Below are 43,642 nucleotides of genomic sequence, written 5' to 3' on the forward strand. Positions count from 1 at the left end.
CGGTGCCCAGTGCGCGCACCCGGGCGACCGGGCCGAGGGGAGTGGCGACACCGTTGACGAACACCGGGACCACCGGAACCCGGTCGATCCCGCCGAACAGCATCTCCAGCGGCTGCGCGAAACCATGATCGACGGTCATGCGCGCCGACACTGTGAGGTCGATCCTGCGGGCGAGCACCCCGGCGGCCAACTGCTCGGCGGCGGCGGTGTCGACCGTCAACGGCCCAGCGGCGGAATCGAAGTCGCCGACCGCGTGCGCCGCGGTGGCCAGACAGAACGGGGGCATCTCCCGGTAGAAGAATCCGTTGTAGTGATCGGGTGCGAACAGCACCACCAGCTCGGGGTCGAAGGTGCGGACGAACTCGCGTGCGATGGCGATGGCGTGATCGACCCGGGCGAGAACCTCGGGTGCGGGATCGTTCTTGCCGATCAAGGGTGAATGGGACAGGCCGACGGCTGCCGCGGTCATAGCTGACTCCTGAGGATCGCCGTGCGTCACGGCTGCGGGGCGGAGGGATGGACGACGACCTTGCCGGTGAGGGTGCCGTCGATCATGAGCTGGAAGCCCTTGTGAATGTCGGTGAGCGGCATGGTCCGATCGATCACCGGTCGCACCCCGGTGGCTTCCATCATGCGCAGCATCGCCACCAGCTCGGCGCGCGTACACCCGGTGGAACCGAGGATGCGCTGTTGCAGATAGAAGACCCGGTTGAGCGCCGCGGACGGATCTCCACCGCTGGTCGCGCCCGCCACCACCACCGCGCCGCCGGGCCGCAGCGACTTCAGCGAATGTTCCCAGGTGGCCGCGCCGACGGTTTCGATGACGACGTCGACGCGTTCGGGCAGCCGCTCTCCGGTCGGCACCGCCAGTCGCGCACCCCATCGCACGGCCGCGGTGCGTTTGCCGGCGCTGCGGCTGGTCGCGTACACCACCGCACCCGCGGCGGCGGCGAGCGAGATCGCGGCCGAGGCGACACCGCCACCGGCGCCTTGCACCAGAACCCGGTCGCCAGGCTTGATCTCGGCCTTGGTGAACAGCATTCGGTAGGCGGTGGTCCAGGCGACCGGCAGGCATGCGGCTTCGTCGAACGACAGCCAATCCGGCTTCGGGATCAGATTGCGGCGCGGCACCGCGACGTACTCGGCGAACGTGCCGTCGTAGCGTTCCGACATCAGGGCCCGCGCCGGATCGAGCGTCTCGTCCCCGCCGCCCGCGTCGGAATCGGCGATGACCGGATGCACGATTACGGGGTTGCCGTCGCTGTCGTGGCCTGCCGCGTCGCAACCGAGCACGATGGGCAGCCGGTCGGCGGGATGGCCGACTCCGCGCAGGGTCCACAGATCGTGCATGTTCAACGACGTCGCCGCGACCCGCACCAGCGTCCAACCCGGTTGCGGCTGCGGGATTTCGACATCGTGCACCACCAGACCCGACAGTGGGTCGGTAGCGCTCTGGGAGATGGCTTGTGCAGCGAGCATGCCGCCACCGTCGCCCGAACAGGGCGGTCGAGAACAGTCGTCGTGCCGTCCTGCGGAACGGTTGCTGGATAAGGCAGGCGTTCGGCGGCTTTGCTGATCGGCATGACCTCCACCATCGAACCCACGTCCGGTCGCGACGCGGCGTGCGCGGCCCCGTGCGGTGCGCTGCGACGCCCCGCGGACCTGGTCCGCACCGTCGATGTCTCGGGCCTGGTCGACGCCGAGGGCGGTCTGCTCGATCGCGCGATCTTCACCGACGAGCAGCTCTACCGACAGGAAATGCGCCGGGTGTTCGCGCCGAGTTGGCTGTTTCTGGCGCACGCCGAGCAATTCCGCAGACCGGGCGACTTCTTCACCACGTTCATGGGCGAAGACCCGGTGATCGTGACGATGGACAAGAACAAGCGCATTCGGGCCTATCTGAATTCGTGCCGCCATCGCGGCGCTCGCGTGTGCCGCGCCGATTTCGGCACAACCCGCAATTTCACCTGCACCTATCACGGCTGGGCCTACGACCTGGACGGGCGGCTGGTGTCGATCCCCAATCGCGAGGGCTACCCGGATTCCTTCGACGCCGACCAGTGGGGGCTGGTCGAGGTGCCCCATGTCGAGTCCTATCGCGGCCTGGTCTTCGGCACCTGGCATCCGCGGCCGATGAGCCTGCGCGAATACCTCGGTGAGATGGCCTGGTACATGGACGCGATGCTCGACCACGACGACGCGGGCACCACGGTCGTCGGCGGCGTGCACAAATGGGTGCTCGAAGGCAATTGGAAGCTGGCCGCCGAACAGTTCGCCACCGACTGGTACCACGTCAACAGCAGCCACGCGTCGGCGCTGATGGTGCTGTCGCCGACCAAGAATCCCAAGACCGAGGTCGTGCATCGCAGCGGCCGCCAGTACGTCGGGCAGAACGGGCACGGCGCGGGGTTCCCGGTGCATCCGAAGAACCGCTTCAACGCCAAGACGGTGCACGAATGGACCGACTACGACGCGTTGCGCGCGCGGTTGGGCGATGCGCGCGTGGAGGGTCCGCTCACCGACGGCCACGCCACGGTGTTCCCGAACTTCTCCTACCTTCCGGTGATCGGCACCGTCCGGGTCTGGCATCCCAAAGGACCCGATCGCATGGAGGTCTGGTCGTGGACGGTGGTCGACAAGTCGATGCCCGAGGAAGTCCGTGAAGCACAGCGGCTGTACAACCTGCGCACCTTCGGACCCAGCGGCATCTTCGAGCAGGACGACGGCGAGAACTGGAGCGAGGTGCAGGCCATCTCGCACGGCTTCATCACCAATCGCGTCCCGTTGAACTACCAGATGGGCATGGGTTCCGAGCGGGACGACGGCCGCCATCCCGGCCGGACCAGCGAGCTCTACAGTGACGCGGCAGGGCGCGCGTTCTACGGCCGCTGGCGGGACCTGATGAACACCCCCGCCTGGCACGAGGAGGAAATTCGTTGAACACCACCGGAATCCGGGTCGCGGCACTCGACGACATCCCCATCGGCGAAGGCATCGCGATCGACAGGTCGATCACCGGCACCGCGGACCACATCGCGCTGCTGCGCGACGACGACGGCGCGGTCTACGCGTTGAACGACACCTGCCCGCACGAGGTCGCTTCCCTGGCCGAGGGCTGGGTGGAGGGCGGATTCGTCGAATGCTCGATGCACGCCAGCAAATTCTGTTTGAAAAGCGGTGCGGTGCAGAGCCTTCCGGCGACAGAGGACGCGCGCACCCATCGTGTCGAGGTGCGTGACGACGAGGTGTTCGTCTTCCCGGGTGAGACACCGTGACCGCCGTCGCGATCGTCGGTGGCGGTATCGCCGGAGTGAGCACCGCGGCGGCGCTGCGCTCGGGTGGATTCGTCGGCGACATCACCCTCGTCGACGCGGGAGAGTTCCCCTACGATCGGCCGCCGCTGTCCAAGGACTTCCTGACCGGCGCGAAGACGCTGACCGACATCGCATTACAGCGTCCGGGCTGGTACGACGACAACAAAGTACGCCTGATCACGCGGCGGACGGTGACCGCGTTGCGGCCGGGCACCGGACAGGTCGAGCTGTCCGACGGGACGGCGGTGACGGCCGATCGCGTCGTGCTGGCGACCGGCGGCCGAGCGGTGCGCCCACCTGTCCCCGGCGTGCAGAGCGAGCGGGTCCACGTGCTGCGCACCGCCGAGGACGCGCTACGCCTGCGTGCGCAGTTGCAGCCCGGAGCGCGCGTGCTCGTGGTCGGCGCCGGATTGATCGGGGCCGAAGTCGCGTCCACCGCAGTCGATCTGGGCTGCGCGGTGACGCTGGTCGATCCGGTGCGCCCACCGCTCGCGGCGGCCGTGGGGCCGATGACGGCCGACTGGCTGCACCGTCAGCACGCCCGGCGCGGCATCGTCACCATGCGGACCTCGGTGCGGTCACTGCTCGACGATTCGGGCCTGATCCATGCCGACTTGGCCGACGACCGCGGCAGCCACACCTTCGATCTGGTCGTCCTCGGCGTCGGCATGGCCCCCGACACCGCGATGGCCGTCGCGGCCGGACTCGACGTCGATCGCGGAATCCTCGTCGACCACACCCGCACCACGAGCAACCCCGCGGTGCTTGCGGTCGGTGACGCCGCGCGCGTGCGCCGCGACGGGATCGCCCTACCGCGGGCCGAGCACTGGGAAGCGGCCCAGCAGGACGGGGTCCGCGCCGCGGCCACGATCCTCGGCATCGATCCACCCGCCGACGGCGCGCCGTGGTTCTGGACCGACCGCCACGGCGTGCACGTCGAAGTGGTGGGTGCGATGGCCGAAGCCGAGAACGCGGTCTTCCGAGGCGTTTTCGGTGAGCCGCCGTTCTGCGCCTTCGGGCTGTCGGGGGATCGGGTCGTCGCGGCGGTCGCGGTGGGCGATTCGACCGCGGCGCGTGCCGCGCGTCGCCTGATCGACCGCGCCGTCGCGGTGCACCCCGAGCAATTGACCGACACCGCAGTCGACCTCAAGCGGCTGGTGCGCGGATGAGCCGCCCGCGCGCCCTCATCGAGAAGGGATACCCGACGCCGTGAGCACCATCACCGCACCCGGTGTCAGAGCCGACCGCGACATCCACTTCGAGGTGGAGCAGTTCTACTACCTGGAAGCCGAGCTACTCGACGACGGGAGGTTCGCCGACTGGCTCGACCTGCTCGCCGACGACCTCGACTACTGGATGCCCACGCGTACCAACCGATTACGACGCCAGCAGGCGCTGTCGGTCGCCGCCCGCGGCGAGGCCGCCTATTACGACGAGACCAAGGACAGTCTGGCCTGGCGGATTCGGCGCTTCGATTCCGGAATGGCATGGGCCGAGGACCCGCCGTCGCGGACCCGCCACCTGGTGACCAATGTCGTCGCACACCACGTGGATCCGACCGAGCATCCCGGATTCACACCGCGGGACCTGCTGGTGCGGTCGGCGTTCCTGGTCTACCGCAACCGCCTGGAGCACGAGGAGAACGTCTTCGCCGGTCGGCGTACCGACGTCCTTCGTCGCCGCGGTGACGGCCTGCTGGTCGCCCGCCGCAGCATTCTGCTGGACCAGAACGTTCTGCGCGCCAAGAACATTTCCACATTCTTCTGATCCCGAAAGGCACAGCCATGTCCGCCCCTTCCAGCCTCGACCACACACCACTGACGTTCACCCGTCACACGATCGCCACCACCGCCGGGTCGATAGCCGTCACCGAGGTCGGCGCCGGGCCCGCGCTGGTGATGCTGCACGGCGGCGGCCCCGGCGCCTCCGGCGTCAGCAACTATCACCAGAACCTGCCCGCGCTCGCCCAGCGATTTCGGGTGATCCTGCCCGACCAACCGGGATTCGGCGACAGCTACCGCCCGACCGAGGTCGATCTCGACCGGCACTCGATCACCGAGATCGCGGTGACCGCTCTCTTCGAGGCACTGGACCGACTCGAGGTGCGACGTTTCCACCTGCTCGGCAACAGCCTCGGCGGCGCGGCCGCGATCGCGATGGCGCAGACCCAACCCGACCGTATCTCGGGCCTGGTGCTCATGGCCCCCGGCGGTGGCTGGCTGCCCTTCGGACCCACCCCGACCGAAGGGCAGAAGGAGATGTTCCGCTACTACAACGGCGGCGGGCCGAGCGAGAAGAAGATGGCCGCCTTCATCCGCACCATGGTCTTCGACCACAAACAGTTCGGGCAGGACGTGGTCAAGGCCCGCTACGAGGCCTCGCTGGAGCAGAGCCACATCGATTTCTATCACCGGTACAACGCCGCGTTCGGCAAACGGCACGGAATGGACCCGCTGTGGCGGGATCTGCACAAGATCACCGCACCCACCCTGCTGCTGTGGGGCCGTGACGATCGGACCATCACCCTCGACGGCGCCCAGATCATGCTCCGCAACATTCGCGACGTTCAGATGCACATCTTCGGATCCTGCGGACACTGGGTGCAGCTCGAGCGTGCCCGTGAATTCGAGCGCCTGGTCGGTGATTTCCTGGGAGAGCTGTCGTGACGGGCTGGCTCGAGGGATACGTCGCCCTGGTCACCGGAGGCGGATCCGGAATCGGGCGTGCCGTCGCCGAGCGGTTCCTCGCCGAGGGAGCCTCGGTCACCGTCCTCGGCAGAGACCTCGACCGGCTGGAGAAGGTCGTCGCCGACAGCGCCGATCCCGAACGGATGCACGCGGTCGAAGCCGACGTGCGCGATTCGGGGCAACTGCACGACGCGGTCGCCGAAACCGTCTCCCGTTTCGGCAAACTCGACACCCTCGTGGCCAACGCGGGCATCTGGGACTTCCAGCGTCAGCTCACCCGGCTGACCCCCGCCGAGCTGTCGGACACCTTCGACGAACTGTTCGCCGTCAACGTCAAGGGGTACCTGCTGGCCGCCGAGGCGGCCTGGCGTGCCCTGGTCGAGACCCGCGGCAGCATCGTGATGACGCTGTCGAACGCCTCCTTCCACGTCAACGGCGGTGGACCCGTCTACACCGCGAGCAAGCACGCCTGCCTGGGCCTGATGCGTGAACTGGCCTACGAACTCGCACCCAAGGTCCGCGTCAACGGCGTGGCATGCGGCGGCATGAACACCGACCTGCGCGGCCCGGAATCGCTTGCCATGCACGGCCGTTCCCTGGCCGATTCCTTTGCCGAACGGCCCGCGAACGCCGCGCCCCCGCCGATCCCTCTGCACGACTCCAGCGTCGACCCCCGCGATTTCACCGCGGCATACGTGCTGCTCGCCTCCCGCGAACAGAGCGGACCCATCACCGGCCAGGCGTTGGCGGTCGACGGCGGCATCGGCGTCCGTGGCTTCGCGACGCCCGCCGGCGGCGACCACTTGTGAATCGCTGGTCGAAAGCACCGACCCGGCGAGGTCGAGCCGCGGGCTGGTCCGAATTCACCGCCGCGCTGTCCATCGCCGGGCCTGCCCTTCATCTGGACGCCGACCGTATCGAACCGGTGCTTGGCGGACCTGCGCGGCGTCACGAGCCTGATCCGACCATGTCGGTGGACCGAGTGTGTTCGACGCCACCGACGGCGTAGATTGTGTGTATCCCGAGGTTACTCACAAGTAGGAGGCAAGGATGCCCGCGCCGGAAGCCGGAGTCTTCGACCGTCTGAGCGCGCTCGCCGCGATCGACGATCACGAAGCTCACTCGCGCAAGACGATCGCCGAGACGTTCACCGGCAAGCCGCTCGGCTCGGTGCCGGTCGGCACCGCGGAGGACGTGGCGTCGGCATTCGCGAAGGCCAGGTCCGCGCAGGCGCGCTGGGCCGCCCGCCCCGCCGCGGAGCGCGCCGCGGTGTTCGAGCGTTTCCGCGCGCTGATCATCGCCGAGCGCGAATCCCTGATGGACGTCATCCAGGCCGAGACCGGCAAGGCGCGCTGGGCGGCCCAGGAAGAGATCATGGGCATGATGTTCGCGGCCCGCTACTTCGCCAGGGTCGCGCCCGGACTGCTGCGGCCGCGGAACGTGCCCGGCGCCTTCCCCGTGCTGAACCGCGCCGCGGTGCACACCCAGCCCAAGGGCGTGGTCGGCGTGATCTCGCCGTGGAACTACCCGATGGTGCTGTCCATCGGCGACTCGATACCCGCTCTCCTCGCGGGCAACGCGGTGGTGGTCAAGCCCGACAGCCAGACCCCGTACTCCGCGCTGGCCGCCGCCGAGCTGCTCTACCGTGCGGGCCTGCCGCGCGACCTGCTCGCCGTGGTGCCCGGCCCCGGCTCGGTGGTCGGCACCGCCATCGTGGACGCCTGCGACTACCTGATGTTCACCGGCTCCTCGGCCACCGGCCGGGCGCTGGCCGAACAGTGCGGGCGCAGGCTCATCGGCTTCTCGGCCGAGCTGGGTGGCAAGAACCCGATGATCGTCACCCGCGGCGCGAACCTGGACAAGGCCGCCAAGGCCGCGGTGCGCGCGTGCTTCTCCAACGCGGGTCAGCTGTGTATCTCGATCGAGCGCCTCTATGTCGAGAAGGCGGTCGCCGACGAGTTCACCGCGAAGTTCGTCGCCGCGGTGCAGGGCGCGAAACTGGGCGCGGCCTACGACAATTCGGCCGACATCGGCAGCCTCATCTCCGAGGCGCAGCTGGAGACGGTCACCAAGCACGTCGCCGACGCCACCTCGAAGGGCGCCAAGGTGCTCGCGGGCGGCAAGGCGCGCCCCGACCTGGGCCCGCTGTTCTTCGAGCCGACGGTGCTCGCCGACGTGACCGACGAGATGGAGTGCGGTCGCAACGAGACCTTCGGCCCGCTGGTGTCGATCTACCCGGTCGACTCGGCGGAGGACGCCATCCGGCTGGCCAACGACACCGAATACGGCCTCAATGCCAGCGTGTGGGCGGAGAGCAAGTCGGCGGGCGAGAAGATCGCGCAGCGACTGCATGCCGGCACCGTGTGCGTCGACGAGGGCTACGCCCCGGCGTGGGGCACCACCGCGGCCCCGATGGGCGGCATGGGCATCTCCGGCGTCGGGCGCAGGCACGGCGCGGACGGCCTGCTGAAGTTCACCGAGCCGCAGACGGTCGTGGTCACCAGGTTCATGAATCTGGATCCGCCGCCGATGGTTTCGCACGACCTGTGGCAGCGCTTCCTGATGCTCGTCGCGCGCAGCCTCCGGTTCCTGCCCGGCCGCTGATCCGCGCACGGCCTGCCGGTGTCGCCAACTGGTGAGGTCGCCTATTCATCTGTCGCAGATTCGCGCCCCGGACGACGCCCGTCTGAACCACAGCTCCGGACTGACGGGTGTGCATGCCGGAACAGCTCTGTGTTGGTTTGCAGGCGCGGGCTTGTTCGGCGGTGATCCCGACGACCGGGGCGGGCATCTGTTGGACGTGCTGGCGCATTGCCGATGTCCGGCCCGGAACATTCGGAACGCCAAGGACTTTCAGCAGGCCGCCCAGCGTCTCCGGATACATCGGTTGTCCTGCCCGCCGGCTGATCCGGCTACCGGGGCAGTGATCAGGCGTCGAGAGGCGCATACCACTGCGCGTTGCGCAGCAGGATCCGCGTGCGGGGGTTGCCGTCCCACTCCACATCGAGGCCGTGCTTCTCCAGGCGTGGTACCGCGTCATCGGTGATCACGGTGTTGAGATCGGCCAGGTAGGCGGCCTCTTTGTCGGCTTCGGACAGTTGCGAATACGCCTCTTGGTCGAAGTCCGCCGGCGGGAACAAGCCGTAGTTCAAGTACACATAGCCGCTGTCGACGAGTGTCTCGGTGTCCTGCTGGTGGAAGAAGACGTAGCCGCGCCAGTGCCGGGAGCCGTTCATTTCGCTACCGATCTCGGCGGTACCACACGTGCCGCAGCAGGTGAAGTTTTGCCGGGCGAGGATGCCGGCCTCGTTCAGCTCCCCAAAAGCTCGATCGAGGTTGGTGCCGGTCTGCTCCGGCGTCCACTGCGCCTGCTGCTCGATGCGGGCTTCGCGGGCCGTCTCGAACGCCGCGTAGAGCCGGTCGCCGGTGAGATCCCAGCCCTCCTGCTCGGCATCGACGAATTCGTCTGCATCGGCATTGCCCGCCACCAGCCACGACCAGATTTTCTCGGTCAGCGCCTGCTCGTCGGCGGGGTCCAAGCCGTATCCGGTGAGGGCGAAACCGGCGGGCATCTCGTTGTAGGGCCACAACGTCACGGTGGCGGAGCGTAACACGCAGACGACGTGGCAGACGGCGATGTGGTGCGGTACAGAGGGAGGGACATGGTCCGGATGGAGCCGTAAACGGCGCTGCACGCGGACAATCTGCCTGTCATCGCCCTGGATCGGTACCGGGCCAGGGGAACATTTTTCCAATCTCCGGAGTGACTGATCGGTCGATAGTGGTGTTCACCTCGGGTGCGGTCGGCGAGCCGAACGCAACTCGAACCCCTTACCCCGATAGACGACGAGAGGACACGTGTCGTGATCGATATGGAAACCTCAGCGCAAAGTGCTGGAGAGCAGTCAGCGGCGATGAGACTGCTGCTGGCTTGCGGTGTCGTTGCTCCGCTGCTCAACATTGTTGTCATTCTCGTCCTCGGGGCTGTACGCCCTGACTACAACGCCTGGGTAGTCCCCGACAGCAACCTCGAACTGGGGCCTGGTGGGTGGATGCAAGTAACCAACTACATCGTCACCGGAACGCTCCTGCTCGCTTTTGCCATCGGGATGAGGCTGCTTCTGCGTACAGGACGTGGTTCCAGCTGGGGGCCCATCCTGCTCGGCATCTATGGCTTCACCTTCGTCGCCATCGGGCCTGTCCTTCCCGACCCGTCGCTAGGTTACCCACCAGGAGCGTCCGAAGCGCTAACCATTCACGGCGCCATTCATAGTCTCTTAGGTCTGGTTCAGTTCACTTCGCTGACTGCGGCTTGCTTCGTGTTGGCACGGCGCGATGAGGCGCTCGAAAGTCGGGCCTGGTCCTGGTATTCGGTTGCCACTGGCCTGCTGGTCGTCACCTCTTATGTCGCCTTCGTCCTCACCGCCAAATTGGTAGACGGGGGACCAGCAGGGCTCATTGAACGAATTGGGATCATTGCCGGCGGCATGTGGGTTGCCTTATTGGCGATCCGCCTGATGAGCAGACCAGTTCCACGCGTGTCGGTCGAATGAATGGGTCTGTCAGAACTCAGGTTCCTGGCAGCTACGCGATATCCGCCCACTTTTCGGCCGGTCGGCGGCCCCCTGCCGCCGGAATTCGACCGCGTCTTCGGGGCCCTGGCCGGCTCGGTCTGCGGTCGAGCCGGCCAGATCCCCGTCGCCGGCTCTCAGGTGAGCCGGTCGGCACCGGTGGGCGGCGGCGGGCCTGCCGCCAATGCCGCCGCTTCCTCGTCGGTGAGCAGCCGGGACCGGATGAGGAAACGCACGCCGAGGGGCGCCTCGAGCGAGAAGCCGCTCCCGCGCCCCGACACCACGTCCACGGTGAGGTGCGTGTGTTTCCACAGCTGGAACTGATCGGCGCTCATCCAGAATTCGGTGTGCCACGGTAGCTGCCCCAGCAGCACGTCGGCGGCACCGACCCGGAATTCGCGGGCCGGGAAGCACATGGGCGAGCTGCCGTCGCAGCATCCGCCGGACTGATGGAACCGCACCGGCCCGTGGTGTTCTATCAACCGGCGCAGCACCACTCGCGCCGCGTCGGTCATGCCGACGCGATGAACCCGGTTCTGCATGAGAGTGATCCGATTCCGCATCAGAAGAATCCGAGCTTGGTAGGGGAGTAGCTCACCAGCAGGTTCTTGGTCTGCTGGTAGTGGTCGAGCATCATCTTGTGGTTCTCCCTGCCGATCCCGGACTTCTTGTATCCGCCGAAGGCGGCGTGCGCGGGATAGGCGTGATAGCAGTTGGTCCACACCCGGCCCGCTTTGATCGCCCGGCCCATCCGGTAGGCGGTGGCGCCGTCCCTGGTCCACACGCCCGCGCCGAGGCCGTAGAGGGTGTCGTTGGCGATCCGGACCGCTTCGTCGACGGTGTCGAAGCGGGTCACCGCGACCACGGGTCCGAAGATCTCCTCCTGGAAGACGCGCATGGTGTTGTCGCCCTCCAGAATGGTGGGCTGAATGTAGTACCCGCCGGGCAGTCCGTCCACCTTGCGTGCTTCCCCTCCGCTGAGTACGCGGGCGCCCTCCTGCCTGCCGATGTCGATATAGGACAGGATCTTCTCGTACTGATCGTTGCTGGCTTGGGCTCCGATCATGGTGGCGTCGTCGAGCGGGTGCCCGCCCTCGATGGCCGCGGTCCGCTCCAGGCAGCGAGCCAGGAACTCGTCGTAGATGGACGAGTGGATCAGCGCGCGCGACGGGCAGGTGCACACCTCGCCCTGGTTGAGCGCGAACATCACGAAGCCTTCGACGGCCTTGTCCAGGAACGCGTCGTCGTCGGCCATGACATCCGGCAGGAAGATGTTGGGGCTCTTGCCGCCCAGTTCCAGGCTGACCGGGACGATGTTCTCGCTGGCGTACTGCATGATGAGCCGCCCGGTGGTGGTCTCGCCGGTGAACGCGATCTTCGCGACCCGCGGACTGGTGGCCAGCGGTTTGCCCGCCTCGACGCCGAAACCGTTGACCACGTTCAGGACTCCGGGCGGCAGCAGATCGGCGATCAACTCCACCACGAGCAGGATCGAGGCGGGCGTCTGCTCGGCGGGCTTGAGCACCACGCAGTTCCCCGCGGCCAGGGCGGGCGCGAGTTTCCACGCGGCCATCAGGATCGGGAAGTTCCATGGAATGATCTGCCCGACCACGCCGAGCGGCTCGTGGAAGTGGTAGGCGACGGTGTCGGCGTCGATCTGGGAGATGCCGCCCTCCTGGGCGCGGATGACGCCGGCGAAGTAGCGGAAATGGTCGACCGCCAAAGGCAGGTCGGCGGCCAGGGTTTCGCGGACCGGTTTGCCGTTGTCCCAGGTTTCGGCGACCGCGAGCGGCTCGAGGCTGTTCTCGATGCGCGCGGCGATCTCGAGGAGAATGTTCGCGCGCACGGTCGGCGAGGTCGCGGCCCACGCCTCGGCCGCGTGATGGGCGGCCTCCAGCGCCATATCGATGTCGGCGGCGCTGGAACGGGCTACAGAGCAGAAGGTTTCCCCGTCGACCGGGGAGGGATTGTCGAAGTAGCGGCCCTCGATCGGAGCGGCCCAGTCGCCTCCGATGAAGTTGTCGTAGCGGGTGGCGTAACCGACTATGGCGGCGTCGGAACCCGGTTTGGCGTAGATCATCGCAATCACTCCTCGCGCGAAAGCCATCGACGCACGCCACTATGAACGGCGAAGGTTGGCGGGAGGTTGGTGGCCGGGATCAACTGTGCCGGGCGTTGTGCAGCCGGGCGGCGACGACCGCGCGGCGCACGTCGTCGGTGGGCAGCAGCCGCAAAGCGTGCTCGTGCACCGCGATATCGCCCCCGGCGCGCTCGCCGAAGGCGATGGCGTGCTCGGGTCGATCGCTGGCCAGGACCGCGGTGCGAATGCCGACATCGAGGTAGTCGCGCCATTCGACGACGCCCGGGGTGTCGGAACCGGGGAGCAGCGGGCCGCGATAGTGCCACACCGCGCCCGAGGTGTCGCCCGAGGTGATGGCGGCGAGCAGGTCGACGGCGTCGCAGGACAGCGGTCCGGTCAGGGTGTAGCGGCGGTTGGCTATCTCACCTCCGGTGGCCCGGCGCAGATGCGAGACATCGGCTTTCAGCGTGCTCGTCGAGATCGAGCGATCGCCGTACACCGCGGCGTGCAGCTGATCGGGGGTGTAGCCGTCCGGCTCCAGCGCGAGCAGAGCGAGGATCTCCAGCTGCCGCGGCGGCAGCGGCACCGGCCTGCCGTGGCGCAACAGCCGTGCGGTGCCCAGACATTCGAGCCGCACCCGCTCGGCGGGTGGCGGCGCGCTCGTGCGCAGCACCGCCTCGACCGCCGTGACCAGTGATCGCACCGAGGCCATCGCCATCGGATGCGAGCGGCTCCAGTCGCTGGACAGATCCAGCACGCCGAGCAGCCTGCCGTCCGGTGCGTGGATCGGCGCGGCATAGCAGACCCAGCCGTGCAGCGCGGCGACGAGGTGTTCGGCGGCGAACACGGTGGCAGGCTGGTCGTCGTGCAGCGCGAGGGACAGCCCGTTCGTGCCCATATGGCTTTCGTCCCAGCAGCCGCCCGGCGCGAAGTTCACGTCCTCGGCTCGGCGGCGCAGCTTCCGGTCACCGCCGGACCACAGGACCGTGCCCGCCGCGTCGGTGACCACCGCCAGGTACTTCGCGTCCTCGGCGATGCTGCGCATCTGGCCCGCGAGTTCGGTGACGGGGCCGCGCAGCGGGGATTCCGCCCACCGGTCGTCGACCCGGTCGAGTCCGGGTGCGACGGTGCGGCCGGGATCGACGGTGTGCAGCGAGCGCTGCCAAGAGCGTGCCACGTCGGTGCGAAGCACGCTGGAATCGGGACGGATTCGCGCGCGAGGCCCGGCGGTCGATGCCCACCGGGTCCATTCCTTTTCCAGTTCTGCCCGCTGCCGGGTGAGGGTGCGCGACGGTGCCACCTCGGAAAACCCTTGTCGTCGAGTGAACTCGCCTCGTGGACCCATCATGGCGGACGCGCCTGCGCGACGCGCCGGTTTCCGGGCCTAGGCTCGTACTCATGGACAAGCGAGAGCGACCGGCCCGGATCGCCGACGTGCACGCCATCGCGCGCGGGATGCCGCACGTGACCAACGCGGCCGGTCCGCGCGGCAACGCCATCTACCAGGTTGGCGGAAAGTCGTTCGTGTTCTTCCGCACGCCGCGCCCGGATGCCGTGGATCCGCAGACCGGCGAACGCTACCCCGACGTCATCGTCTTCTGGGTGCCCTCGGAATCGGACAAGCAAGCACTCGTACAGGATCCGGACTCGCCGTTCTTCACCACACCGCACTTCGACGGACACCCCTCGGTGCTGGTGCGCGCGTGCCGACTGCACGAAATCACCCTCGGCGAACTCACCGAGATCATCCAGGACGGCTGGCTCGCCCAGGCATCCCGCAAGCGAGCCGCCGACTGGCTCGCCGCCCATCCGCTCCCGCCGAATGCGTGAGTAGCCGGATTGCCCCTGCGTACGAACGCATTTCGGATGGATGCCGGGATTTCCCGGCGCGGCAGGGGTATCAGAGGCCACAATGGGTCGCGGTGTTGCCGATATTTTGATCTGGCCGGGGCTGTCGAGTCTCGGTCGTCCGAGCGCATGAACGCACAGAGGGGCAGGGATCATGGCGGTCGCGGACACACATATCGAGGGGCGGACACGTCGGCCGGAACGGATGCGCGCGACGCTATTCGAGGCCCATCACTCCAGAACCGTCTAGCACGGCCACTGTCTCGCGTCGGCCCCGGCTACCCGGGCCGACCGACCGATCTCCCGGAAATCCGATCCGAAAAGCCGTGTCCGGCCGCGTAGTTCGCCTCCGAGCCGCGGAATCCGCGTAGTCCCATACGCAGGCGACGGGTTTCCTGGGCAGTTACGTTTCTGCACGCACCCAGCGGCACATTCCGGTGCGCCTCGACTTCAGTTGTGGAGACACCCATGCCTGACTTGATCATCCTCCGGCTCTTCCCTGCCGAGCCGATGGCCGCGAACGACTTCACCACCGTGCTGACCGGCCTGAAGATCACGGCCTACGATCTGACCTTCGCCGAGAGTGTCGAGGGAGTGGAGCTCGGTTCCGCCTCCGCCCTCGCCGACCCGCACCTGGGCAGCACCACGAACAATCATGTCGACATCGAGAGCACCCAGCTGCTCCAGCACTACATCGATGTCACCGATCCGTTCGGCGCCACCACTCGCGAGCTGGAAGCGGTGGCCACGGCGGTGATCGTGGTCGATGCGCCCGCGGGGCACACCGAGTACCCGACGCCCACCTCGTTCGATCTGCGGCTCGAACTCACCAAGGGCGGGCTCGGCATCTCCCACCGCAGGCTGCATTACAACGTCGACGTCACCACCCGGCCGAATCTTTCGAACAGCCAGAAGAAGTACTTCGACATGGAGGCCAGCGCGTACGTCACCCTGCCCGCCACCGGCGCCGGACTCGACCCGAACCTCGCTTTCGTCGACCTGCCCTCCGACGGGCAGCCGCCCTCGTTCGACCAGATGGTGCGCGCCATCGACACCGTGCTGGCCGACGACCCCGGCGGCGCGAACGCCACTCTGGTCGGCCGATCCCCGCTCACCCTCGCCGAGAGCCGCCAGATCGCCGCCGAGATCGTCTGGAACCGCACCGCCTACCCACCGCCGCAACCGGACGCGAGGCTCGGGCTCGATCCGTTCGGCGCGCTCTACACCGACCCGCCCGCCGAGGAGACACTCAGCGCCGATGACATCGAAAAGGCGCGCGCCCGTTTCGAAGCCGAACTCAACGGCTACTACGGCACCCACGAGGCCGAGGCGCTGCGGCTGGCGGGGTTCGTGTACTCCGCATCGGCCGCGGTCGCCCAGGAGGTACTCAGCATCAGGGCGACGCAGGCCCGCTTCGACTTCCCGTTGATCACCGACGCCGCTACTCCGACGACCAAACACGCCGCCGGTGTGGCGCTCGTCGAAAACGGCGGCCTCACACCGGCTTACGTGGTGCCCGCAGCGTACTTCTACGCGCTCGGCGCGCAGATGCCCGGGCAGGTCGGTCCGCCGCAGCGGTTCGACATGGCCCGGTTCGCGCTGGAACCGCAAGTGCTCTCGGCCTTCGAGACGGCGGTCGACGGCGGCGTGATCACCGCGCCCGCCGCGCCGTTGACGGTGACCGGTCCCGCGGTCGCGGCCACCCAGGCGGCGCGGCGGCTGCGTGCGCTGGGGGCGGCGGAGAACACACTGACCGAAGTGCCGCTGATCGCGCCGATCGAAGCGCTGGTGACCCGCTGGCTGGCCCACACCGGTCCGAGCACCTCCATCGACACCGATTTCTGGGCGTCCGAGGTGACAGTCAACCCGGGGCCGTACCTGGAACTGCTGCTGCAAGGCGTCACCGCGAATTCAGCCGCGCTGATCGCCGCGATCGAGGCGCCGCCGCTGAACGTCGCGTCCGTCGCCGATCTGGTCGCGGTGACCGATCAGCGGTGGCGAGACTTCTTCGCGGCGAATCCCGCACTGCTGCCCGATTTCACCGCGCCCGGCACGCCCGCGGAACGCACCGAGGCGTTCATCCGGCATCTGCGTACCTTCTTCGACGTCGAGGCCGACCCCGGCAGCGGTGCGCCACCCGAGGTCGGTGCGCCTGCGGAACTGACGCGCTCGCACGACGATGTGTTCGAGAACTTCGTGTCCACGTACCCGGTGTACTCCGGCGGCGTCGACTTCAGCTTCACGACCGCTCCCGATCCGACCGCTGTCGTCGCCACCGTCACCGAGGTGCTGCCGGACGACCCGGCCGCCCAGCAGTGGCTGTTGTTCGCGCTGAACGCCATTCGCGAGCTGTGGGTGGTGACCGACATCGACGCGGGCGAGCTGCGCTTCTCTCTGATCGAGGCGCTCTACGCGCGCGGCTTCACCGCGGCCGCGCAGATCGCCGCGCTCTCGCGGGCCGACTTCCGGTACGCGCTGTCGGGAACGGTCGCCTACGGCTACGCACTCGACATCTACGAGAAGGCCACCCCCGAACAACCCGAGCAACCATGGCCGCCGGGACCGTTCAACCCCGTGAATCCTGACGGCTCGCTGATCGACTGCGTTCCGCCCGAACATCTTTCGCCGCTCGGGCCGGTGGCCTACCTGCACGAGATGTTGCGGGTCTCGGGCGCCTCCAGCTGCGCCGACCCGGTGCCCTACGCCGAGGACACGCTCGGCGACCTGCTCGGCGACCTGCTCGGCGAGCGTCGCGGTGAGCTCGGCGATCTGGCGGTGACGAAGGCAAACCTGGAGACCACGATCCCGGTCATCGACCTGGTCAACGAAAGCCTCGAGCACCTGGTCACCACGACGCCCGGCGCCACGGCGGGCGCCGTGTACGACACCGCGAACTACGAACTCGCCGGGCACCGGCTCGCCGACGACGGCATCGTTGGCGGCCACCCGTGGGCCCACGATCCGCAGACCCTGTTCGCCACGGTGCCGGAGCACTCGTCGCCCGCGACGCCGGTCGCGGTCCCCGCCGCCTACGACGTGCTGCGCACCGACTTCACCCATCCCGACCTGCCCTACCCGCAGGCGCTGGATGTCAACCGCAGCTATCTGCAAGCGCTCGGCGCCAGCCGGTTCTCGGCCATGCGGCACTTCCGCGAGGACATCACCGAACTGGCGATCGACGCCGCGCACGAGCCGGATACGTTCCGCACCCACTACTGGCGTTTTCCGCTGCGGTTGCCGATCGCGCTGGAATACCTGCGAATCACGCCGGAAGAGTACGAGCTGCTCTACAGCCACGACATCGGTACCGAGCCGGCCGAGGGCCGATTGGTGCTGCACGAGGTCTACGGCTATCCGGAACCGGAGATCGAGGAGCGCAGCTGGACCGAATTCGTCCGGGTGGTACCGGAATTCCTGCGCCGCACCGGACTGGATTACTGCGAATTCCTCGACCTCTGGTACAGCGGCTACGTGCCGTTCTGGCGCGAGCAAGGGGGCGGCGAGACCGACGCCGGTCCCCGCGAAGGCGGTGGATTCCCGGACTGCCTGCCCTGCTGCCCGGACGATCTGGTGATCGATTTCGGTGAACAGGACATCGCGGACGCGCTGCGCCGCCTGGCCGTCTTCATCCGGTTGTGGCGGCGGCTGCGCGAACATCCCTGTGCCGCCGTGACTTTCACGCAGCTGGCCGATATCTGCTCGGTGCTCGAATTGTTCCGTGACGACACGGTCAACCCGGAGTTCGCGCGGCAGCTGGCCGCGCTGTTCCTGCTGCGGGAATTCCTCTGCCTGCCGTGGGAGGACCCCGACGCGCCGGAACCGACCGCCGCGGCCCCCTCGCACCGCACCCACCTGCTCGCCCTGTGGATCGGCCCCGAGTCACCGCGCTGGGACTGGGCCGTGCGCACCCTCATCGAGCGGATCGACGCGACCGCCGAACGCCTGCGCCCCGAGCTCGCCGAGCAGCCTGAGCTCGCCAAACTGATGGCGCGCAACCTCGACTCGCTGTCGCGGCTGGCCGGGTTCGACCCCGATACGGCGACCGATACCTGGCACCGGCAACCGACGGCCACGATCCGTTTCGCCGAGGTGCTGCTGAAGATCTACCTGTCCGAGTTCACCGTCGGCGAGGTGCTGTTCCTGTTTTCCGACGCGCACCTGCGTGGGGACGACCCGTTCCCGCTGCCCGCGGCGAACGAGGCGCACGACGATCCGCTCGCCCTGCCCGACGACGAGGACGCGCACGGTCTGTGGGCGCTGCGGCGCAAGCTGCTCGACGCCACCGCCGAGGACGCCGAGAGCTGGACCTGGGGCCGGATCACCGACGTGCTGGAACGCGAATTCGGTTATGCGCCTTCGGCGCCCGACGACGCGTGGCAGGCCGTGGGCGAACGCTTCTTCCCGTCGGTGCTGGAGCGCGAGGGCATCCTGGTGGCCGCCGACCGTCGCCGGTTCGGCACGCCGTTGGCCGCGGGCGACACCGCGCCCGCGATGTGGAACTCGCCGCCGGACGGGCCCTTCCATTACGACCTCGCGAGCCAGACCCTGTGGGCGCGACTGCCGCTCGACGACACCGCGGTCACCGAGCGGCTCAGCACCCTGCGGCCGCTGACCGAGGTCGAGCAGGCGGCTGTGCAGACGTTGTACTTCGCGCCGCGCGCGCTGCTCGCGCCGTTCGGCTTGCTGTTCGGCGAGTTCGAAGCGGCCCTCGACCGGTTGGTGCACGAGCCCGACGAACAGGAGCGCTTCGCCTTCGTCCAGCGGGAGTTCGCGCGCTTCTACCGCCGCACCGGGATCATCGCCGAACATCTCGCCGCGCACGTCCGTGTGGTGGCGCCGCAGCGCGATCCGGGGCTCGAGGCGCGCGACGTCAGCAGGCTGCTGCTGTCGCTGTGGGGCGACGAGAACGCGGGCGGCGCGTCGTGGGAGAACGACAGCGGCGCACCGCCCGAGGTGACGTGGCCGACCGGACCGACCGGCAGCTCCTTCGCCGCGCTGCTCGGACTCGTCGGCACCGGGCTGACCGGCGCGTTCTCGGTGGCCGGGCTCGACCCGGCCTGGCGCGAGATGAGCGGTCCGCTCACGGCGTTCGGTGCGGGCCGCAACGCGTGGAACGCGCCCGCGCCGACCGTCGTCCCCGAGATGGGGCTCACCCTGACGCCGCACCAGCTGCGCAAAGTGGCCGTCCGCAACGGCTTCGCCCTTCGCGACGTAGACGGTGAACCGCTCTTCGGCGCACAGCCCTTCACGGTGACGTGGGCCGGTGCGCTGCTCGTGGAGGCAGGCGGCCGCTACGAGTTCGCCGCGGGCGATCCGACACCCGACGGCGTCGAACCCGACTGCGAATGCTGTGAGGATCACCGCTGGCGCGTCACCCTGCGGCGTGGGCAGCGGTCGTGGATCCTGTTGAACCGCGGCTGGTCCGGTGAGGACGCGCCGGATTGTCACTCGGCGCCGATCGAGTTGCGTCGCGGCACGTACCAGATCACCGTGGAGCTGCATCAGCCGCAGCCGACCTTCGACCGCGAAGAGGACGTGCGGCCACGGCACACCGGCTTCCAGGTGATTTACACCGGTCCCGACACCGAAGACCGCCTCGTCGCGGTCCCGCATCGGCGGCTGTATCGCACGCACGTCGACGCGCCGCTGGACGACTGCGTCGACGTCGGGGATCCGGCGGCCGCCTACCTGCGCGCCCGCTACACCTCCAGCCTGCGCGACATCCGGCGCACCTACCAGCGAGCATTCAAGGCGGCCCTGGTCGCGCACCGGCTGCGACTGTCGGCGGCGACCCTGCCGAGAGAACCGCAGTCGGAGCTCGGCTACCTGCTCGACCACGCGGAAGGCTTTGCCGGGCAGAGTTATCCGCGGACCGGCGCGACGTCGTTCGGAACACACCGCGCGTGGTTCGATCCCGATCTGCTGCCCGTCGCCGACCCGTTCCGGCCACCCGCAGGCGACCAGCGGGCCGCACCGAGCGCCGCGCGTCAGGCCGCGCTGTTCGACTGGTGGGAGCGGCTCTACGACTACACCGCACTGCGCCGCGAGACCTGGGAGGCCAGGGAGAAGCCCGCGTGGCGCGTATTCCACGAGGCCTCCGAGCGGCAGCCCGACGATCCGGCGCAGCTGGTGCGGCATCTCGGGGTCGACGTGCGGCACGCGTCGCTCGTGCTGACCTACGCCGACTATGTCGTCCAGGTGCCCGACTTGGAGAACGAGGCGTGGGCGATTCGCGCGTGGCGCGGCGAGATGTGGCTGGACCGGCTCGAACGCTGCTTCCGCGTGCTGCACATCGATGCGGCGCAACCGTACCGGTGGGTGGCGGATCGTCCCGAGGTCGGACCCGATGCCGGGAACGAGAACCTGACCCGGTTCGTCCGGGACGGGTCCTTCGAAAACGCCTCCTTCGACAACGCCGCGCCGCGCCGCTATCTCGACGTCCGGACGCTGAACGACGAGCTGCGTGTCCGGGCCAGAGACGCCCTGGCGGCCTGGCTGTGCGGCATGCGTCGGGTGCCGCTGCCGTTCGATCCCGGTCGGTACGCGACCCGCGCCACCGACCTCGGCGACCTGCTGCTCCAGGACGTGGCGACCGGGACGTGCGCGCGCGTCAGCCGGATCGAGGACGCGATCGGCAGCGCGCAGGCGTTCGTGCAGCGCGCCCGGCTCGGGCTGGAACCGGGGTTCCCGGTCTCTGCCGCGTTCGCCCAGCTGTGGGAGGCCCGCTACGAGACCTTCCGCACCTGGCAGCGCTGCGCCGAGCGGGATGTATACCGGGAGAACTGGATCGAATGGGACGAGCTCGAAAAGGCACGCCGAGTCGAGGCTTTCGCCTTCCTGGAGGACCGCCTTCGCCGCAGCCGACTGACCATCGCGGTGCCGGGCGGGCTGGAGTGGTGGCCCGATCGGCGACCGCAGGAACACCCCGGGCTGACGGTGTTGCAGGACGCCGAACCGTCGGTGATCCAGGCGCTGGTGCCGGGGCCGGTCCCGGAGGGCATGGATCTGCTCGGGACGCCGCGGGCCGACGCCCAGGCGTCCTGGCTCGCGCCGCTGCAGCGCATCCGCAACACCGACGACGACGGTGACGACGGCGAGCCAGGCAACGGCGACAACGAGGACGGCGACGGCAACGGCGACGTCCACGTGGAGGTGCACGCGGCGACCGCCGGGGAACTGGCGTCCGCCGACCGCGACCGCCTGCCGCTGTGGATTCGGACGGCCGCCCGCATGGGCGCCCGCTTCGTCCGGGTCGCCGCCGCGGGCATGCCACCGGCCGCCGCCGGATTCACGCCGTGCGACGGCGACCCCGATGCCTGCTGCGGTTGCGGCGGCGAGCACGAGCCGCAGGTGGACGAGTACTACTTCTGGCTCGAACACGGGCTGGTGTACGAACCGACAGCGCAATCCGCCGATACCGGGCGAGATACGACCGACGAGATCTCGGACTGGCACCGCCCGGACAAGCTGCCCGCGCTGCTGCACTGGCCCGCCGTGCCGGTGGTCCATCTGTGCTGGTCGCGCAAGCGAGGCGGACGATTCGAACCGCAGCGGTGGTCGGGCCGACCGGTCCGGGTCCAGTCGGCGGCACAGGCGCAGCTCGAATTCACCGGCCGCACACTGGATTCACTGCGCTTCGCGATTGTCGGCGGCCTGCGCCCCACCGGCTACGACGCCGATCCGACGCCGCCCGGCTTCCGCTACGACCTCGCCACCGATACCGCCACGACCCTGCCGCTCATCGCGGCGCCGCCCGCACCGCAGCTCTCCATCGGCGGCCTGGACGCCTACCCGTTCTTCGCCTACGTCTGCCCCGGCGCGCCGCTGGAACCGCTGTCGCTGTTCTCGGTCGCGCTGACCGTCGGCGCGGCACTGCGCAGCCATTGCCGGTACGAGGCCGCGTTGAAGTGGTACGAGCTGGTGCAGCGCCCCGGCGTCACCGACAACGCGTGGACCGAGTGCCGCCGCATCCCGCCGCCGACGGACGACGAGCCGGACGACGACGGCGACGTCGTCGTGACCGGAACGATCGATCCCGAGGGAACGGATACCGACCGCCGCCCGCGCGCCGACGAGGTCTGCTGTTCCACCACCGCCGTCGACGCGCGGCGGGCGCGCGAACGTGCGCTGCTGCTGCGCTATCTCGAGACGATGCTCGACTGGGCCGACACGCTGCTGTGCCGGAGCACGCCGGAGTCGATGCGGCGCGCCGACGTGGTGCTGATGCAGATCGACCGGATCCTGGGCGCCCGCCCGCAGACGGTGCCGGGTGACGACGAGTGGTACGAGCGCACGGTGTCGTCGTTCGTGCCCAGGGAAGCGCCGCTCAACCCGCGGTTGATGGCGCTCTACCAACGCACCGGCGACCGGCTGGCGCTGCTGCGGCACTGCCAGGACGGACGCCGCCTGCCCACCGGGCGAGCCGGACTCGACCGGCCGTTCTTCGGCGCGGACCCGCGGCGCGACGGCTGGCACGACGGTGGCTGCCCATGCGGCGGCGACGGCTGCGGATCCTGTTGCGACGCCTACCGTTTCACCGTCCTGGTACGGCAGGCGCGGGAACTGGCCGGTGAGGTCCGCGCGCTCGGGGCGCAATTGCTGAGCGCCTACGAGAAGGGCGACGCCGAATACCTGGCGGCGCTGCGCTCGGCGCAGGAACGTCAACTGCTCGAGCTCAGCGTGCAGCAGCGCCAGAACCAGTGGCGCGACGCCGATTGGCAGGTCCAGGCGCTCGGCAAGACCAAGGAAGGCGCACAGGCGCGGCTGCGCTACCACCAGAATCTGATCGCCAACGGCCTGAACGCGGGCGAGATCGGCTACGAATCGCTCACCGGGGTGTCCCTCGGCTCCCGCATCGCGGGCAATGTGCTCGAGGCGATCGCGCAGGGCATCGGGATGACGCCGGACTTCTGGATCGGCGTCGCCGGTATCGCGGGCTCGCCGTTGCAGTTCAACCAGATCCCGATCGGCAACAAGCTCGCCGCGGGCTTCTCGACCGCGGCGCGGATCATGAACGCGCTGAGCGAGAACGCCACCAGCGGAGCCAATCTCAGCAACCAAGAAGGCGTCTGGGACCGCAGGCTCGCCGAGTGGCGGCACCAGGTCGACACCATCACCATCGAGCTCGAGCAGATCGAGCGGCAGATCCTGGGCGCCGAACGCCGCCGCGACGTGGCGCTGTCGGAACTGAGCAACCACCAGCGGCAACTCGAGCACGTCGAGCGCGTGCAAGACTTCCTGCGCGACAAATTCACCAACTGGGAGCTGTACCTGTATCTCCAGCAGGAGACCGCGGCGCAGTACTACCGGATGTACGGGCTGGCTCGCAGCGCGGCCCGCAAGGCCGAGCGAGCGTTCAACTACGAGCGGGGCTACACCAATCGGACCTTCCTCGGTGTCGACGATTTCGACAACCTGCGCGAGGGCCTGCTGGCGGGTGAACGGCTGCACGTGGCCGTAGCGCGGATGGACAAGGCCTATCTGGACGAGAACTGCCGGGAATACGAACTCACCAAACATATTTCGCTTCGCCTGTGCTTCCCGCTCGCCTTCCTTCAGCTTCAGGCCACCGGCAGCGCCGAGATCGAGATACCGGAATGGATGTTCGACCTCGACTATCCGGGCCACTACATGCGCCGGATCAAGAACGTCTCGGTGACCATCCCGTGCGTCGTCGGCCCGTACACCGGGGTGAACTGCCGATTGACGCTGCTGAGCAGCTGGACGCGGGTCGATCCGCGACTGATCGACCCGCCCGCCGCCTGCTGCCACGAGCCGGTTCGCCTCGGATGCTGCTGTGCGGCACCACCGAACGGCTATTCGGCCGCGGCGAACGACAGCCGGATGGTGCGCTCGTACACCGCCACCGAGGCGATCGCGACCTCCTCCGGCCAGAACGATTCCGGCATGTTCGAGCTGAACTTCCGCGACGAGCGGTACCTGCCGTTCGAGTTCGCCGGTGCGATCAGCCGCTGGCGCATCGAATTGCCCCCGGAGACCAACGCTTTCGACTTCGCCGCGGCGCTGAGCGATCTCGTGCTGCATGTCAACTTCACCGCATGGGAGGGCGGGGCGGTGTTGCGCACCGCGGCGCTGGACGCGGCCAGGTGCAGGCTGCCCGGTGACGGTCAGCGCTTGTTCGACGTCCGCCGCGACCTGGCCGACGCCTGGTCCGGCCTGCGCGTGCCGCGCGAGCAGGGCGGGCCGTGGAACCGGCGGCTCGAGCTGCGGTTGTCCGGGGCCATGTTCCCGTTCGTGCCGCTGCGCGAGGTGCGGTGGGTGGACTCGATCCAGTTGTTCGTCGAGGCGCCGTGCGCGGAACCGGGCGCCTCCTTCGTCGTCCGGTTCCGCCCGGCGCGCTACGACCGGTGCGCCTGCGAGTGGATCGACGTGCACTGTGTGGCGAGCAGCGAGTTCCCCGGACTGTTCTGGGGCGTAGTCGAATTGGACGGCACCCGGCTGGGTCCGCTCGACGACGACCGCGCCGAGCCGTTGGGTGTCTTCGAGTTCCCGGACTCAGTGGGCGAGATCTGCGAGACGTACCTGGTCCTCGGCTACTGCGCGGAGCAGGCGCGGTCGTGCGGTGGTGACAGACGGTGCGGTTGCCGCGACATCGAGTGCTGCTGCGGGGTGAACTGATGGACGCCACAGCGACCGGCCGCACCGCGCGTGACGACCGGCTGGATTCGCGAAACGACGAAGGAACGCCCTCCTCGGATGGCTGGTCCGGCGGCGGCGCGGAGGCTCGTCCGCCCGCGATCTCGCTGCCGAAAGGCGGCGGAGCCATCAGGGGGATCGGTGAGACCTTCACCGTCAACGCCGCGACGGGAACGGCCTCGGCGAGTATTCCGTTGGACATGAGCCCCGGGCGGCGGGGTTTCGGTCCCGCGTTGACGCTGAGCTACGACTCCGGAATCGGGAACGGCCCGTTCGGGTTGGGATGGCGGCTGAGCTTGCCGTCGATCACCCTCAGAACGGACCGGGGGATGCCCCGATACCAGAACGGTGTGTCCGAACCGGACCGCTGCTCAGGCCCGGACATCGCGGCCGACACCTACATCCTGTCCGGCGCGGAAGATCTCGTGCCACGACTCGAGCAGCGCGAGGGGGAGTGGCGGCGGGTCCACCGCCGTAATGTCGAGTCGGGGCGGGAATTCTCCGTGTACGAATACCGTCCGCGCGTGGAGGGGTTGTTCGCGCGCATCGAGCGGTGGGTGGACGCCGAGACGGGGCAATCGCATTGGCGATCCATCGACCGGGAGAATGTGACAACCGTCTATGGGAGGGACGCCGACAGTCGAATCGCCGACCCCCGCGACCCGGCGAAAGTGTTCAGCTGGCTGATCTGCGAGAGCTACAACGACGTCGGCGACGTCATTCGCTACGAGTACAAGGCCGAGGACGCCTACGGCGTGGATCTCGCCGCCGCCCACGAACGCAATCGAGACGCCGCCGATCGGTCGGCGCAGCGGTACCTCAAACGCATCCGCTACGGCAATCGAACCTCGCGCCTGGTGCGTCCGGAACCGGCTGCGACTGACTGGTTGTTCGAGGTCGTGCTGGATTACGGCGACCACGATCCGGCCGAGCCGACCTCCGCCGAACACCGGCCGTGGACATGTCGCCTGGACCCTTTCTCCAGCTACCGCGCCGGATTCGAAGTGCGCACCTATCGGCTGTGCCAACGCGTGCTGATGTTCCATCACATCGACGAGCCCGGCGTCGGCGCAGACTGTCTGGTGTCGGCGATCGAGTTGACCTATCGAGGTGATGCGAGCCGGGGCGAATCCGTGGTATCGGTCATCGATTCGGTGTGCCGCAGAGGTTTTCGGCGAGCAGCGGACGGCGGCTATGTGTCGCGGGCGCTGCCGCCGGTGCAATTCACCTACAGCGAAGCACACGTCGACGCCCGCCTCCGCACACTCGACGCGGAGAGCGCGGCCAACCTGCCGATCGGGCTGGCCGGTTCCCACTACCGATGGGTCGACCTCGACGGCGAAGGCTTGTCGGGCATCCTGACCGAGCAGGCGCACGCCTGGTATTACAAACCCAATCGCGGCGACGGCCGGTTCGGTCCGCTGCGCACAGTGTCGCGTCCGGCCGGTGCCGCGCTGGGCAACGGCCGTCAGCAGTTTCTGGATCTGGACGGGGACGGAAACCTCGAGCTGGTCGAGTTCTTCGGCGAGACTTCGGGTTTCAGCGAACGATCGAACGGCGGTTGGGCGGCGTTCCACCCCTTTGATCGCCGGCCGAACATCGACTGGGCCGATCCCAACCTGCGCATGGTCGACCTCACCGGCGACGGCCATGCCGATGTGCTGATCACCGACGACCGAGTGCTCAGCTGGCATGCCGCGTTGGGGACGGCGGGATACGATGTCGCGCAACGGGTCACGACGGCCAGGGACGAGGAGCGCGGACCCTGGGTCGTATTCGACGACAGCACCCAGTCGATCCAGCTGGCGGACATGTCCGGCGACGGGCTGTCCGATCTGGTGCGCATTCGCAACGGCGAGATCTGTTACTGGCCGAACCTGGGCTACGGACGGTTCGGCGCGAAAGTGTCGATGGACAACGCACCCTGGTTCGACAAGCCCGACGCCTTCGACCCCGGACGCATCCGGTTGGCCGACGTCGACGGCTCCGGCGTCATCGACGTCGTCTATCTGCACGCCGACAGCACCCGTCTCTACCTCAATCGCAGCGGCAACAGGTGGAGCAACGCACACGATCTCGGCGTCGCGTTCCCGCGGACGGACAGCAAGGTGGCGGTGAGCGTCGTCGACCTGCTCGGGAACGGCACAGCCTGCCTGGTCTGGTCCTCGCCGCTGCCGAGCGAATCGGGACGGCAGCTGCGTTACCTGGACCTGATGGGCGGGCGGAAACCGCATCTGCTGGTGGACATGCGCAACAACCTCGGGGCGCGCACCCGCGTGAGCTACGCACCTTCGACCCGATTCGCCGTCGCCGACGCCGAAGCCGGTCGTCCGTGGGCGACGCGGCTACCGTTCCCGGTGCAGGTGGTGCATCAGGTGGAGACCGTGGATGCCGTGGGCCGCAACCGTTTCCGCACCCGGTACGCCTACCACCACGGTTTCTTCGACGGCGTCGAGCGGGAGTTCCGCGGCTTCGGCATGGTCGAACAGTTCGACACCGAAGACCTCGCCGCGCTGGGAGACGGTGCGTCATCGGCCGACTCGCAGAACTGGGACGAGCGGACGGTCGTCGCGCCCGTGGTGACGAAGACGTGGTTCCACACCGGCGCGATGCTCGACGATCGCGGTATCTCGCGTCAGTTCGCGGACGAATACCATCCGGATGACCACCCGTTGGCAGACTCCACCCTGTCCGGCGATCTCACAGTGGACGAGGCGCGGCAAGCGGTTCGCGCGTTGCGTGGCAAGCCGGTGCGGCACGAGGTGTACGCGCACGACGGCAGTGCCGCACAGGGGCTTCCGTACCAGGTGACCGAGCACAACTACACGGTCACCATGCTGCAACCGGCGCAGGCCGAACCCGACGCCGCCGGGTTGCGCAACGCGGTCTTCCTTGTGTCGCCGCGCGAGACGCTGACGGCCCACCACGAGCGGCGGTCCGACCCGCGCGTCTCGCACGAGGTGGTCCTCGCCGTCGACGAGTTCGGGAACATCCTGCGGTCCGCGGCGATCGGCTACGGCCGACTCCGCCCGGACCCCGACCTCGCGCTGACGGATTCCGACCGTGCACAACAGCGACGGCGCCACCTCGTGTACACCGAGCACGACTACACCAACAGCGTCGAACTCGTTGATGCGCACCGCGTTCCGCTTCGTGCCGAGGCCCGTGTCTTCGAGGTGCTCGGACTGTCGCCCGCCGCACGCCTTTTCGAGTTCGCCGAGCTGCGCGCCGGGCTCGATGGCATCGAAATCACGGTGCCCTACGAGGTCGATCTCGATCCCGACGCACCGCGGGTTCCCACTCGCCGCCTCGTCGAGCAGACCCGCGCCGTGTTCCGCCGCGACGATCTTTCCGGGCCGCTGCCCGTGGGTGTTGTCGAGTCGATGGCCCTGCCGTTCGAGAGCTACCGCAAGGCGTTCACGCCGGGTCTGCTGGACGCCGTGTACGGCGACCGAGTCGATCCGACCATCCTCGGCGAGGCGGGTTATCGCCGGATCGAGGACGCCTGGTGGATCCCCTCGGGACGGGTCTTCTACTCGCCGGACAAGACCTCGGCCGCAGCCGAGCTGGCCTTTGCCCGCGCGCATTTCTTTCTCCCGCACCGATTCCGCGATCCGTTCGGCGCGGACACGACAGTCGGCTACGACGGCTACGACCTGCTGGTCACCGGCACTCGCGACCCGCTGGGCAACCAGATCACGGTCGGCGAACGCGATGCGGCCGACCGCGTACTCGGCAACGGCAACGACTATCGAGTCCTCGCGCCACGTCTGATCACCGACAGCAACCGCAATCGCCGCGCGGCCGCCTTCGACGCGCTCGGGCGGTTGGCAGGCACAGCGGTGATGGGCAAACGCGAGGAGAGCCTCGGTGATTCGCTGTCCGGTTTCGACCCCGACCCGGATCCCCGCGATGTGCAGGACTACTTCGACGACCCGCTCGCCGATCCCGCGCGGCTCCTGGGCTCGGCGACCAGCCGCATCCTCTACGACGAACTGGCACACTGGCGCACTAGAGATCACGCCCGGCCGCTGCCGACCGCGACAGCGACGCTGACCAGGGAAACGCACAGCGACGAAATCGCCGACGGCGACACATCGCGCATCCAGCATCACCTGTCCTACTCCGACGGGTTCGGTCGCGTTGTCCAGCAGAAAGCGCAAGCCGAGCCGGGACTGATCGAAGACGCCGCGGTGCGTGCCCGATGGGTCGGCAGCGGCTGGACGATCTTCAACAACAAGGGCAAACCGGTTCGCAGCTATGAGCCGTTCTTCACGGCGAGTCATCGTTTCGAATTCGCCACGATCGCCGGCGTCAGCTCGGTGCTGTTCTACGACCCGCTGGAGCGGATCGTCGCCGCTGTCCATCCCGATGGCAGCTACGCGAAGACCGTGTTCGACCCCTGGCGGCAGGACAGCTGGGACGGCAACGACACCGTGCTGCTCGATCCGGCCGACGATCCGGATATCGGTGGACTGGTCCGGCCCTACCTCGACAGCCTGCCCGACCGGCGCACCTGGTATCAGCGGAGGATCGAAGGCGAGCTAGGACCCGAGCAGCGGCGTGCCGCCCGGCTCACCACCGAGCACGCGGCGACGCCGTTGCACGCGTGGTTCGACACGCTGGGACGGACCTTTCTGTCGTTGGCGCACAATCGCTTCCGACGCGGTGGCGAATTGATCGACGAGCCATACGCCACCAGGACCGTCCGCGATATCGAGGGCAACGAGCGGGAAGTCCGGGACGCCGCCGATCGCATCGTCATGCGCTATGACTACGACATGCTCGGCCACCGGGTCGGCCACGCGGGCATGGACACCGGCGGCAGACTGACATTGTCCGACGCGCTGGACGGAACCGCCTACGAGTGGACGGCGCGCGGGTTTCGATTCCGCACCGAGTTCGATCGCCTCCGGCGGCCGGTGCGGACGTGGCTGCGGGAACCGGAGCGGACGGACGAATCGCTGTACCTGCGTATCGAATACGGGGAGGACCATCCCGACGCGGTTGCGCACAACCTGCGCGGTCAGGTGTTCCAGCGGTTCGACCAAGCGGGCGTGGACATCCACGGACAGTACGATTTCAAGGGCAATCTCGTGGACGTCGGCAGGCAATTCACGGTCGACGAGCGGGAGGTCGTCGACTGGAGCGCCGAGGTATCCGTAGAGGAGCACGTCTATCGCGGACATACCCGCTACGACGCGCTGGATCGACCGATCGCGGTCACCACTCCCGACGGCAGCGTGGTGTACACGGGCTACAACGAAGCCAATCTGCTGGAGCGGATCGAGGTCGCACTGCGCGGCGCTCAGGAGCGCACGACCTTCGTCGCCAACCTCGACTACAACGCCCGCGGCCAGCGCACCCTCGTGGACTACGGCAACGGCGCGAGCACCGGCTACGAATACGACACGGCCACCTTCCGGCTGACCCGCCTGACCACCCTGCGCGCCGACACCCGGCTACAGGATCTCGACTACACCTACGACCCGGCCGGGAACATCACCACGCTGCGCGACGACGCCCAGCAGACGGTCTTCTTCCGCAATCGCATGGTGGATCCTCGCGCGGACTACGTCTACGACGCGACCTATCGACTGATCGAAGCGAGCGGCCGCGAGCATACGGGGCAAGGCATCCCGGTCCCGCCGGATGCCGACGACGCGCCGCGGGTGGGCATCGACCATCCGGCCGACGGCACGGCCCTCGGCCGATACGTCCAGCGGTACTGGTACGACACCGTCGGCAATATGCTGCGCATGGCGCACCGGACCGACGATCCCGCCCGCGGTGGCTGGACCCGCGACTATCTCTACACCGAACCGAGCTTGCTCGAGCCCGATCGGGTGAGCAACCGGCTCTCGGCCACCAAGGCGCGCGATCAAGCGACCACACCGCAGCCGTTCCACTACGACGCGAACGGCAACATCACCGCGATGCCCGAGCTTGCGACGATGCGCTGGGATCCGCGCGATGACCTGTGTGAGACCGCCCGGCAGGTCGGCGGTGAAATCACCCACTACTCCTACGATTCGGCGGGGGCGCGGGTGCGCAAGGTCTCCCGGCACGCCGACGGGCGGCGCAAGTCCGAGCGAATCTACTGGGGCGGCTTCGAGATTCATCGGGAGTTCGGCGCCGGCGGCACGGTGACGCTGGCACGCGAAACCCTGCACATCGTCGACGACAACCAACGCGTCGCCGTCGTCGAAACCCGCACGGAGGGCACCGACGACGGACCGGCGCAACTCGTGCGCTATCAATTGGCGAACCTGCTCGGTTCCGCGGTGCTCGAACTCGACGACACCGCACAGGTCATCAGCTACGAGGAGTACTACCCGTACGGCAGCACCTCGTATCAAGCGGTGCGCGCGCAGACCGAGACGCCCAAACGCTATCGATTCACCGGCAAGGAACGCGACAGCGAATCCGGCCTCTACTACCACGGCGCGCGGTACTACGCCCCCTGGCTCGGCCGCTGGACGAGTCCCGATCCCGCCGGTGTGGTCGACGGGCCGAATCTCTATGTCTACGTTCGCGACAACCCCATCAAGCTGACCGATCCGACCGGCCACCTGAGCCTTGGCCAATGGGTGGGGATCGCCACCGCCGTCGTGGTCGGCACGGTCGTCACCGTCGCCACGGCGGGACTGGCGGGTCCGGTGGTGGGGACCGCGGCCGCGGCCGTCATCGGCGGCATCGTCGGCGGCGCGGCGGGCAGCGGTTTGGGTGAAGCGCTCGAAGCGCATATCGACAATCGCGAATCGCACGTGCTGCGCTCCGCGGTCATCGGCGGCGCGATCGGCGGCGTCTTCGCCGGTGCGGGAGCCGCGGTCGGTGCGATCGCGAAAACGGCCGCGGCGCAGGGAGTCGCCTCCCGAGTCGCGTCCTCGGCGACCGCGCAAGTCGTGCGATCGGCGGCCGCGCGAATCGGCCAATCCGCGGCGGGACAGGCGGCGCGCCGTGCCGGTACGAAGGTAGCCGAGTCGACCGTCGGCCGGGCAACAGCGGGAGCGGCCTCGCGCGCGGGTGGCGCCTTGCGCACGGTGCACGAAGCAGGCGAACGCGCGGGCTCCAAGATCGCGGGTCGGTTGGAGGGCACCGCGATGCAGAGAATCCTGCCCACTCCCGTAGTGCCCGGCGTACGGCAGGGGCAGGGGGCTGGGGTCGCCCAGGACTTCAAGCAGAGCTTCGGTCAGCGTCCCGAAGCCATCGACGTGGTCGGCAGCCGTGCCGAGGCCCAAGCGACCGGAACGTGGCCGGAGGGATCCGGGCCGACCACGAGCGATGTCGACGTCGTGGTGACGACCTCGATCCCCGATCTCGACAAGGCTTCTGGACAGGGCTTCGAATTCTTCAAGAACATCAATCCGGGGAAGGTGCCGCCTGGCGTCAAAGGGATCGGTCCCGGACCCGACCAAGCGTTCATCGGAACCAGTCCGGGCACCATTCCCAAGGGTGGGACACTCGATCCGTTCTTCCGTCCCGACGGTCCCGACCTGAGTCTCGGGCCTGCCTATCGGATCTGGCCGACGCCGATCACACCAGCGACGGGTGCCGCCGGTGCGGGTGCAACCTTCTTCGGCGGTGAACCGGACAAGTCGGTAGTGGCGCCGGGGGTGACAGTTCGCTTCTGACAGCGCTTTCCGGGCCGGAGCCGACCGGCGGGCACACCGTGCGTGACGGCATCGCGTGCGGATTACTTGTTGAGGAAGATGCCCGCCACGTCGGCGTTCTTGATCGGCGTCTCGGCATTGCGCTGGGTCGCGCAGAGCAGGTCGACGGAGATGATGGTGGCGTCGACGACGGTGCCCGCGGGCTCGCGGTCGTCCCCGGTCTGCTGCTTGACGAACTTCGTGATCGTCATGCGCTTGGTGTCGGGATCCTGGGTGACGTACTCGTTGCACGGTGTGTCGCCGCCCTTGTTGAGGGCCCGTTCGATATCGGTGCAGCCCGCCAGCAGCAGCGCGGCGGCCGCCATGCCGAGGCCGGTCCGTAGCACGGTGGCGTTCATCTGCTCCTCCTGGTCACCTGGTCGAGCGGATGGGCCGCCGCGATCGTATCGAGGGTAAGGGTGCGGGCATCGGGGTGGGCCACGCGGCCCAGTGTGTCGGTGCGGCGATGGAGGGGACTACTGCATCAGGATGCGGAGGGCTTCCTGGGCGGGGGAACCCTCCTCTGCGGTGTGCACGACCAAGGCGAGGTCGGGATGGCCGGGCAGTTGGAGTGTCTCGTAGGTCAATTCGAGCTCGCCGATCAGCGGATGCCGGTATCGGTGGCTGCCGTGCTCCGGAGCCTTGATGTCGTGCTCGACCCAGATCTGGCGGACTCGTGGCTGGCTGCCGACAGCTTCTCGATCAGGGCTTGGGCGGCCGGGGAAACCGCTGGGCGCGCCGCATCCACCCGGAGGAAGGCCACCACGTCTCGGGCCCGCGCCCACCAGTCGATGTATCCGGTACTCGCCGTTGGGTTGACGGAGACTGAACCTGAGCCGCGGCGCGCTCGACGAATGTATCGATCAGAGCCTTGGCTTGATCACCGCGCTCTTCCCGCTGTTCGGGACTATTCGCGCGCGAGATCGACCTGCATACCTGAATGGCTTCGCTGCCGAGCTCTCGCAATCGCGTGTCGTTCGTCGGCAAGCCGATGCGAAGGAGCGTACTTCGGGCCACGGTTCGCTTCGAATGAGCAGTCTGTTCGGCCGATCGAGTAGCTCCGTCATCGCCCTCCTGGAGGCGAAACCATCGGTCGTTCTCCGCGCTTCGATACTCGACAGCAGCGTCCGCAAAGGCGTTGTATGCGTTGAGCCGATCCTGCCTGAGCTGCTCTGAGAACCCTTGCGAGGCCGCCCGGTCGGCGGTCGCCGATGCGCACCGAGCAAATGCCGCATTCTGTGAACCGCTTCAGAATGTTCATGCCGCGAAGTTCGGGAGCCCCGTGTCAGTGGGCTTCTCTACGCTGCCGTGCATGACCCGTTCCCGAACCAGACCGCACCACACTCCTGACGGCCCTTTCGCCCTCGAGCTGGTCGGCACCGACCCTGCTGAGATGAACGCCCCCTCGCTATTTGGGGCCTCGCGGCCCGGCGATGGTGGGCTCTCGCCGGTTGGGATGGTGTGAGAAGTGTTCAGGCTCGATGGCGAGGTAGGTGTCTCCTACAGCCAGATCTATGTCGAGAGTGCCTTTGGGGGCTACGGCCCGCGCATGCACGAGGCGTTCGCCGGACAGAACTCAGGACTGTGCGGCGCCGCGGTACCCGGCGCGCTTTTCCTGCACACCGGGTTGCACACCGGCGACGTCGGCTTCACCGTCGAAGTGCGCGGCCAGGCTCCCCCGCTGGATCCGGCATGGGAAGACGTCGTGGAGGTCTCCTTCTACCCGCTCTCGGATCGAAGCTTCCTGGTGCAGTGGGCAGGCGAGGACTCCTGGGAACTGGACTTGAAAGAAGGGCTCGACTACCGGGTGCGGTACTGCGCGCAGGGCATGGACCAGGCACGAGAGAAGGACGTCAGGCTCGACGATGAGCCAGTACTGGACCGTTACCTCCTACAGTTCTGGCCCGCCCCGCCCGAACCGGACCGCATAGTGCGCCAGACCTCGCAGGACGCGGCCTACTCCCATGACTGGGCCCGCCGGCAACCCGATGCCGAGTTCCGCGTGCGGGCCATCATGGCCCAACGACGGGCACACCTCACCCCTGAGGGCGCCGAATCGTTTCGCGACGCCGAATTTCCAAACGGGACCGCGGATATGGCGGTCATCTCCCGCGAGGCCGATCTCCAGTCTGTCCGCGAGCAGTTGACATCGCTGAGCTCCTATCCCACAGCGCTGCCCTGGGATTGGGCCGCCACCTTCGTCGTGCCAGCCGACGATCGCGTCGGTTACATCGAAGCGTTCCTCGAACAGATCGGTGAGCACGCCTTCGCCCTCGGTACTGTCCTGGCGTCGCTGGAATCCGGGCAAGACTACTACCTGGCCTTCGTGACACCGACCGAGTTCGAACAGCTCTCGCGGCTTCTCACCGCACACGGGATGAGCGCTGAAAGCGTGCGGGATGGCCGCTGGACGCCGCAGGTGAGCCCAGAAGACAGCGCCGCGAGCAGCGCGATCAGAGCCTGGGCCATAGCCAACGGCCACAAGGTCAGTGCAGCCCCCGGAGCGGCGATCACGGCGTCGCTCGAGAGCCCCGAGGCACCCGAGGAGGCCGGACCGGACCGGCTCACCTGACGCGTCGGATCGGCACCCGAAATCCCCGCCCGCTATCCCGTCCCCAGGGCGGGAGTGGGTGGTCGCGTTCCGCGCCTGGGCCACAGCGCAACCGCACACGGTAGAAGCCGGCCAGGGACAGCTCGACCCATCCTGAAATCGGCATTTGCGTGCGTTCGGCAGGCCGCGGTCCGATCTGCTCGGCTCGACCCGTAAGCGGCGCGCAGATAGCCGGCTAATCGGAGATGATCAGCACCTTTTGGCGGCGGAACACGTGGACCGCTGACTTTCTGATGTCTTCAGCTCTGCAATGATCCTGTGTAACAACCTGTTCCGAGGCGCGAATATGCATTCATGAGTCGTACGACAACGCGATCGATCAGCGTCGCAGCGATGGCACTCGGTGCCGCACTGCTGCTTGCCGGATGTGGTCCCGCCTCGAATGACAGCACGTCCGCGCCGAGCACCCCGAACAACACGGTCACCTCGGCCAATGCAGTCACCGCGACCACAGCGGCGCCGACATCGGTTCCAGCCCCGGCGACGACCGTCGCGTCCGAGTCCACGACGGCGGCGCCGGGCACGGACACGGATCGGCCCGCCGGCAGCTGGAACCCTTGTGACACTCCCGATTCCGCGCTCGCGAGTGCGGGCTTGAACGTCGCCAGCGAGCAACCGATCTCGAATCCCGGTTTCCCCACCGAGAAGTCCTGCAAATGGAAGACCGCCGACAACGCGCTCGAGTTCTACGTCACGGCCTACGGCATGCCGGTAGGTGAGCTGCGCCAGACCGGTAAGTACGTCGACTTCAGTTCGGTCACGGTGGCCGGCCGTAAATCTCAGCAATTCCGTGCGGCGCAAGACACTCACAAGCTCGGGTGCTACATCGCGGTACCAGCGTCTTTCGGTGGTGACATTTTGCTCTTGGCGTCACGAATCTGGAACCCTCAGGGCGGCACCGACGGATTCAACTCCTGCGACGATGCCCAGCGCATCGCTAACTCCCTGGTCAACCACATACCCTGACGCACTGACGCTCGGGTGCAATGGTCCTGCTCATCTTTGCCCGAAGCCTATTCTCGGACACACCGACCCACGCCCCTGTCAGTGCCAGTTCTGCTGCGTGAACCCAGGGATCAAAGGGCCGATTCGACCGCTCATCGGCATTTCAGGATGCTTATACCGACTTGGTGATGGCAATGTGGTTGAAGACCGTTCTGGGGACCTCCGTCCGCGCTGGACTCGGTGTCCAGGTTCCGCGGACCGGCGGTAGCTGTTCCACCACTGCCTAGCCGATCAACCACGATCCCCGCTCTCGTCGCGCCGAATCATGGGGCTGTGGCAGGGGAGAGACGACATTGCGTCTCCGTCTCAATATGCGGGCATTTGAGGAGTGTGTAACCGATATCTCACCCCGGCAAGATGTGCGCACTACGTACTCCATGTCGCCTGAGCAGCACGAAGAACAGCTCAGAATTCCTCTCTCAGTTCCACCACCAACCGGGTCGGCCGATTCAGTCAGCGCCCAGGAGGCATTTCGAGTCAGGTGCTGGCACACGATCGCCTCCAATGCCCACCGCAGGCCGCGGCGCGAGAGTTTGGCCCGCGGCTCGGCCGCGCGCCTGGTGTCCTGGCGCCACACGTGTCCGCACCCGGAGCATCGGTAGCGGCGGACCGTGACGAGCAGCGTCGTGGGTCGCCACGCCAGCGGCTCGTGCGCCCAGCTGCCGGGTCACGCTGTCGCGTGGTGATCCCTCGCAACCGCATCGGCGACACCACTGGTCGGGGTCGACGACCCGGCAGGCCAGCACCGCGCGATCGGTGTCGAGTCGCTGCCCGACGACCTGCAAGCCGAGTTCGTCGACGCGGCAGAACGTGGTCAGGTCGGGGCAGGCGAAGCAGGTAGCGTCCGTCAGACAAGGTCGAGTCTTCCGGATCGGCGGCGTGTGAACCTCGATCGTCGGAAGACCACGGTCTTGCCGAGCCAGCGACGCGCCTGGCGCTTTCTACACCATCATCTGCGAAGCCAACGGGGCCAAGCGAACGTATTCAAGCAACCGATATTGCGAGGCAGATGGTCGCGATCCAGATAGCACCAAGAAGCTGCAGCACCCTGTCGCGCAGGACGATGTCTTCAGGTGTGCCGGCAGTCCCGCTGTCGACGTCTACGGCGTACCGCAAGACCGCGAGGGTGATCGGGATCATCGATACCGCGAACCATTGCCCGGAATGCCCGTCGCGTTCGAACGCCCACAGCCCGTAGAACACGACGACGGCAGTAGCCGACATCGTCCATACAAATCGCAGGTAGGTGCCGGTGTAGCTCTCCAACGATTTGCGGATCTTGGCGCCGGTGCGTTCGGCGAGCTGGAGTTCGGCGTAGCGCTTGCCTGCCACCATGAACAGCGACGCGAACGCCATCACCAGCAGGAACCACTGAGACAGCGGGATACCGGTCGCCACACCGCCGGCGACCGCGCGGATGAGATAGGCCGAGGAGACGATGCCGATATCGAGTACCGCCTGGTGTTTGAGGCCGAAGCAGTAACTGAGCTGGATCACGAGATAGACCGCAATCACCAGTGCGAGCGCTGGCACGGTGACCAGTGCCATAGCCAACGAAGTACCAATCAGCCCGACAGCGATCGCGTACGCCAGCGTGGGCGCGACAACGCCAGCCGCGATAGGCCGCAACCGCTTGGTCGGGTGTTGCCGGTCTGCGTCCACATCGCGTACGTCGTTGATCAGATAGATCGATGACGCCGCCAAACAGAACACGACGAATGCGATGCCGGCCTTGTAGAGGACGTCGCGGTAGTCGTAATGCACGTGGCCACCGAGCGTCGCCAACGGTGCAGCGACCACCAGCACGTTTTTGATCCATTGCCGAGGTCGCATCGCCTTGATTACACCGACCGCCAGGTTGGTGGTGCCCGCTCGTTGATCTCGCGTCGTTTGAAGGTTACTCGTCATGTTCGGTGGCCCCGCCTTCCCCTACGCTCCATAGCTCACCCGGTCAGAAGACTAACCGGCCCGCACGTGTCACGGCAGTTTGTGACGCGTTTTCACGAGACTTTGTGTTCGTCAGCGACATCAACCGCCGACCGAGGAGCATCACTCCGCCTCCCTTGCGGCGGGGCAGCGGACCCCCGACTACACCCTCGACTGTGAAGAGCCACAAATCCAGCACTCCCGTTCATGAAGGTCCGCACATCGGCATACTTAGTGGAACCGCTTGACACAAAACGCCTTACGCTGATTATGCTGCGTTTCAGCGCCAGGCGCGCCGGCTGCGCGTCAGTCATCCGTCGGGGCGACGGTGGCTTCGCCTCGTCGGCGAGCTGCGAAGGCGGCGTAGTCACGCTCCGACTGCAGAACGCAGAATTCGTTGCCCTCCGGGTCCGCAAGCACTGTCCATGATTCGATCGTCGAACCCCACTGGGCTCGGGTCGCGCCGAGCGCGAGAGCCCTGTCCACGCCTCGCGATCGTGTGGGCGCAAATCGAAATGGAGCCGATTCTTCGACGTTGGTGCCGGTTGCTGAGGAGTAAAGAGCAGCACCGGGCCACGACCGTCCGACGGGCCGATGCGGATGGAGGCGGTGAAGTTCTCCAGGCGAACGTAGCCGAGCAGTGTTCCCCAGAAGTCGACAAGTCGAGTTGGGTCTGCGGAGTCGATTGTTACGCAGTCGATCCGGGCTGTGGCGCAATCAGGTACTGGGACGTCCATAGCTGGTAGACCGTAGTGCGAACTGCAGTGTCCACCAACGGATTACATCGAGCCGCAGATCTGGTCATCGGCATTTCAGTGCGTTGGTGGATGTCGAGATAGCCTCGGCCCGTTAATCTTTGGGGTGTTTCGCGTGGCCTGTCGGACCCGCGCGTCACGCGGTAATACAGGACGTTGCTGGTTTGCGGGAGAGGGTTCGGCGAGTCGCGCCGAATGCCGACGCACAGTTCGCCGGTCGCGGGGCGGCCCGCCGACTAGAGTTTGTCGTGTGTCAGGCTGTCGCTCGATCCTCGGTGCTGGAATCGCATGAGGGCCGTCGTGTACGACCGCTACGGCGGCCCCGAGGTGCTGTCGGTCGTGGAGGTCCCAGCGCCTTCCCCAGGGCCGAAACAGGTGCTCGTCCAAGTGCACGCGACGTCGATCAACCTCTCCGACTGGGAGACACTGCGGGGGACGCCGCTGTATTCGCGCATCGGCGGGCTCCGGGCACCCAGACGCCCGGTTCTCGGATCCGATATCGCCGGACGGGTCGAAGTCGTCGGCTCCGAGGTCACACTGTTTGCACCGGGTGACGAGGTCTACGGCGACAATCTCATGCTCAAGGGCGGGTTCGCGGAATATGCGGTGGTTCCTGAATCGGCGCTGGCTCACAAACCGGTGTCGCTGAGCTTCGCCGAGGCGTCGACGCTGCCACAGGCGGGGGCGATCGCACTGCAGGGCACGGCCGGCATCGCAGCCGGTATGTCGGTGTTGATCAACGGAGCGGGCGGCGGTTCCGGAGCGTTTGCGATCCAGTTGGCCAAGAGTGCCGGGGCGCATGTGACCGGGGTGGACAACGCCGCCAAACTGGCGTTCATGCGCACGCTCGGCGCCGACGAGGTCATCGACTATCGCGCTGAGGACTTCACCCGAACCGGACCGTACGACCGGGTACTCGACCTCGTCGCCCACCGGTCGGTCTTCGCTTATCGCAGGTCGGTCGCGCGTGGCGGCCGGTACCGCTGCGTGGGCGGCACCACGCGCGCGTTGCTGCGGTTGACGACGGTCGGAGTGGTCGCCGGAATGGTGACCGGCCGCGGGCTCGGGGTCCTCGCGGTGAAGGAAGGGCCCGCGCACTTCACACCCCTCGCGGAGTCGTGTGTCGCGGGACGTATCGGTATCCACATCGACCGCAGTTTCCCCCTCGACGAGACCGCGAACGCGCTGGCCCACGTCGGTGCGGGACGCGCCCTGGGCAAAGTGGTGGTCGAGATCCGCTGATCGGCACTACCGGATGTTCTGAGCCGCAACCGGTCTGGCCCGCCGCCTACCACGACGTGGCCGCTTCGCTCAGCGCTGTGGGCGGCAGTTGAGTGTGTTCGGCGGCTGGCGCCCTGCCCTCAGGATCGCGCGGATCGCGGCATGTGCGTGCGTTCGCGAACGCTCGCCGAGCCGTATTCGTACGCGCGTGTACACCAGCATCGACCGGGCACCTATGCCCGCGAGAGTCAAGGACGGCTGCGGCCGATCCGGTCGAACAGCTCCTCGAGCGGTTCGCCGATGTCTCGGCCGAACTGGGTGAGGCTGTAGGTGACCTGGGGCGGGGTCGTCGGCTCGACCTCGCGCCAGACCAGGCCGTCCCGTACCAGCGCGCGCAGGGTTTGGGCGAGCATCTTCTCGCTGATGCCGCGGATGCTCTCGCGCAGCTCGTAGAACCGAAGGTCGTTGCCGCGCAGGGAGATCAGCACCCAGACGCCCCACCTACTGGTGATGTGGTCGAGCACATCACGCGCGGGGCAGTCGGTGTGAAACACCTCATACCGCTTGCCCGCCTCGGCCTGTGCTGGCTGCGCACCTCCCACCATGTCATGAGCTTACTCAAAGGTATGTCCTTACCAATTGTCAGCCCGGCTCCTAGCGTCATGTCCACAGTGCACATCCGACAAAGGAGCTGAACATGATTGTGGTGGCCGGGGCTACCGGAAACATCGGCCGACCGTTGACGCGGGCGCTGGCCGAGGCTGGTGAACAGGTGACGGCGGTGTCACGGAACACGGTGGCCGTACCGGACGGCGTGCGGCACGTGACTGTCGACCTCGCTGAGCCGACGGGCCTCAAACCAGTACTGGCAGAGGCGAAAGCGCTGTTCCTGCTGCTGTCCGGCGACCTGCATGCCCCCGGGGCCAAGCCAGCCGGCATCATCGGACTGGCCGCCGACAGCGGCATCCGCCGGATCGTCCTGCTGTCCTCGCAGGGCGTGGTGACCAGGCCGCTCGGGACAACGCGGGTCGCCATGCGCGCGGTGGAGGACGCGGCGCGAGAGTCCGGCATGGACTGGGCCATCCTGCGCCCGGGTGGCTTCGCCTCCAACGCCTTTGCCTGGACGGAATCGGTCCGCACGCGACAGGTGGTCGCCGCGCCCTTCGGAGACATCGGGGTGCCGATCGTAGACCCGGCCGACATCGCCGAGGTCGCGGCGGCCTGCCTACTCGACGACCGGCACACCGGTGGCGTGTACGAGTTGACCGGGCCGGAGGTGATCACCCCGCGCCAGCAGGCGGAGACCATCGCCGCCACGCTCGGCTCGCCAGTGCGGTTCCACGACCTCACCCGCGAGGAGGCCAAGGCCGAGATGATCCGTTTCGTACCAGCTGAACTCGCTGATGACACCCTGGACATCATCGGCTCACCGAGCCCCTCCGAACTGCGGATCAGCCCGCACGTGCAGCAGGTCCTCGGTCGTGCCCCGCGCCCGTTCGCGGACTGGGTCGCTCGCAATATCGCCGCGTTCCGCTGAGACGCAACCGCAGTCGCATGGTTCGGCACTGGTAGGCATGTCCGGCGATGTCGGATCATGCTGTGGCCGAGTTGGATTCGTGAGCCCCCTTCGGACACACTGCGGCCCACCCTCGTTGGCATGTACATTCTGCCGCCTCGCCACATGTGGGCTCGCCCCAGCCGGGCGGATCAATGGTCTCGTCCGCCAATACCTTCCCCGCACCGTCGACATGCGCGACTACACCCAAACCGACCTCGATGCCATCGCCGACGAACTCAACCAACGACCTCGACAAACCCTCGGCTTCAAGACACCATCAGAAGCACTCAACCAAGCGTTGCGATGACCGCCTGAACCCGCAGGCAGAAGCGGACGTTCATGACCGCGCGCACAGCGGCATTTCCAGACGTTGGACTTCCATCGAGTCCCGCAACAGCCCGGCGCATGGAACCGGCTTATCCGCCGGAGTGGCCGTCGCTTCTAGACGACGGTCTCGCGCGGGCCCGGTCATGGATGTCGGTGGCTCGTGGCAGTGTCAGCCGCTGTGACTGCTTCAGCTGATGACGACGCCTGGTTTCATGATCATGGACTGTGTTTCCCGACCTTGATCGCGATCAACGAACCGGGGGCATCGTGAACACCACGACCGGTGGCCTGGGGTGGATGTACGACGCGGATCTGCCGCTGGTCAGCCTCACCTTCGCGCGTCAGATCAACGCCCGAGAGCTATTGGAGCGGATGGGCGTCGACCAAACACCGTGTCGATACGCGGGCCGGATGACTTCCACCACGAGCTGGGCAACCTTCTCTACGTACACGGCGGATATGTGGTCAGCGCAGGGCATTACCGAAGCTGGGCCTGGGCTGAGGAGCACGGCAGTCGGAAATCCCTCGATGACCGAGGACTGGTGCTGCGCGCCTCGATCGGAACCGCGGCACTGGAGCTGCACGCCACCGGGAAACCGGGAGTGGTGTTCCAGTACGCCGAGGACGGCCGCCTCATCACCAGACTCGACAGCACGGACGTTTCGCACGGACAGGCAGCGACTCTCACCGCTTCGACACCGAGATGCAGGCCCTCGGCGCCCGACCCGAAGAACACGAATACTGCCCCTTGGGGTCCCGCGGAATGTTCTACAGGCTTGCAGAGAACCTCGGCGTCGGGGTGCCTCGGTATTACCTCGACGACCGTCCCGTCCTCAGCGGGCGGCTCCTGCCCCCAGTCTCGCGGTAGCTGTTGAAATGGCGGTGGTCAGGGGGACTTGTGACGTCTGATGAGTTGCGCGGCGAATGCCGCGATCTGGTGGCGGTGCGTTCGCCCGACGGACGCATCCAGCGCTGGCCGGTGACAGCGAGAGCCCTTGAAACAGGTCGGTGGCGAGTCACGTTGACCGATGGGGCGGGCGGGGAATGGGTCGCTGATAGCGACGATGTGTTCGATGGGTTCGCGGCGGTGCGAAAACTCCCGGAGCGCAGTGGTTTTCGATTTCTGGTTGTCGGCGCACGGCCGGAGTATTGGCCGACCCCGATGAGCAGTCAGATGGGTGGTGGGTTCGAGTTGTGGGCCCGCTACCGGTGCGGCCTTCGTAACGTTTTTCGTACTGCAATCGCAGGTGTGTCGCGAGGTCGCGGCTACCGGTACATATTTTCGCCTGCGCCCGCGTCGAAGGTTTCGACTGTCGAGCAACAGCACGCCTACCGCGAGCAGTGGCTGGTCTGGAGTCGGCTGAAGTGACATGACATTGGCATGAGCGCGCGTGCCTCCGAGGCGCCCGGCCAAGCTGTCCTGGCGCGCGA

Annotated in this window: 25 protein-coding genes and 4 pseudogenes (1 of these 29 only partly in view); 16 read left to right on the forward strand and 13 right to left on the reverse strand. The window is 67.5% G+C overall.

The genetic code is table 11. The features are described from left to right. Positions 1-469 carry the 5' end (the start) of a 3-carboxyethylcatechol 2,3-dioxygenase gene (locus AC3EO7_RS17410; protein ID WP_435591756.1) on the reverse strand. 485 nt of this gene lie to the left of the window's left edge, so 469 of the gene's 954 nt are visible here — the first part of the coding sequence; its start codon is at positions 467-469; its stop codon lies off the left edge, out of view. Between the two features lie 26 nt (positions 470-495). Next, positions 496-1,479, reverse strand: coding sequence for a zinc-binding dehydrogenase (locus AC3EO7_RS17415; RefSeq protein WP_435591757.1), 984 nt, complete (start codon positions 1,477-1,479; stop codon positions 496-498). A gap of 288 nt (positions 1,480-1,767) precedes the next feature. On the opposite strand from AC3EO7_RS17415, the gene AC3EO7_RS17420 reads away from it, so the two are divergent. The 7 genes from AC3EO7_RS17420 to AC3EO7_RS17450 all read left to right on the forward strand — a co-directional run bounded on the left by AC3EO7_RS17420 (position 1,768) and on the right by AC3EO7_RS17450 (position 8,605). Next, positions 1,768-2,940 carry an aromatic ring-hydroxylating dioxygenase subunit alpha gene (locus AC3EO7_RS17420; protein WP_431970221.1) on the forward strand — a complete coding sequence of 391 codons (1,173 nt, stop codon included), beginning with the start codon at positions 1,768-1,770 and terminating at the stop codon, positions 2,938-2,940. Beyond that, positions 2,937-3,275, forward strand: a complete 339-nt coding sequence (locus AC3EO7_RS17425; protein ID WP_435591758.1) for a non-heme iron oxygenase ferredoxin subunit — start codon at positions 2,937-2,939, stop codon at positions 3,273-3,275. The genes AC3EO7_RS17420 and AC3EO7_RS17425 overlap by 4 nt, the downstream gene beginning before the upstream one ends. Then, entirely contained in the window at positions 3,272-4,483 is a 1,212-nt protein-coding gene (locus tag AC3EO7_RS17430) for an NAD(P)/FAD-dependent oxidoreductase (protein ID WP_435591759.1), read from the forward strand. Before AC3EO7_RS17425 ends, AC3EO7_RS17430 begins: the two co-directional genes overlap by 4 nt. A gap of 40 nt (positions 4,484-4,523) precedes the next feature. Beyond that, positions 4,524-5,081 carry a 3-phenylpropionate/cinnamic acid dioxygenase subunit beta gene (locus tag AC3EO7_RS17435; RefSeq protein WP_431970072.1) on the forward strand — a complete coding sequence of 186 codons (558 nt, stop codon included), beginning with the start codon at positions 4,524-4,526 and terminating at the stop codon, positions 5,079-5,081. 17 nt (positions 5,082-5,098) lie between these two features. Beyond that, the gene (locus AC3EO7_RS17440) at positions 5,099-5,980 is read left to right on the forward strand and encodes an alpha/beta fold hydrolase (protein ID WP_435591760.1); all 882 of its coding nucleotides are present in this window, start codon (positions 5,099-5,101) and stop codon (positions 5,978-5,980) included. Beyond that, a complete protein-coding gene (locus tag AC3EO7_RS17445; protein WP_435591761.1) occupies positions 5,977-6,810 on the forward strand; it encodes an SDR family NAD(P)-dependent oxidoreductase in 834 nt (277 codons plus the stop codon). Before AC3EO7_RS17440 ends, AC3EO7_RS17445 begins: the two co-directional genes overlap by 4 nt. A 241-nt stretch (positions 6,811-7,051) precedes the next feature. Beyond that, positions 7,052-8,605: a succinic semialdehyde dehydrogenase gene (locus AC3EO7_RS17450; RefSeq protein ID WP_435591762.1), complete on the forward strand. Its 1,554-nt coding sequence runs from the start codon at positions 7,052-7,054 to the stop codon at positions 8,603-8,605. 323 nt (positions 8,606-8,928) lie between these two features. Here the strand turns inward: AC3EO7_RS17450 and AC3EO7_RS17455 are convergent, their stop codons facing one another. Further along, on the reverse strand, positions 8,929-9,597 hold the full coding sequence (locus tag AC3EO7_RS17455) for a DUF6891 domain-containing protein (protein WP_431970068.1): 669 nt from the start codon (positions 9,595-9,597) through the stop codon (positions 8,929-8,931). A gap of 276 nt (positions 9,598-9,873) precedes the next feature. Here AC3EO7_RS17455 and AC3EO7_RS17460 point away from each other — a divergent pair, with 276 nt between their 5' ends. Then, positions 9,874-10,554: a DUF998 domain-containing protein gene (locus AC3EO7_RS17460; protein WP_435591778.1), complete on the forward strand. Its 681-nt coding sequence runs from the start codon at positions 9,874-9,876 to the stop codon at positions 10,552-10,554. Positions 10,555-10,709: 155 nt separating this feature from the next. Here AC3EO7_RS17460 and AC3EO7_RS17465 read toward each other — a convergent pair whose 3' ends face one another. From AC3EO7_RS17465 to AC3EO7_RS17475, 3 genes are all read right to left on the reverse strand, one after another. Then, entirely contained in the window at positions 10,710-11,114 is a 405-nt protein-coding gene (locus AC3EO7_RS17465; protein WP_431970067.1) for a DUF779 domain-containing protein, read from the reverse strand. Positions 11,115-11,134: 20 nt separating this feature from the next. Further along, positions 11,135-12,652, reverse strand: a complete 1,518-nt coding sequence (exaC, locus tag AC3EO7_RS17470) for an acetaldehyde dehydrogenase ExaC (protein WP_431970066.1) — start codon at positions 12,650-12,652, stop codon at positions 11,135-11,137. Between the two features lie 79 nt (positions 12,653-12,731). After that, positions 12,732-13,952, reverse strand: coding sequence for a transcriptional regulator (locus AC3EO7_RS17475; RefSeq protein ID WP_435591763.1), 1,221 nt, complete (start codon positions 13,950-13,952; stop codon positions 12,732-12,734). Positions 13,953-14,050: 98 nt separating this feature from the next. On the opposite strand from AC3EO7_RS17475, the gene AC3EO7_RS17480 reads away from it, so the two are divergent. The 3 genes from AC3EO7_RS17480 to AC3EO7_RS17490 all read left to right on the forward strand — a co-directional run bounded on the left by AC3EO7_RS17480 (position 14,051) and on the right by AC3EO7_RS17490 (position 32,790). Then, on the forward strand, positions 14,051-14,482 hold the full coding sequence (locus tag AC3EO7_RS17480; RefSeq protein WP_431970064.1) for an MmcQ/YjbR family DNA-binding protein: 432 nt from the start codon (positions 14,051-14,053) through the stop codon (positions 14,480-14,482). A gap of 486 nt (positions 14,483-14,968) precedes the next feature. Beyond that, positions 14,969-25,138 carry a Tc toxin subunit A-related protein gene (locus AC3EO7_RS17485; RefSeq protein ID WP_435591764.1) on the forward strand — a complete coding sequence of 3,390 codons (10,170 nt, stop codon included), beginning with the start codon at positions 14,969-14,971 and terminating at the stop codon, positions 25,136-25,138. Beyond that, positions 25,138-32,790 carry a SpvB/TcaC N-terminal domain-containing protein gene (locus AC3EO7_RS17490; RefSeq protein ID WP_435591765.1) on the forward strand — a complete coding sequence of 2,551 codons (7,653 nt, stop codon included), beginning with the start codon at positions 25,138-25,140 and terminating at the stop codon, positions 32,788-32,790. The genes AC3EO7_RS17485 and AC3EO7_RS17490 overlap by 1 nt, the downstream gene beginning before the upstream one ends. Before the next feature lie 62 nt (positions 32,791-32,852). Here the strand turns inward: AC3EO7_RS17490 and AC3EO7_RS17495 are convergent, their stop codons facing one another. The 3 genes and pseudogenes from AC3EO7_RS17495 to AC3EO7_RS17505 form a co-directional block, all read right to left on the reverse strand. Beyond that, on the reverse strand, positions 32,853-33,167 hold the full coding sequence (locus AC3EO7_RS17495; RefSeq protein ID WP_431970061.1) for a hypothetical protein: 315 nt from the start codon (positions 33,165-33,167) through the stop codon (positions 32,853-32,855). Between the two features lie 117 nt (positions 33,168-33,284). Then, positions 33,285-33,574 (reverse strand): annotated as a pseudogene (locus AC3EO7_RS17500) (MmyB family transcriptional regulator). After that, positions 33,511-33,948, reverse strand: a pseudogene (locus AC3EO7_RS17505) (hypothetical protein); the annotation flags it as partial. The pseudogenes AC3EO7_RS17500 and AC3EO7_RS17505, both read right to left, overlap by 64 nt. Before the next feature lie 328 nt (positions 33,949-34,276). On the opposite strand from AC3EO7_RS17505, the gene AC3EO7_RS17510 reads away from it, so the two are divergent. Together AC3EO7_RS17510 and AC3EO7_RS17515 are read left to right on the forward strand one after the other, a co-directional pair. Beyond that, on the forward strand, positions 34,277-35,380 hold the full coding sequence (locus tag AC3EO7_RS17510; RefSeq protein WP_435591766.1) for a DUF6630 family protein: 1,104 nt from the start codon (positions 34,277-34,279) through the stop codon (positions 35,378-35,380). Between the two features lie 372 nt (positions 35,381-35,752). Continuing rightward, positions 35,753-36,385: a DUF3558 domain-containing protein gene (locus AC3EO7_RS17515; RefSeq protein WP_431970059.1), complete on the forward strand. Its 633-nt coding sequence runs from the start codon at positions 35,753-35,755 to the stop codon at positions 36,383-36,385. Between the two features lie 514 nt (positions 36,386-36,899). Here AC3EO7_RS17515 and AC3EO7_RS17520 read toward each other — a convergent pair. The 3 genes and pseudogenes from AC3EO7_RS17520 to AC3EO7_RS17530 form a co-directional block, all read right to left on the reverse strand. After that, positions 36,900-37,275, reverse strand: a pseudogene (locus AC3EO7_RS17520) (ISL3 family transposase); the annotation flags it as partial. Positions 37,276-37,408: 133 nt separating this feature from the next. Next, positions 37,409-38,332, reverse strand: coding sequence for a decaprenyl-phosphate phosphoribosyltransferase (locus tag AC3EO7_RS17525; protein ID WP_431970058.1), 924 nt, complete (start codon positions 38,330-38,332; stop codon positions 37,409-37,411). 324 nt (positions 38,333-38,656) lie between these two features. Further along, a pseudogene (locus tag AC3EO7_RS17530) lies at positions 38,657-39,087 on the reverse strand (VOC family protein). Positions 39,088-39,393: 306 nt separating this feature from the next. Here AC3EO7_RS17530 and AC3EO7_RS17535 point away from each other — a divergent pair. After that, the gene (locus tag AC3EO7_RS17535; protein ID WP_435591767.1) at positions 39,394-40,347 is read left to right on the forward strand and encodes an NAD(P)-dependent alcohol dehydrogenase; all 954 of its coding nucleotides are present in this window, start codon (positions 39,394-39,396) and stop codon (positions 40,345-40,347) included. A 227-nt stretch (positions 40,348-40,574) separates the two neighbouring features. Here the strand turns inward: AC3EO7_RS17535 and AC3EO7_RS17540 are convergent, their stop codons facing one another. Then, on the reverse strand, positions 40,575-40,931 hold the full coding sequence (locus tag AC3EO7_RS17540; protein ID WP_435591768.1) for a winged helix-turn-helix transcriptional regulator: 357 nt from the start codon (positions 40,929-40,931) through the stop codon (positions 40,575-40,577). 92 nt (positions 40,932-41,023) lie between these two features. Between AC3EO7_RS17540 and AC3EO7_RS17545 the strand changes: the two genes are divergently transcribed. Together AC3EO7_RS17545 and AC3EO7_RS17550 are read left to right on the forward strand one after the other, a co-directional pair. After that, the gene (locus AC3EO7_RS17545) at positions 41,024-41,863 is read left to right on the forward strand and encodes an SDR family oxidoreductase (RefSeq protein ID WP_435591769.1); all 840 of its coding nucleotides are present in this window, start codon (positions 41,024-41,026) and stop codon (positions 41,861-41,863) included. 1,246 nt (positions 41,864-43,109) lie between these two features. Further along, positions 43,110-43,580, forward strand: a complete 471-nt coding sequence (locus AC3EO7_RS17550) for a hypothetical protein (RefSeq protein WP_431970054.1) — start codon at positions 43,110-43,112, stop codon at positions 43,578-43,580. The last annotated feature ends 62 nt before the right edge of the window (positions 43,581-43,642 follow it).

Source organism: Nocardia sp. bgisy118, from assembly GCF_057708605.1.

What these genes read in the sequence shown, in the direction of transcription:
- AC3EO7_RS17415 (WP_435591757.1), bottom strand. Translation starts at nt 1,479, where the DNA reads ATGCTCGCTGCACAAGCCATCTCCCAGAGCGCTACCGACCCACTGTCG.
- AC3EO7_RS17440 (WP_435591760.1), top strand. Translation starts at nt 5,099, where the DNA reads ATGTCCGCCCCTTCCAGCCTCGACCACACACCACTGACGTTCACCCGT.
- AC3EO7_RS17450 (WP_435591762.1), top strand. Translation starts at nt 7,052, where the DNA reads ATGCCCGCGCCGGAAGCCGGAGTCTTCGACCGTCTGAGCGCGCTCGCC.
- AC3EO7_RS17460 (WP_435591778.1), top strand. Translation starts at nt 9,874, where the DNA reads ATGGAAACCTCAGCGCAAAGTGCTGGAGAGCAGTCAGCGGCGATGAGA.
- AC3EO7_RS17465 (WP_431970067.1), bottom strand. Translation starts at nt 11,114, where the DNA reads ATGCAGAACCGGGTTCATCGCGTCGGCATGACCGACGCGGCGCGAGTG.
- exaC (WP_431970066.1), bottom strand. Translation starts at nt 12,652, where the DNA reads ATGATCTACGCCAAACCGGGTTCCGACGCCGCCATAGTCGGTTACGCC.
- AC3EO7_RS17480 (WP_431970064.1), top strand. Translation starts at nt 14,051, where the DNA reads ATGGACAAGCGAGAGCGACCGGCCCGGATCGCCGACGTGCACGCCATC.
- AC3EO7_RS17485 (WP_435591764.1), top strand. Translation starts at nt 14,969, where the DNA reads ATGCCTGACTTGATCATCCTCCGGCTCTTCCCTGCCGAGCCGATGGCC.
- AC3EO7_RS17490 (WP_435591765.1), top strand. Translation starts at nt 25,138, where the DNA reads ATGGACGCCACAGCGACCGGCCGCACCGCGCGTGACGACCGGCTGGAT.
- AC3EO7_RS17495 (WP_431970061.1), bottom strand. Translation starts at nt 33,167, where the DNA reads ATGAACGCCACCGTGCTACGGACCGGCCTCGGCATGGCGGCCGCCGCG.
- AC3EO7_RS17515 (WP_431970059.1), top strand. Translation starts at nt 35,753, where the DNA reads ATGGCACTCGGTGCCGCACTGCTGCTTGCCGGATGTGGTCCCGCCTCG.
- AC3EO7_RS17525 (WP_431970058.1), bottom strand. Translation starts at nt 38,332, where the DNA reads ATGACGAGTAACCTTCAAACGACGCGAGATCAACGAGCGGGCACCACC.
- AC3EO7_RS17535 (WP_435591767.1), top strand. Translation starts at nt 39,394, where the DNA reads ATGAGGGCCGTCGTGTACGACCGCTACGGCGGCCCCGAGGTGCTGTCG.
- AC3EO7_RS17540 (WP_435591768.1), bottom strand. Translation starts at nt 40,931, where the DNA reads ATGGTGGGAGGTGCGCAGCCAGCACAGGCCGAGGCGGGCAAGCGGTAT.
- AC3EO7_RS17545 (WP_435591769.1), top strand. Translation starts at nt 41,024, where the DNA reads ATGATTGTGGTGGCCGGGGCTACCGGAAACATCGGCCGACCGTTGACG.